The organism is Microcoleus sp. T3_A4, assembly GCF_036700465.1.
Classification (GTDB): Bacteria; Cyanobacteriota; Cyanobacteriia; order Cyanobacteriales; family Microcoleaceae; genus Microcoleus.
In genome coordinates, this window is sequence record NZ_JAUBOY010000011.1 from 1 (window position 1) to 55,604 (window position 55,604).

At 45.5% G+C, this 55,604-nt stretch carries 59 protein-coding genes, 2 tRNA genes and 1 pseudogene; 33 read left to right on the forward strand and 29 right to left on the reverse strand.

The features are described 5' to 3' along the window. Positions 1–79: 79 nt before the first annotated feature. From QUA07_RS08210 to QUA07_RS08230, 5 genes and pseudogenes are all read right to left on the reverse strand, one after another. On the reverse strand, positions 80–517 hold the full coding sequence (locus QUA07_RS08210) for an ISAzo13-like element transposase-related protein (RefSeq protein WP_333324205.1): 438 nt from the start codon (positions 515–517) through the stop codon (positions 80–82). Positions 518–615: 98 nt separating this feature from the next. Continuing rightward, the gene (locus QUA07_RS08215) at positions 616–909 is read right to left on the reverse strand and encodes a hypothetical protein (protein WP_333324010.1); all 294 of its coding nucleotides are present in this window, start codon (positions 907–909) and stop codon (positions 616–618) included. A gap of 132 nt (positions 910–1,041) precedes the next feature. After that, positions 1,042–1,443: pseudogene (locus QUA07_RS08220) on the reverse strand (IS4 family transposase); the annotation flags it as partial. Between the two features lie 180 nt (positions 1,444–1,623). After that, positions 1,624–3,012, reverse strand: coding sequence for a UDP-glucose/GDP-mannose dehydrogenase family protein (locus QUA07_RS08225; RefSeq protein ID WP_333324207.1), 1,389 nt, complete (start codon positions 3,010–3,012; stop codon positions 1,624–1,626). Positions 3,013–3,123: 111 nt separating this feature from the next. Beyond that, positions 3,124–4,062, reverse strand: a complete 939-nt coding sequence (locus tag QUA07_RS08230) for a UDP-glucuronic acid decarboxylase family protein (protein ID WP_333324012.1) — start codon at positions 4,060–4,062, stop codon at positions 3,124–3,126. 404 nt (positions 4,063–4,466) lie between these two features. On the opposite strand from QUA07_RS08230, the gene QUA07_RS08235 reads away from it, so the two are divergent. Further along, positions 4,467–4,604, forward strand: coding sequence for a hypothetical protein (locus QUA07_RS08235; RefSeq protein WP_333324014.1), 138 nt, complete (start codon positions 4,467–4,469; stop codon positions 4,602–4,604). 100 nt (positions 4,605–4,704) lie between these two features. On the opposite strand, the gene QUA07_RS08240 is transcribed toward QUA07_RS08235, so the two are convergent. The 4 genes from QUA07_RS08240 to QUA07_RS08255 form a co-directional block, all read right to left on the reverse strand. Next, complete coding sequence (locus QUA07_RS08240) at positions 4,705–4,836, reverse strand: hypothetical protein (RefSeq protein ID WP_333324016.1); 132 nt, start codon at positions 4,834–4,836, stop codon at positions 4,705–4,707. Positions 4,837–4,915: 79 nt separating this feature from the next. Next, positions 4,916–5,344, reverse strand: a complete 429-nt coding sequence (locus QUA07_RS08245) for an HNH endonuclease signature motif containing protein (protein WP_333324019.1) — start codon at positions 5,342–5,344, stop codon at positions 4,916–4,918. Then, a complete protein-coding gene (locus tag QUA07_RS08250) occupies positions 5,341–5,700 on the reverse strand; it encodes a hypothetical protein (RefSeq protein WP_333324021.1) in 360 nt (119 codons plus the stop codon). Before QUA07_RS08250 ends, QUA07_RS08245 begins: the two co-directional genes overlap by 4 nt. A 167-nt stretch (positions 5,701–5,867) precedes the next feature. Beyond that, on the reverse strand, positions 5,868–6,395 hold the full coding sequence (locus QUA07_RS08255; protein ID WP_333324023.1) for a helix-turn-helix domain-containing protein: 528 nt from the start codon (positions 6,393–6,395) through the stop codon (positions 5,868–5,870). 164 nt (positions 6,396–6,559) lie between these two features. On the opposite strand from QUA07_RS08255, the gene QUA07_RS08260 reads away from it, so the two are divergent. The 5 genes from QUA07_RS08260 to QUA07_RS08280 all read left to right on the forward strand — a co-directional run bounded on the left by QUA07_RS08260 (position 6,560) and on the right by QUA07_RS08280 (position 9,283). Continuing rightward, positions 6,560–7,534, forward strand: a complete 975-nt coding sequence (locus tag QUA07_RS08260) for a hypothetical protein (protein ID WP_333324025.1) — start codon at positions 6,560–6,562, stop codon at positions 7,532–7,534. Between the two features lie 11 nt (positions 7,535–7,545). Further along, a complete protein-coding gene (locus QUA07_RS08265) occupies positions 7,546–7,950 on the forward strand; it encodes a hypothetical protein (protein WP_190740856.1) in 405 nt (134 codons plus the stop codon). Positions 7,951–8,260: 310 nt separating this feature from the next. After that, entirely contained in the window at positions 8,261–8,431 is a 171-nt protein-coding gene (locus tag QUA07_RS08270; protein WP_333324027.1) for a ribbon-helix-helix domain-containing protein, read from the forward strand. Positions 8,432–8,514: 83 nt separating this feature from the next. Next, entirely contained in the window at positions 8,515–8,853 is a 339-nt protein-coding gene (locus QUA07_RS08275; RefSeq protein WP_333251062.1) for a hypothetical protein, read from the forward strand. Then, positions 8,837–9,283 (forward strand): DUF5958 family protein, encoded by a 447-nt coding sequence (locus QUA07_RS08280; protein WP_333324030.1) that lies wholly within the window; start codon positions 8,837–8,839, stop codon positions 9,281–9,283. Before QUA07_RS08275 ends, QUA07_RS08280 begins: the two co-directional genes overlap by 17 nt. 216 nt (positions 9,284–9,499) lie before the next feature. On the opposite strand, the gene lepA is transcribed toward QUA07_RS08280, so the two are convergent. Continuing rightward, a complete protein-coding gene (lepA, locus tag QUA07_RS08285) occupies positions 9,500–11,314 on the reverse strand; it encodes a translation elongation factor 4 (protein WP_006632512.1) in 1,815 nt (604 codons plus the stop codon). A gap of 327 nt (positions 11,315–11,641) precedes the next feature. Between lepA and QUA07_RS08290 the strand changes: the two genes are divergently transcribed. Together QUA07_RS08290 and QUA07_RS08295 are read left to right on the forward strand one after the other, a co-directional pair. Then, positions 11,642–11,869, forward strand: coding sequence for a type II toxin-antitoxin system CcdA family antitoxin (locus tag QUA07_RS08290; protein ID WP_015176471.1), 228 nt, complete (start codon positions 11,642–11,644; stop codon positions 11,867–11,869). Between the two features lie 564 nt (positions 11,870–12,433). Further along, on the forward strand, positions 12,434–14,332 hold the full coding sequence (locus QUA07_RS08295; RefSeq protein WP_333324032.1) for an ATP-binding protein: 1,899 nt from the start codon (positions 12,434–12,436) through the stop codon (positions 14,330–14,332). Positions 14,333–14,701: 369 nt separating this feature from the next. Here QUA07_RS08295 and QUA07_RS08300 read toward each other — a convergent pair whose 3' ends face one another. After that, on the reverse strand, positions 14,702–15,418 hold the full coding sequence (locus tag QUA07_RS08300) for a GUN4 N-terminal ARM-like repeat domain-containing protein (RefSeq protein WP_333324034.1): 717 nt from the start codon (positions 15,416–15,418) through the stop codon (positions 14,702–14,704). On the opposite strand from QUA07_RS08300, the gene QUA07_RS08305 reads away from it, so the two are divergent. Then, entirely contained in the window at positions 15,417–15,614 is a 198-nt protein-coding gene (locus tag QUA07_RS08305; protein ID WP_333083152.1) for a hypothetical protein, read from the forward strand. The two genes, QUA07_RS08300 and QUA07_RS08305, sit on opposite strands and share 2 nt — an antisense overlap. Before the next feature lie 40 nt (positions 15,615–15,654). Here the strand turns inward: QUA07_RS08305 and QUA07_RS08310 are convergent, their stop codons facing one another. Continuing rightward, a complete protein-coding gene (locus tag QUA07_RS08310) occupies positions 15,655–16,227 on the reverse strand; it encodes a hypothetical protein (protein ID WP_333175374.1) in 573 nt (190 codons plus the stop codon). 272 nt (positions 16,228–16,499) lie between these two features. Next, a complete protein-coding gene (locus QUA07_RS08315; protein ID WP_333324037.1) occupies positions 16,500–16,709 on the reverse strand; it encodes a hypothetical protein in 210 nt (69 codons plus the stop codon). Between the two features lie 1,056 nt (positions 16,710–17,765). Between QUA07_RS08315 and QUA07_RS08320 the strand changes: the two genes are divergently transcribed. The 8 genes from QUA07_RS08320 (at position 17,766) to QUA07_RS08355 (ending at position 24,736) form a co-directional block, all read left to right on the forward strand. Continuing rightward, positions 17,766–20,414: an AAA-like domain-containing protein gene (locus QUA07_RS08320; protein WP_333324208.1), complete on the forward strand. Its 2,649-nt coding sequence runs from the start codon at positions 17,766–17,768 to the stop codon at positions 20,412–20,414. 66 nt (positions 20,415–20,480) lie between these two features. Next, the gene (locus QUA07_RS08325) at positions 20,481–20,735 is read left to right on the forward strand and encodes a type II toxin-antitoxin system RelN family antitoxin (RefSeq protein WP_333324039.1); all 255 of its coding nucleotides are present in this window, start codon (positions 20,481–20,483) and stop codon (positions 20,733–20,735) included. Next, a complete protein-coding gene (locus tag QUA07_RS08330; RefSeq protein WP_333324041.1) occupies positions 20,725–21,087 on the forward strand; it encodes a type II toxin-antitoxin system RelE/ParE family toxin in 363 nt (120 codons plus the stop codon). Before QUA07_RS08325 ends, QUA07_RS08330 begins: the two co-directional genes overlap by 11 nt. A 21-nt stretch (positions 21,088–21,108) precedes the next feature. Then, positions 21,109–21,732: a Holliday junction branch migration protein RuvA gene (ruvA, locus tag QUA07_RS08335; RefSeq protein ID WP_333263885.1), complete on the forward strand. Its 624-nt coding sequence runs from the start codon at positions 21,109–21,111 to the stop codon at positions 21,730–21,732. Positions 21,733–21,882: 150 nt separating this feature from the next. Further along, positions 21,883–22,152, forward strand: coding sequence for a 30S ribosomal protein S15 (gene rpsO / locus QUA07_RS08340; RefSeq protein ID WP_333324044.1), 270 nt, complete (start codon positions 21,883–21,885; stop codon positions 22,150–22,152). A 95-nt stretch (positions 22,153–22,247) separates the two neighbouring features. Then, positions 22,248–22,721: a PAM68 family protein gene (locus tag QUA07_RS08345; RefSeq protein ID WP_333324046.1), complete on the forward strand. Its 474-nt coding sequence runs from the start codon at positions 22,248–22,250 to the stop codon at positions 22,719–22,721. 212 nt (positions 22,722–22,933) lie between these two features. Continuing rightward, entirely contained in the window at positions 22,934–23,995 is a 1,062-nt protein-coding gene (gene aroF, locus QUA07_RS08350) for a 3-deoxy-7-phosphoheptulonate synthase (RefSeq protein WP_333324048.1), read from the forward strand. A 180-nt stretch (positions 23,996–24,175) separates the two neighbouring features. Beyond that, positions 24,176–24,736: a Uma2 family endonuclease gene (locus tag QUA07_RS08355; protein ID WP_333324050.1), complete on the forward strand. Its 561-nt coding sequence runs from the start codon at positions 24,176–24,178 to the stop codon at positions 24,734–24,736. A gap of 139 nt (positions 24,737–24,875) precedes the next feature. Here the strand turns inward: QUA07_RS08355 and QUA07_RS08360 are convergent, their stop codons facing one another. Continuing rightward, a complete protein-coding gene (locus QUA07_RS08360) occupies positions 24,876–25,031 on the reverse strand; it encodes a hypothetical protein (RefSeq protein ID WP_333324052.1) in 156 nt (51 codons plus the stop codon). A 211-nt stretch (positions 25,032–25,242) separates the two neighbouring features. Between QUA07_RS08360 and QUA07_RS08365 the strand changes: the two genes are divergently transcribed. Together QUA07_RS08365 and QUA07_RS08370 are read left to right on the forward strand one after the other, a co-directional pair. Next, positions 25,243–26,637 carry an ATP-binding protein gene (locus tag QUA07_RS08365; RefSeq protein ID WP_333324054.1) on the forward strand — a complete coding sequence of 465 codons (1,395 nt, stop codon included), beginning with the start codon at positions 25,243–25,245 and terminating at the stop codon, positions 26,635–26,637. A gap of 8 nt (positions 26,638–26,645) precedes the next feature. Beyond that, positions 26,646–28,529: a tetratricopeptide repeat protein gene (locus QUA07_RS08370; protein ID WP_333324056.1), complete on the forward strand. Its 1,884-nt coding sequence runs from the start codon at positions 26,646–26,648 to the stop codon at positions 28,527–28,529. A 74-nt stretch (positions 28,530–28,603) separates the two neighbouring features. Here the strand turns inward: QUA07_RS08370 and QUA07_RS08375 are convergent, their stop codons facing one another. From QUA07_RS08375 to QUA07_RS08385, 3 genes are all read right to left on the reverse strand, one after another. Then, a complete protein-coding gene (locus tag QUA07_RS08375; protein ID WP_333324058.1) occupies positions 28,604–29,323 on the reverse strand; it encodes a DUF2786 domain-containing protein in 720 nt (239 codons plus the stop codon). Positions 29,324–29,513: 190 nt separating this feature from the next. Beyond that, a complete protein-coding gene (locus QUA07_RS08380; protein WP_333324059.1) occupies positions 29,514–30,728 on the reverse strand; it encodes a DUF790 family protein in 1,215 nt (404 codons plus the stop codon). A 99-nt stretch (positions 30,729–30,827) separates the two neighbouring features. Continuing rightward, positions 30,828–32,366 carry a DEAD/DEAH box helicase family protein gene (locus QUA07_RS08385; RefSeq protein ID WP_333324061.1) on the reverse strand — a complete coding sequence of 513 codons (1,539 nt, stop codon included), beginning with the start codon at positions 32,364–32,366 and terminating at the stop codon, positions 30,828–30,830. 312 nt (positions 32,367–32,678) lie between these two features. Here QUA07_RS08385 and ald point away from each other — a divergent pair, with 312 nt between their 5' ends. From ald to mutT, 6 genes are all read left to right on the forward strand, one after another. After that, positions 32,679–33,767 carry an alanine dehydrogenase gene (gene ald, locus QUA07_RS08390; RefSeq protein WP_333324063.1) on the forward strand — a complete coding sequence of 363 codons (1,089 nt, stop codon included), beginning with the start codon at positions 32,679–32,681 and terminating at the stop codon, positions 33,765–33,767. Between the two features lie 264 nt (positions 33,768–34,031). Continuing rightward, a tRNA-Leu gene (locus QUA07_RS08395) sits at positions 34,032–34,113 on the forward strand. A gap of 73 nt (positions 34,114–34,186) precedes the next feature. Next, positions 34,187–34,984 (forward strand): RNA methyltransferase, encoded by a 798-nt coding sequence (locus tag QUA07_RS08400; protein WP_333324065.1) that lies wholly within the window; start codon positions 34,187–34,189, stop codon positions 34,982–34,984. 600 nt (positions 34,985–35,584) lie between these two features. Further along, positions 35,585–36,544: an RNA polymerase sigma factor, RpoD/SigA family gene (locus tag QUA07_RS08405; protein WP_333324067.1), complete on the forward strand. Its 960-nt coding sequence runs from the start codon at positions 35,585–35,587 to the stop codon at positions 36,542–36,544. A gap of 221 nt (positions 36,545–36,765) precedes the next feature. Continuing rightward, positions 36,766–37,107 (forward strand): DUF760 domain-containing protein, encoded by a 342-nt coding sequence (locus QUA07_RS08410; RefSeq protein WP_172187001.1) that lies wholly within the window; start codon positions 36,766–36,768, stop codon positions 37,105–37,107. Between the two features lie 231 nt (positions 37,108–37,338). Further along, on the forward strand, positions 37,339–37,743 hold the full coding sequence (gene mutT / locus QUA07_RS08415; protein ID WP_333324069.1) for an 8-oxo-dGTP diphosphatase MutT: 405 nt from the start codon (positions 37,339–37,341) through the stop codon (positions 37,741–37,743). 53 nt (positions 37,744–37,796) lie between these two features. Here mutT and QUA07_RS08420 read toward each other — a convergent pair whose 3' ends face one another. Further along, positions 37,797–39,035 carry a histidine kinase gene (locus QUA07_RS08420; protein WP_333083127.1) on the reverse strand — a complete coding sequence of 413 codons (1,239 nt, stop codon included), beginning with the start codon at positions 39,033–39,035 and terminating at the stop codon, positions 37,797–37,799. A gap of 89 nt (positions 39,036–39,124) precedes the next feature. Between QUA07_RS08420 and QUA07_RS08425 the strand changes: the two genes are divergently transcribed. The 3 genes from QUA07_RS08425 (at position 39,125) to QUA07_RS08435 (ending at position 43,678) form a co-directional block, all read left to right on the forward strand. Then, entirely contained in the window at positions 39,125–40,813 is a 1,689-nt protein-coding gene (locus tag QUA07_RS08425) for a DUF2079 domain-containing protein (RefSeq protein ID WP_333324071.1), read from the forward strand. Positions 40,814–41,063: 250 nt separating this feature from the next. Then, positions 41,064–42,251: a glycosyltransferase family 4 protein gene (locus QUA07_RS08430; protein ID WP_333324073.1), complete on the forward strand. Its 1,188-nt coding sequence runs from the start codon at positions 41,064–41,066 to the stop codon at positions 42,249–42,251. Between the two features lie 182 nt (positions 42,252–42,433). Next, a complete protein-coding gene (locus tag QUA07_RS08435; RefSeq protein ID WP_333324075.1) occupies positions 42,434–43,678 on the forward strand; it encodes an MFS transporter in 1,245 nt (414 codons plus the stop codon). A 95-nt stretch (positions 43,679–43,773) separates the two neighbouring features. Here QUA07_RS08435 and QUA07_RS08440 read toward each other — a convergent pair. Continuing rightward, a tRNA-Arg gene (locus QUA07_RS08440) sits at positions 43,774–43,847 on the reverse strand. A gap of 78 nt (positions 43,848–43,925) precedes the next feature. On the opposite strand from QUA07_RS08440, the gene moaC reads away from it, so the two are divergent. The 3 genes from moaC (at position 43,926) to QUA07_RS08455 (ending at position 45,160) form a co-directional block, all read left to right on the forward strand. Next, positions 43,926–44,447 (forward strand): cyclic pyranopterin monophosphate synthase MoaC, encoded by a 522-nt coding sequence (gene moaC, locus QUA07_RS08445; protein ID WP_333077685.1) that lies wholly within the window; start codon positions 43,926–43,928, stop codon positions 44,445–44,447. 88 nt (positions 44,448–44,535) lie between these two features. After that, positions 44,536–44,793, forward strand: a complete 258-nt coding sequence (locus tag QUA07_RS08450) for a 2TM domain-containing protein (RefSeq protein WP_006633890.1) — start codon at positions 44,536–44,538, stop codon at positions 44,791–44,793. Between the two features lie 64 nt (positions 44,794–44,857). After that, positions 44,858–45,160, forward strand: a complete 303-nt coding sequence (locus QUA07_RS08455) for a DUF3181 family protein (protein WP_006633891.1) — start codon at positions 44,858–44,860, stop codon at positions 45,158–45,160. A gap of 74 nt (positions 45,161–45,234) precedes the next feature. On the opposite strand, the gene murJ is transcribed toward QUA07_RS08455, so the two are convergent. Continuing rightward, positions 45,235–46,848 (reverse strand): murein biosynthesis integral membrane protein MurJ, encoded by a 1,614-nt coding sequence (murJ, locus tag QUA07_RS08460; RefSeq protein WP_333324077.1) that lies wholly within the window; start codon positions 46,846–46,848, stop codon positions 45,235–45,237. A gap of 407 nt (positions 46,849–47,255) precedes the next feature. Here murJ and sfsA point away from each other — a divergent pair, with 407 nt between their 5' ends. Next, complete coding sequence (gene sfsA, locus QUA07_RS08465; protein WP_333324079.1) at positions 47,256–47,990, forward strand: DNA/RNA nuclease SfsA; 735 nt, start codon at positions 47,256–47,258, stop codon at positions 47,988–47,990. A 9-nt stretch (positions 47,991–47,999) separates the two neighbouring features. On the opposite strand, the gene QUA07_RS08470 is transcribed toward sfsA, so the two are convergent. The 7 genes from QUA07_RS08470 to QUA07_RS08500 form a co-directional block, all read right to left on the reverse strand. Next, positions 48,000–48,227 carry a hypothetical protein gene (locus QUA07_RS08470; RefSeq protein ID WP_333214879.1) on the reverse strand — a complete coding sequence of 76 codons (228 nt, stop codon included), beginning with the start codon at positions 48,225–48,227 and terminating at the stop codon, positions 48,000–48,002. Positions 48,228–48,326: 99 nt separating this feature from the next. Next, positions 48,327–49,607 carry a S8 family serine peptidase gene (locus QUA07_RS08475; RefSeq protein ID WP_333324081.1) on the reverse strand — a complete coding sequence of 427 codons (1,281 nt, stop codon included), beginning with the start codon at positions 49,605–49,607 and terminating at the stop codon, positions 48,327–48,329. A 107-nt stretch (positions 49,608–49,714) separates the two neighbouring features. Continuing rightward, positions 49,715–50,080 carry a hypothetical protein gene (locus tag QUA07_RS08480; protein ID WP_333324083.1) on the reverse strand — a complete coding sequence of 122 codons (366 nt, stop codon included), beginning with the start codon at positions 50,078–50,080 and terminating at the stop codon, positions 49,715–49,717. Positions 50,081–50,355: 275 nt separating this feature from the next. Further along, positions 50,356–50,703, reverse strand: a complete 348-nt coding sequence (locus QUA07_RS08485) for a DUF1036 domain-containing protein (RefSeq protein WP_333097360.1) — start codon at positions 50,701–50,703, stop codon at positions 50,356–50,358. Positions 50,704–50,744: 41 nt separating this feature from the next. After that, positions 50,745–51,125 (reverse strand): hypothetical protein, encoded by a 381-nt coding sequence (locus QUA07_RS08490; RefSeq protein ID WP_333324085.1) that lies wholly within the window; start codon positions 51,123–51,125, stop codon positions 50,745–50,747. Between the two features lie 250 nt (positions 51,126–51,375). After that, positions 51,376–51,810, reverse strand: coding sequence for a hypothetical protein (locus tag QUA07_RS08495; RefSeq protein WP_333324087.1), 435 nt, complete (start codon positions 51,808–51,810; stop codon positions 51,376–51,378). Between the two features lie 146 nt (positions 51,811–51,956). After that, complete coding sequence (locus QUA07_RS08500; RefSeq protein ID WP_333324089.1) at positions 51,957–52,688, reverse strand: helix-turn-helix transcriptional regulator; 732 nt, start codon at positions 52,686–52,688, stop codon at positions 51,957–51,959. A 420-nt stretch (positions 52,689–53,108) separates the two neighbouring features. Here QUA07_RS08500 and QUA07_RS08505 point away from each other — a divergent pair, with 420 nt between their 5' ends. Continuing rightward, positions 53,109–54,431 carry a 3-isopropylmalate dehydratase large subunit gene (locus QUA07_RS08505; RefSeq protein WP_333324092.1) on the forward strand — a complete coding sequence of 441 codons (1,323 nt, stop codon included), beginning with the start codon at positions 53,109–53,111 and terminating at the stop codon, positions 54,429–54,431. Between the two features lie 213 nt (positions 54,432–54,644). On the opposite strand, the gene QUA07_RS08510 is transcribed toward QUA07_RS08505, so the two are convergent. After that, positions 54,645–55,043, reverse strand: a complete 399-nt coding sequence (locus QUA07_RS08510) for a transcriptional regulator (protein ID WP_333324094.1) — start codon at positions 55,041–55,043, stop codon at positions 54,645–54,647. Further along, positions 55,027–55,326, reverse strand: coding sequence for a type II toxin-antitoxin system HigB family toxin (locus tag QUA07_RS08515; protein WP_333324097.1), 300 nt, complete (start codon positions 55,324–55,326; stop codon positions 55,027–55,029). The genes QUA07_RS08510 and QUA07_RS08515 overlap by 17 nt, the downstream gene beginning before the upstream one ends. Between the last annotated feature and the right edge of the window lie 278 nt (positions 55,327–55,604).

A 55,604-nucleotide genomic window follows, 5' to 3' on the forward strand; every position in this document is an offset into this window, starting at 1 on the left:
TTCTGCCACATCTCTTGATGAGATTATTCGCGCTTATTGTGCAACTTAGTGTCTCATTTTTATTTGAAATAACTATAGCTCAAATCGAATTGGGATTAGGATAGGTAGCTTTTCCATAATTGTTCCACCAGTGTTTGATGGATTCACAACCAAATTTACTGGTCTCCTTACTGTTACCTAATGTTACATAACCTCGATTTTTTTTGCAATCGTAAATTCCATGTGGAATCACTTTCCAGCAACCTAAACTCCAAAAATCATGGTCTAAAGTAATGACAGGTTCGGTTGTATAAAAAGTAGCGGGACGATACAAATTACCTAAAACTTCTTTCTTTTTGGTATCAAAACTAATAATGGAATTGCCTGCTTCTCCATACTGTGTGTCGAGCATGGCAATATTGTAAAATTGAGCATTACGATTTTTATTAGTTCCTATTGTTTGCTTTTTTTGTGTTTTTTGGTTGACATATCCATGCTTTTTTAAGAGTTTATTTACTAGGGAAGACTGATAATAAATCCGATCGACTTCAGTCCCTAAGCTATTTCTTTATGTGTTAAATTAGTCCCTTAAATTAACTCATTCATTGGGTCTCCGGCTGTCGCAAATTTTAAAACTTATAAAAATGCGGCATCAATTCCGATTTGGCTAGAAAAAATACTTTTTCTCCCATCGCCACAATTTATAATTCTTGAATTATTGACTGTCTCTATCTGTTGCTCCATTTTTTTTAAATCTTCAATTCCATAAACCACGGTATTGCGACTACATCCCCAAAGTCGTATTATATAGCTAATTCCACCCCAGCCCAATTTTTGAGCCTCTATCCCTACATAGCTTCTTTTATCCTTCTCTGATAAAGAGTTATAAAGCTTCTTCATTTTAGACTCAATTGAACTCGAATAAAACATGGGTTTAAAGGTAAAATAGTGTACGGTAATAAAAAAACTGTTGCCAGTTGCTCTGGTGTTTTGGTAAACTCAGCGATCTAGCCTTGTTCTTGATTATATCTAATAATTTATCAAGTTATTAATTTTTTATTCCAAAGCATGATTGCCCCAAATTATCGTGACTATGATTAGATTCCGGTCTCGCCATTGAGTTCTTTCGAGAGCAACGGCTACCTATTTTTTAGTTGAGAATGTTAATTCTGAACGGTTTCTCCGTTGCGCTTTATTAAATCTTTGCTCTCTAAATTCAGACTTTAAAGCCACTTTGATTATAGGAAACCCCAGCAACTTGGCCGAAAGCTGGGGGAGCTTAAGAAATCGCTGGAGACTTCGGACGCGACTATTGTATTTAATCGGTTGTGGAAAGATGTTAGCCAATCTTGATAATCTGACTTGTCGATGGCTTTGAAGCGTCAGAACTAAGAGTTCTAAGGTGAGTGCTTGACTCTCGCTCAAGTGGATTGGTAATAACTTTTGGTATAATGTCTTTAGTATTTTTTGTGGGGTGGCTCCCAAGGCCACTCGCTTTTTTACGACTTCTGCATTATCTCAAACAATTGCCCCGTCTGGGTTTTCCCTCGGTTGTCACCCTCTCAGCCTGAATTCTTACCTAACGGATAAGTTGCGATCGCTATCCTCAAGATATAATTGCGATCGCAACTTCACGCTCATTCTTTACCTTCCAATCCCCACATATTGGAAACCAGCCGCTTCTAAAGCCTTCTTGTCTAAGAAATTGCGGCCATCAATCATCACCGGATGATTCATCAACTTTGCCATTTTCTCGTAATCTAAATTACGAAACTGTTCCCAGTCAGTCACCAACACCAAAGCATCGCAACCGTCTGCCAACCTTTCCGGGTCAGTTTCTACCAAAACTCCCGACAAACCGTGACGCATCCCCGTTTGAGAAACAATCGGATCGTAAGCTTTAACTTTCGCTCCCAATCGGTTCAAATTCTCGATTAAATTCAGCGCGGGAGCATCTCGCAAATCGTCAGTATCCGGCTTGAAAGTCAAACCCAAAAGTCCGACGGTTTTACCTTTGAGAATCTTCAAAACGTGCTGCAACTTTTCAATAGCAATCAACCGCTGGCGTTCGTTAACTTCCACGGCCGCTTTTAGCAAATGCGCCTCGTAACCGTAATCCTCAGCCGTGTGAACTAAAGCCGAGACATCTTTGGGGAAACAAGAACCGCCCCAACCAATTCCAGCTTGGAGAAACTTGTTGCCAATCCGTGAATCTAAGCCGATACCTCGGGCAACTTGACTAACATCTGCACCGACGCGATCGCAAATATTAGCAACTTCATTAATAAAGCTAATCTTCGTAGCTAAAAAAGCATTAGCTGCGTACTTAATCATCTCCGCTGAACTGATATCAGTCATCACCACAGGAACCTCCGGCAAAGACGGATTTTCTGCAAACTTGCGATCGACAATCGGCCGATATAACTGTAGCATCATATCCATAGCCCGCTGAGAGTTGCTGCCAAGAACAATGCGATCGGGATTAAAAGTATCGAAAACAGCACAGCCCTCCCGCAAAAACTCCGGGTTGCTAACCACATCAAATTGAACACCTGTTTTTGCTGCGACTTCCTCACCAGTAGCGCCCTCACCGCTTTGAGGTTTTTGACGTTCTGCTAAACCGTCTAGTACAATTCTTCGCACCCAATCCCCCGAACCGATGGGCACTGTCGATTTGTTTACGATTACTTTGTAATCGCCGTCGAGGTGAGCTCCAATGCCACGAGCAACCGCTTCCACGTAGCGAGTATCGCTTTCCCCAGTAGGCAATGGAGGCGTCCCCACGGCAATAAACAAAATATCCCCGTGAGCCACTCCTGCTGCTAAATCCGAAGTAAATTCTAGATTGCCAGACGCAGATGCAGAAGACATTAATTCAGACAGTCCAGGTTCAAAAATAGGCGACTGTCCCGACTTCATTAATTTAACTTTTTCTTCGTTGTTGTCTACGCAAATCACGTGGTGGCCGATGTGGGCCAAACAAGTGCCGGTGACTAAGCCAACATATCCTGTACCGATGACGCAAACGTGCATAGAAATCTCCTCAAAGCTAGTAAATAAATCAGGTAGGAATTGGGAATTGGGAATTGGGAATTGGGAATTGGGAATAAGGAAGATTTTTTCCATCCCTCACTCTCCCAGTCTCTACTTTTGGTTTCCCTCGATGCGATCGCGAAAATCCTTTATAGTCAACTCTAAACCTTGATCCAGCGGCACAGTTGGCTCCCACCCCAACCAATTTTTAGCACGACTAATATCCGGTTGTCGCTGTTTGGGATCATCTTCCGGCAGCGGTTTAAAGATAATTTCTGCCCCTGGATTAATCGTGTTTTGAATTTTTTGTGCCAGTTCCAATATAGTGTATTCGCCGGGATTCCCCAAATTCATCGGCCCGATTTGGTCGCTATTCATCAAACGAATAAATCCTTCTACCAAATCAGAAACGTAGCAGAAACTCCGTGTTTGGGAACCGTCGCCGTATACTGTCAGCGGTTGATTCCGCAAAGCTTGAGCAATAAAATTGCTGACTACTCTGCCGTCATTTTCCAACATCCGGGGGCCGTAGGTATTGAAGATTCGCACAACTCGAATGTCTACTCCATTTTGACGGTGGTAATCAAAAGATAAGGTTTCAGCTACTCGCTTCCCTTCGTCATAACAACTGCGAATTCCTATACAATTAACGTTGCCGCGATAATCTTCTGTTTGCGGGTGGACATCAGGATCTCCGTACACTTCGGAAGTGGAAGCGAGAAAAAATCTTGCTTTTACCCGTTTTGCCAATCCCAACATATTCATCGTGCCGATGACGTTTGTTTTAATTGTCTTGACAGGGTTGTACTGATAGTGTATGGGGGAAGCGGGACAAGCCAGATGGTAAATCTGATCTACCTCTAACCGAATCGGTTCCGTGATGTCGTGGCGGATCAGCTCAAAATACGGGTTGTCCAGCCATTTGAGGATATTGCGTTTAGTCCCGGTGTAAAAATTATCCAGGCAGACTACCTCGTGTCCTTGGGCCATTAAGCGATCGATTAGGTGGGAACCGAGGAAACCCGCACCGCCTGTGACTAAAATTCTCATTGTGGAAACTGCCGTTCTGTTTAGGGGTAGGACTGGAGTACAAAAATTCAGTCGCTCGAATGAAACTTACTAATAGAATAACAAAATTGCGATCGACAATGTAAATACTTATGCGTCACTTTTATAAAATCTTTAATTAACTTAGCATTTTCAAATACTTGGAACAAAGTGCTATAATTCGCAAATGTCGGTAGCAATTTTTATTTAAGCTTTAATATTTCCGAAAAAACACTCTTGACATTAGTTATGTTATTTGTTACGGCTTATTGGTTATTTGATGACTTCGGTCTGAGGTTGGGCGATGCTCTACGGGATAGGTGCGCTTCACGGGCTTTTTGGAAAAAACAAGAGTCGATTTATCTCAAAACCAATATGACAGAAGTTATATCGATTTCGCCAAAAGAATGTCCGCCACTTCCAACCCTGCGTTGCACCCGTTCAATTGGGATTTCTGGATATTGCAGCCAGAACTAAATCAGGTTGATTGTGTAGCCTTGAGTTTTACAGTTTCTCAAGAATCGAGCAAAGTTACGATCGGCTAAAGTTGTCTCGAACGCGGAATCAGTACCAGAGTCTGATAAAGTTCGCAGTCTTTGTATCCTTAAGCGTCCTGCGAGAATATGCAACTGACTGTGAAGTGAATTAGGACATTCCGGCGGCGATCGCATCTGCATTTACATATTCAAAACATTCTAAAAAATCAGGTAATAATCTCAGGGAAACTGTAGTTTTACCTGAACCGTTAGGGCTACAAATAATGTAAATATTTGGCATAATTGCGCTTCAACTTTTACTCATAGTCTTCTATATCAAATTCAATATAGAGGTTATGGTGTGGCTTGAACACAATCGATTAATCGGGTTTTGTTAACGATCGAATTTTGAGCGATAGCTTACGTTCGGTCAGAGATTCTGCACGATTAACCTGCAATAAACGCACAGTGACTCGACCGATCGCAGTTAGAGGTTCGATTGTACCACTTTCAGTTTGAAGTTGAAAATGGTCTTCCCAGCTATCTTTTCGAGGGTTGTAAAGTCGAACCACTTCATCTGTTTCTGGATCGATCGAGGCAATGTCGCTGCCTTTATTTTTGTTACAAATTGAGCAAGACAAAGCCAGATTATTTTCTACTGTTTCGCCACTGTGTTTTTCTGCAATAATATGGTCTATTTGATGAGACGAGAGGGCGAGTGTTTCTGGGATTAAACAATATTCGCAGTATCCGTTGGCGCGATCGCATACCATTCGTCGCAGACTAGCTGAAACGTAGGTTTTACTCATGCTGCCTCGCTCAGTTTCAGCAGGGCTTGCGCTTTGGCAATGCGTACTAAATGTTCGACAAATTCGTATTGTTGCCACAGGCGCTGCTCGATCGGCGTGAGTCCTTCCGTGCGGTTTTTCTCTAATAAAGTATCGATTTCAGCTTGAAGATCGTCGGATAAACGCAGGGCTAATATTTCTTGTGGCGAGGGTAAACTTGCTATAAATTCTAATATCTTCGTTAGCCCCGAAAATCCGCTTGAAGGATTGGCTTCGACTTCCCTCAATCCCAGCATCAAAATCTGTGGTAACTCATCTTTGAGAGTATCTAGCCGCAGTGCTAGTTCGTCGGGAATTTGAAGGGTAATTGTTGCCATTTTTTTACTCACTGACGCTCTCATTGAATGGTAGCACAATAAAAGTGCGATCGCCATTTTTTGAGAAACGCAATGTGCGATCGCCCCGCGCGATCGGGTAAAGGTGCGATCGCGCTTCCAGATTTTAGTCGCTTCACCTTACCAATCTGTTGATTTGTGGCAAAATTTTAGTTAACGTTGTTATCGTTGATGTCTAGATTTTGTATTGAGAGTTCTGAAGGTAGCGGTACAGTTATTTGTAGGAAAACATCAATTGTTATTTGATTGTTCTCAAAAGTTATATTGCTTACGTTAACTTTACTATTTTCAGATAAACCGTTTTGAATAGGGAATTTAGCAGGTGGCTTAGTTTTATATCCAGCATCTTCAAGCCATTCAGCAATGTTTCTCCAGTTTTCTATCTTTTCAACGCCTTTACCCACCAGACTTTTGACGTACTTATATAAGGTAGCGCATAGGTCAGTTTCAACTCCCTTGGGGTTCTTTTGGCGTTTTTCCGCTATTTCTCCGGGACTATGACCGCACAGAAGCCCCCGCAGGTGAAGCTTTTCCATTGGGGTGAGGCGTTTTCCCTTGGCTGAGGCCAGGTCTGCGTAGAGGTTTTCTAAGTCCCAGTGGTTTGCGGCTTCGGTAAATTGCTCGTCGGCTGGCGGCATAGCGGAGTGGGGTGAAAATTCCTGATATAAGTCTAACATAATTACTGATGAGTGTAAGATAAAAGCTATGGTTAGTTAGATTATTATAAGTAGAATATCCCGATCTACGTGCAATGAGTCAAAATGACGAGAGAGCTAGCTTGAAGTAGCTAATAACTAGACTCATTGAGCATTGCTGAATCATTAGTTTTGAGGAAAATTTTATGATTTTTATAATCCCGATTATTTTGGGTGCTGCTGCTATAGCTGCTTCCGCTCTTGGCATTGGAGCTGGTATTGCAGGTGTTTCCGACATGAACGATGCAAAGGAAATGGGCAAGAGCGCTCAAGAACAGCATGAACGTGCTTGCAATCGTTTGAAAAACGAATGGGAATGCACTCAAAATCTTGCAGAAGAGTACGGTCAACTGCAACTAAATATCAAAATTCGTACAATTGGGCGATTTGTCAAATTTATTGAGCATATTGGTCAGCGTGGTTCTCTAAGCGACAAGCAGTTTTTGGAGGGATTAGAAGGCATTTCTATTCAGCAGATTAATGAGTACAAAGCTGCGGCTTTAGAAGCAGAACAATTTGTCAAAGGTGGTTTTAAAGCTGCTGGGGCAGCAGTAGCGGCAGGTCAAGGTGCAGTTGGCTTGATCGGACTGTTTGGGACAGCAAGTACCGGCACTGCGATCGCTGGGCTCAGCGGTGCAGCAGCTTGGAATGCGACTCTTGCATGGCTGGGAGGTGGTTCTCTGGCTGCTGGTGGCGGTGGCATGGCAGTTGGTACAGTTGTACTTGGAGGTATTATGGTTGGTCCAGCCTTGGCAATTGGTGGCTTCATGCTTGCTGGTGAAGGTGAAAAAGCTTTGACAAAAGCACGAGAATATGAAGCCAAGGTCTATACAGAAATCGCTAAAATTGATGCTGCTAAAGACTTTTTGGAAAGAGTCCAGCGACGGATTGATGAACTTAACTATGTGGTGAATAACTTGAACTCTCGTGCTGTTCTCGGACTTAACGAACTTGAATCCCAGGCATTTGAGCGAAATCAAAATGCAGATGTGCGTAAGTTGCAACAGGTAGCGCTTCTGGTAAAATCGCTTGCAGAAATTATGAAGACCCCTGTCTTAGATAGCGAAGGAAACCTCAACCCTGCGACTGCTAAAATCCAAGCTAAATACGGTACTATTTGAGGCAAGTTGACATGATAGCAAAAGAAGTTTCGCGAGGCATCTCAAAAATCACCAGTCCTGCTGAATGCTTACAGGAACTTGTCTCAGCTTACACTGAGTACAAGATGGTGGCAGAGCAGGAGCAGACTAAACGGCGTGAAATTGATGCATGGGAAAAAACAACCATCGCTCAGATTAAAGCCCAGAGCGATTGGATGATGGAGTACCTCGATCGCTCATTTGATGAGCGTGCAGAAAATTTTCGCGATCTTTTTAGCGTAGTGGATTCGGCAATAGCTAGTGGCAATAATGAACAGTTAGCATTAGCTTTACATTCAATTACAGAAATAGCTAAGTCGAGTCCTTTCCAAGACCTTGCAAACTTAGCATCAGTAAAAGCTGCACTTAATGATCCAGACCATGAATGGGTGTTTTGATTCACCTTTATTAGTGTGGGTTGCCCCTTCACCTATCCCCTTAAATTGAAAAGCGATCGCCCTTAATCTCCAAAAGTGCGATCGCTCTCAATAATTTGACTGTTAACTTATCAAAAACCCTCCCTCAAAAAAGTTATCCTCGGCGAGAGGGTAAATCAAACACCACTTCAAATCGGATGTTGGGTACTCCTTGCCGAAACAACTGAAGATGTCCCTCCGCATCCGGCTGCGATAGCGACGGACGATCGCCCATTGCAAGCTGGACGGACGAGGTGGCACAATAAGGGAAACTTCCAACAGATTGCAAGGCATGAGCCACAGCGAGCGGATTTCAGTGGTTTTGCCAACACAGGCTAAAAAGGATCTCGAAAAGTTGTGCGATCTCGAAAAGCGATCGATCTCCAACTTTGTCTACCTTCTGATTCAAGAGGCGATCGACCAAGCAAAAGCATCCGGCAAGCTCAAATCAACAGATGACTGAAACTAAAGCTTGATTTATCGTGCTTAATTTTTAAATCGAGAAGTGCGAAAAAACTCCCCTACTGCAATGCTAATATTCATTAAATGAGAGGTGTAAAAACCTGGCAAGAAGCAGGCATATCTCCAGAAGATGCCAGGAGAATTCAGAATGCAGCCGATCGGACAAAACAAACCATCATAGTTGTTGGCAGTCGAGCAAACGGGACAAGTACGCCAACTTCTGACTGGGACTATATAATGTTAGGTAAGTCTCGCCAGCGGCATTCCGCTAGCAGTTCCGTCCCTCGCGGTACAAGTGGCGGCGAAATTAATAGTTCAGGTCGAGAAACGGGAATCGATATTTTTACTGGCCCCCTCATCTCAGGAGAACCTCACGTTATATTTGAGCCAGACTTAGGAGAGGCAAATGAATCTAGCCGATGAAATTACAATCAATCAAATTCAACAAGAATTAATTAGCCAAGAAGATGCAAAAAACTGGTTTTTAAGCTTCCCAACCGAATACCAGCAGGAAATATTGCAGCGGCTATCCTACATGACCCTCCAAGCAGGGGCGCGAGAAGAAGATGTTTCCCTAGCAATTGCCAAATCAAAACTTCGCCCAACTTACACCCCTTGTGTGTTGCTGAGTAGAGGGCGATTAAAAGAACAAATGGCAAAGCTTTTGAAACTCCCGCCCTCAGAATTTATCAAAACCTTTTTCCTGTTAATGAGTTTATTGGCAATTGCCGATGCGCGCAGGTACTGCAAATATTGTCAAGATGGCTGTAGCCACTGGTGGCATCGCGATTTGAGCGATCACAAAGTTGTAGATGAAATTCGGCGCGAGTTGCAACAAAGCATTCTTGTTTAAGTTGTAGTAATCTGTGATGCGATCGGGCGATCGCCACTCACGCTGCAGCCATATTCTGGGCTTCCACAGGGACGGGCTCTCCGGCCAATCCCACAATAAAACTGACTCTTTGTGGAACAGGCATCTTGCCTGTTCTAGATGACTGCAAACAACTACAAAAAACAGACTCTTTGTGGAACAGGCATCTTGCCTGTTCCTGACAAAAGGCCACACAGATTACGAATCTCGATCGAGCTTCAGCACAGCCATAAAAGCCTCCTGCGGCACATCCACAGTACCCACAGACTTCATCCGCTTCTTACCCTTCGCCTGCTTTTGCAGCAACTTCTTCTTCCGCGAAATATCACCGCCGTAACACTTTGCCAACACATCCTTCCGCAAAGCCGGAATGTGTTCCGAAGCAATCACCTTAGCGCCAATTGTCGCTTGAATCGGCACCTTAAATTGATGGCGGGGAATCAACTCCTTGAGTTTTTCCGTCAACCCGCGGCCCACATTATAAGCCTTATCCCGGTGTACGATCATCGCCAAAGCATCAACCGGATCGCCATTAATTAAAATGTCCATTTTCACCAACGGATTTTCGCGATAACCGATGAGGTGATACTCCATGCTCGCATAACCGCGCGATCGCGATTTCATCTGGTCGAAAAAGTCAGTCACCACCTCGGCCAAAGGCAACTCGTAAACCAGCGTAGTTCGGCCTTGACTCAGATACTTCATATCCATAAAAATGCCCCGCCGACTTTGAGACAGTTCCATCAGCGCGCCCACATAAGTTTCCGGCGACAGCATTTCTACCCGCACATAAGGTTCCTCAATTTTCTCGCGATACTGAGGATCTGGCAAGTGGCTGGGATTGTCAATTGTTAACACTTCCCCTTTAATTGTTGTGATTTGATAAACCACAGAAGGAGCCGTAACAATCAAATCCAAATTGTATTCTCTCTCCAGCCTTTCTTGCACAATTTCCATGTGCAGCAAACCCAAGAAACCGCAGCGAAAACCAAATCCCATCGCACTCGAAGTTTCTGGTTCGTAAGAAAGCGCCGCATCATTGAGTTCGAGTTTTTCTAAAGCTTCCCGCAAATCTGGAAATTGGTCAGCATCGATCGGGAACAAGCCGCAAAAAACCATCGGTTTTGCTTCTGTATAACCCGGCCAAGGCTCCGGTGCCGGCTTTTTGACCAAAGTAATCGTATCGCCAACGCGAGCATCAGCTACTGCTTTAATTGCCGCGCCCAGATAACCCACTTCCCCCGCGTGCAGTTCGTCTACTTGAACTTGAGTCGGTGAAAGGATGCCCAATTCATCGATGACATATTCCTTACCCGAAACCATCAACAAAACTCGATCGCCCTTTTTGACACTTCCGTCCATCACCCGGAAATACACAATTACCCCGCGATAAGGATCGTAATAACTATCAAAAATTAGCGCCCGCAGCGGTTTGTCAACAGTATCCTGCGGCGGCGGCACCAATTCGACGATCGACTCCAAAATCTCATCTATACCAATTCCTTCCTTAGCCGAAGCCTCAATCGCCCCGCTACAGTCCAGACCGATAATTTCTTCAATTTCCCCTTTTACCCGTTCCGGTTCTGCTCCCGGCAGGTCAATTTTATTTAAAACTGGAATAATTTCCAAATTATTTCCCAAGGCAAGGTAGACATTTGCCAAGGTTTGTGCTTCCACGCCTTGAGATGCGTCAACCACCAGCAGCGCCCCTTCGCAAGCAGCGAGCGATCGCGACACCTCGTAAGAAAAGTCCACGTGTCCGGGAGTGTCGATCAGATTCAGCACGTACTCCTGACCGTCCTTGGCAGTATAATTCATCCGAGCCGCTTGCAGCTTGATCGTAATGCCGCGTTCGCGTTCGAGATCCATATTGTCTAAAAACTGCTCCTTCATCTCCCGTGCCTGCACAGTCCCAGTCGCCTGCAACAGGCGATCTGCCAAGGTCGATTTTCCGTGGTCGATGTGAGCAATAATCGAAAAATTACGAATGCGAGATACAGGGACGTTAGTCATGTTTTTTATCGAAGAGCTAATCGGCAAAGGATACTTTTTGTTGTATGATTACACAAGCAAGAGTAGAGTGCTTACTTCAACCTCTTACTGGGGATTGAGATGAAACCACAACTGAGGCAAACCTCAAGAGTATCAGTTATTACCCATCAAGTGTCCGACCGAGCCCGGATACCCAAAAGGAAAAAACTTTTCTCTGTCTCATTGTACAGAAAGCTGTTAAGCGGTTGAGGAAAGGTGGGGTGCAAATCAGGGACTGCAAATATCTAGTCCAGTCGCTTGTCATCAAAAGAATTGAAACCTAAGAATTAAAACTAGGATTTTTTAACTATGAGCCAGTCAAGTATACCCTCCCACAGTTCGTCAGAAAAAGTGGAACTATCTATCCATATAGATTCTGAACTGCTAGACCAAATTAAGCACTTGACGAATGACCCCAGCAAAGTCATTGAAACAGCAATCAAGCAGTGGCTCAGAGGCGAGCGCCGCGAAGACGAGCTGGCTCTGAGTTTACGCCGCAACCCCCCAGTCCCGCCGCGTGGTGAATGGAACGACTGAGGTACTCTCGCCCCAGACGGCGCGCGCAAATCTGCAGGCTGTGAAATTTAGAGCGCGCGGGCGATCTCCTGCAGATTTCGTGGCTAAAGCTACAGGTGGTGGGCGAGTGAACTCGGCTAAATCACAACCTCGGAACTATTCCAGGTGAGTGAAAAAATGCGTGAGCCATTCCCGGACTAGAGTTGTTCGCAGCCTCATATTTTGGCGTAATTTTCACACTTGATAGTTAATCGGTGCAGATTCCTAATTTCTCAATCTTAATTTTTATCTTTAAATTACCCAAAAAGGCTGAGAACGAATAGTTTTGAGTTTTGAGTTGAGTTCAGAATTAACGAATTAACATTTTATGAACTCATTAATCACTCAAGAGTCAATAGTATAAGCCTAAAATAATTGCCAATTGTGAGTTTTGATCAATTAATGTCTTAATTAAGAAGCCAACAACTTTTTAAGTGATTAATAACTCACAAATTAACAGTAGAAGCCAAAAACAATGGGGACTCTTGAGTTCTTTATTAAAAACTCAAGAATCCAAAAGCCGAACTACTTTCATCCCCTACTCTGATGGACTCTAACACAGATTTCCGGCGATCGAGCCTCGCCTCTACAGTTTTTTTTCAAGAGTTAGGAGCAGAATTAGTATTTACCCAAGACGCCTCTGGTCGATATCTATCTTTTTACTGGCAAAAAGCCGAGCAGTACAACCTCACAGCAGAACAACTTGTCGATCGCCCCCTCAGCGAAACCCTGCAACCCATCGCCCCAGCGCCTTATCTCGATATCCTGCGGCGGGCGCTCGAAACCCTCGTACCGCAACGGTTCAGCTATCCATTTTGCCACGCCGGACAATATTTTCTCTTCGATTTGACACTCACTCCGGCGATCGACTCAAACGGCAAAGCTACAAAAGTCTTAGTTATGGGAAGGCTGCTGTCTGACAAACCCACAGACAGACGGCCCGACTCCCCAGAATTCATGCTCTATCGAGCTTTGCCATCCCCCTTGGACGCCCGCCAACAAATGTCGCTTCCAGCGAGCCGTATCCCCGGTCGATCGCTCCCTCCGTACTCGGAAATCGATCGTAAAGTCATCTCCCAAATCGCTCAAAACCTGCACAAGACCCTCGATTTAGCCACCATTTGGCAGCAAACTGTTAACAGCTTGGGTCAAGTTTTAAACGCGAGTCGCTGCATCATCTGTTCCTACAAAAAAGACAGCGAAAATCTCGAAACCTCCCCCTTCCTTGCCTCCGAAAATCAGCAAAAATCGACCGCAGCAGCAGCCGAATTACAACAGTCAATAGCTAGCTACCCTTCGCCCCCGCTTTCCCCAACTCAAATCGAAAATCTCCAATCGAAAACTTTTAAAGTAGTAGCTGAATACCGCCAAGAAGCTTACTCTTCTATGCTGGGATTAGAATTGCGCGCAGCCGAACAGCCAGGGTGGATTCAAACTTTAGCCACCTTAAAACCAGTAGCAGTCGATTACGCCTCCCCCGCCACCGATCCCTTCCACCGCCATTCCGTACTCGTAGCAGCTACCTCCTATGAAGACCAACCCAATGCACTGATATGTTTGCACCGCTGTGGCAGTTCCCCGAAATGGAGTCCAGTCGAACTCGAATTCGCCCGCGAGTTAGTCGCTCAAGTCGGCAGTGCGATCGCCCACGCTACACTTTACCAAGAATTAGAACAGGCCCGCGCCGAAGCCGTGGCTCTTTCCCAACTTAAAAGTCAATTTCTTGCTAATACTTCTCACGAACTCCGCACCCCCCTCAACGGCATCCTCGGCTTTCTAAAACTGCTTATGGACGGCATGGCAGATGACCCCGAAGAAGCGCACCAATTTATCGAAGAAGCTTACCGCTCAGCAGTACATTTGTTCAATGTGATTAACGATATTTTGGATGTCGCTAAAATCGAAGCTGGCAAAATGGAGTTAGACCTCGCTCCCGTCAAACTCGGTGAACTGTTGCAACAAGTTGAGAATTTTACACGGGTTCAAGTCGAGCAAAAGCGATTGCAATTTCAAATCCAAAAACCCCCTGTGGAGGACGAGATTATTGTGTACGGCAACTACCAACGCCTGCTTCAGGTAATCTTGAACCTCACGGGCAATGCGATTAAATTTACCGGGGAAGGAGGAATTCGCATCAGTGCCGAGGTTATTAAGAAAAAGGTGACTGTTCACAACCAGCAGTTCCCCGGAATGGTGAAAATCCGAGTTGCTGATACTGGCATTGGGGTTTCTCTCGACAAGCAGGATAAATTATTTGAGTCGTTTTTTCAGGTAGACGGGGCTCGTACCAGGCAATACGGCGGCACCGGTTTGGGATTGGCTATTTCTCAAAAACTGGTAGAAGCAATGGGGGGTACAGTAAATTTTTACAGTATGGGGGAAGGACTCGGAGCTACTGTTACTTTTACTGTGCCGCTTTATCAAGAACCACTATTTAAAAATTAATCATTCCTTATTCAGCAAGCCCTACATAGAGGATTGCATTTATCACGGCATATATCGATACTGTGCGAGGACACCGGGCGCAAGCTTCTGGAAACAGGTCTGCTATTAGTTCCCACTGTTCCCACGTCAAGTTGTTAGGATATGCTGCACGTCATTTGCTCACAAAGTGCTGTTATCTACAAATCTCAGCTTAAGCTTTGTGAGCTTTCTTACAATAGCCCCCCACTTTTAAAATATCCTCTAACTTATTCAGCAAGCCCTATCTATGTTCTGACCCGGTTGTTACCGTCAGATCCCACACCCCCTCACCAACAAATGTCGGGCCGAACATCCAGCCCGGCCCGCATTCTCCAAAAGCCCCAAAACGATTCACTTCAACCAGGCAGGATGAGCCATCAAAGCTGCAAAAGGCTGCACTCCCCGCAACTGATTCGACAGCGGCAAATGACCCCTCGGCGCGCTCAAATCCCAAATAAACTCTTGCGGATACCGCGTCCAATTATTCCCTTTCTTCCAGCCAATTAGCGGCCACAACTTATCCCAATTCTTCCCCGAACCGAGCCAAATTTCCCGCTGCACCGAAAAGCCAAATTTGCCTTCGGAATGAACTTTCCACAGCGTATTAATTGTTTGCAAATCCGCCACGGGCAAACTCTCAACTTGCGTAAAATACAGCCACTTTCTCACGGAAGCTGTATCACCCGCCAATTCACAAAGCTTGTCTAAAGTCAAGCGATCGGCTTCTTGAAATTCCTGTAACGCCAATAATTGTTGCAGCGGAGTGTAATCAATGTTAGAGTCCGATCGCAGCGGCACAACCCCAGTCGGAAAATTCGCTTGCAAAAACTCCGTCGCTCTCGGAGAATTAGCACTGTAAAGAATTTGGTAAGCCTTACCCATTACCGCAGTCGGTGCCTCTGACTTGCGCTCTAATAAAAATTCCATCAATACATCCCAACCGGAATCTGCTATTTGTTGTTGCAGCAGTTGCAGTTGAGCTTTTTCCGAACCAGACCTCAACTGAGAGCGGAGTTCGGCTGTATCGGCCGCCGAGTCTAGAGGAGAAGTAGAAATCGAGTCAGTCATGAGAAACTATCAGCTATCAGCTATCAGCTATCAGCTATTAGCTGAAGCCCTGGTTTTCCCCCATTGTACAATGGTACTGACTCGGATTCACTTCTCTGTACTCGGATGCCTGCGCGCCACGCTGCCTAGTTTAGCCGATCGATCGCCCGTACACTTTTCGCCAATGGCAGCAATTGCAAATAAGTCTACCATCTGAACTTTACAATCGATGCCATGTCAAAGAGTTTTTCTTGAACCTAGTCGTCCACGATCGAAACCCATGCAGAGAACGAAGGCGGAAAAAAGTTTATATCATATTCCGAGTCTTCCCACTCTTTGACCCACAGCGGGACGGCGCCGGGGCGAGGAGTTTCAGAAAAGGTGCGTTCTTTGACTTCGATCGAGTGAAATAGCTGTTTTAAAGTATCTCCCCGATCCAAAGCTTCGCTAAGGATGTCGTCCAACTCAGGATCGACCCGTTTGACACGGTTTTTGTCCTCCTCCAGCCACAGAAGTTTCAAAGACTTCAGATCTCTCGGACTGAGGATGCTCTTGTAGTAAACGCGCTTAAGGGTCGCTACAGGCTCCAATGAGCGTTCGATCCGGCGAATTTGCTGAACTCGCAGGTAGTGCCATTCCGCTAAACGCTTGCTTTCCGAAGGCGGGAGGGTGCCCTTGCCCGCTGCGTGTTTGTAGTCGTATTTAATCAAACTGCAAGCCATATTGGCTAGCAGATGAATTAACTGTTTTTCTTTGGGTGTTGCCTGACGCCGTTCCTGGGTTCTTGTCAATACGCGCTGTCTGCGGGTAGTTTCGAGAGTATTTTCCATTGGGTTTTTACGAGATGAAATACGATTGTGCCAGATCCAAATCCCGAACATCAGAAGGTAAGGAAGTTGATAGGCGGGGAAACTCCACCGACAGACTCGCCTTACCTATTTATTTTCCCATCCACCGTTCTCTGAAACTGATCCCCACCCCTGGGATTAGGTAGACTGATCTTGGGATCGAGTTTTAACCGCCTCGATCAGAGGCGGTTGGGACAACAAGCACCACAACTACAACCACAACCGCATCAGAGCGAACCACACAATAGCGCCAATTATTTCCTGCCTTTACGCGTTTTTACCTCTTCTTGCTCCCCATCCTCATTCGTTCCAGTGTAGTTAAAGTCGGGACGACTCTCCCAAGCCGTCAAACGGCTGGCTGATGAATGTTGTGGGGCGATCGCTAAAGCGCTGGTGCTGCCTGCCTGGAAAAAGCCGAAGCCAGCCGAGGCAATTACCCCTAATACTAAGATGCTGTTTTTCATGTTCGATGACCCTGATTTCCGTAGATTGACACTTTTTGGCTAACCCGATCTGTCAGAAATGGGTTGATGCAATAGCCCACTTGTCTTCTGATAAATCTGCCTGCCATAATCAATTCAGACAGGCACACCCGCTTGTGATCGGAACCGCCGGAAGTGACGTGTTACTAATGTCCACGATCATCCATCAACCCGAATTTTTTGGGTAGTGGAGCGAAAGCCATCAGGGCGTCGATCCATCAGGGAGTTATGCCATCAGGGTGCTAATCCATCGGGTAGTTAAGCCATCAGGGCGCATCTTCTACAATTAGCCACCGACTTAACTTTTATAGTTGAGCGAGTGGTTAGCCTGGTACTGACAAAGCCTTTAAGAATTAAACTTTTTGTGGATGCATCCTGAAAAGTTTGTTCTGAGGAATCCCCAAACGCGAAAGCCCGGGGAAAGTCAGCAGCATGGAATTCCATGCAATCTAAGTCAACTAAAAAAACGCAGATTAACGATATCTCCCACTCAAGCAGTCCTCAGCCAAACGCTGGGGTTTTTTATTGGCAGCCATTGCTCAGTCTTTTCCTCCGGCATCCGGCAGGCGGAGCTAAAGGCAGAAGGTTGACGGCGCTGTGGTTAGGAGTTTCCCTGCCCACATCATACCACCGGGTGAATTTTAAAGTATTATTGTAAAAAAAAGTGAAAAAAACGGCGTTTGAGCGTTCTCAATCCGATCGACTGAAAATTTATCTAATTATGTGAACGAGTGTAAAAAATCAAGTGGCGCGCTACGATTGGGCAGATCGTAAGATTTGCGGTGAACGCTTGCAAAGATACGGTAAAGATTGACGAGAAGAAAGCTGAGCTAGTAGACAATAGAGAAAGAGGAAGAAAAATTTTCCACCATAGTAAGGCAAATTCAAAAAAAACCATGCAAATGCAACAGGCAAACTCCAAACCCTGATTGAATAAGTCATTCCCCAATCTAAAATCTAAAATCTAAAATGCTATAAGCGGGCCATAATTGCAATTTGTAACCTTTCGATCGCACAGCATAGGGGTGTAAAATCTTGATGAATTCCCAGATTACAGCAGAAGTCAACTCAACGTACCAATATCAAGTCGGAGGATATTTGCCTGCCGCTGCGCCCACCTATGTCAGGCGATCGGCAGACAGCGAGCTCTACGAAGGACTCAAAGCCGGAGACTTCTGCTACGTGTTGAGTTCGCCACAAATGGGAAAGTCCAGCCTGCTAGTGCAAACGGCCAAAAGGTTGCAAGCCGAAGGTACAGTTTTTGCCGCCATCAACTTGAGAAGCATCAGCAGCCCAGATATCTCCCCCCAAAAGTGGTATGGCGGCATCATGTACCGCATGGCCAGCAGTTTACACATCACAAACAGGTTTGATGCCATCAAGTGGTGGAACGATCGCGAACTGCTATCGCCGGTGCAGCGATTGGAGATATTTATCGAAAAAGTTTTGCTCAAGTCACTTCAGCAAAATCTGGTAATTTTCATCGATGACATTGACAGCATCAGCAGCCTAAATTTCAGTACCAGCGATTTTTTTGCTTTGATCCGGGCTTGTTACTCCAAGCGGGCAGAGCAACCGGAATACGATCGCCTGACTTTTGCTGTTATGGGAGTAGCAGCCCCCTCAGAATTGATCCGAGATCCCAGATGTAACCCTTTTAATATTGGACGGCAGATTCATTTAAGTCGATTCCAACTGCACGAAAGTTTGCCGCTAGCAAAAGGATTAGCCCTGAAAGCTTTTCGCCCCCAAAAAGTGCTCCAAGAAATATTAGCTTGGACGGGCGGTCAACCGTTTCTAACTCAAAAACTTTGCCACTTGGTACTTGAATACGGGCCTTTTATTGGCAGAAATTCCGAAGCTAAGCAAGTTGAAAAACTGGTCAAACACAGAATTATTAAAAATTGGGAAGAAGAAGACGAACCCCAACATTTGACAGCAATACGCGATCGCATTTTCCATAGCCACTGCGACCTCACGCGGCTGTTAACGCTGTACCAGCAAGCTTTGCAACCGCCCCAGGCAACAAAATCCGGGGAATCGCAGGGAGTACCAGCAGATTACTCTCCCGAAAAAATCGAATTGCAACTGTCAGGACTGGTTGTTAAATCTCACGGTAAATTAATAGTTTCCAACCTAATTTATCAGTCAGTTTTTAATCGATTCTGGGTAGAAAAAGAGCTGGGAAAATTGGCCCCTTACCGCTCCGCGCTAGCAGCATGGCTAGCTTCAGACCGCGAAGATGAATCGCTGTTATTGACAGGGGAAAGTTTGCAGTCAGCTTTGGATTGGGCGGCTAACAAACAATTAAGCCAAGAACACTATTGGTTCTTGAATCCCGATCGAACTTTTGAGGAAAAACCGAAAGTGGTTGTCGCACAAGTTGCAGACAGCAGCGTAGACACAGATGCAGACAGCCGCATCCTCACCCCGCCCTCAGATAGTGTTCCAACAGGCAGCAACGAACAGAGATTGTACGATCACATCGTCTCCTGCGTGGAAACAGAATCCCCCGCACAGGTGATCGAGCGGTTCCGAAAGCTATTTATCGACGGCATGGGCTATCCCGATCGAGAGATTGAAGCAACTTTGTACAGTATAGTCTCCGTCAAGCGATTGGATCAGCACTTTAAATATATCCTCCACCGCTGCTGCTACATCCCGATCAACCGCTGGCAATTGCAATCACACAACCAGTTCGCGATCGCCAAGTTGGTAGCTTTATTTAAGCAGAGTTCTCCCAGATTCGGGACGGAATTTTACATAGTCAAGCGCTTGCAAGAACAAATAGCTTTCTTTACTAAAAGTGAAGAATTCCAGACCCTAGAGCGCTTAGTAAAAGCCTTAGATAGAGAGGCGGAACCGCAGACACAAGATACAGATTATCCTTTGGGCGAATTGATATGTCGGTATCCTTATTTGTACGGGTATTCTCTGCTGAGCAAGGGCAGCATTGAGGAAGACCAACAAACCATTCAAAAACTGGCATTTCAAAGACAGCGACAATTTGAAACACATTTGTCTCAATATTTAAATTATATGGTTGAGCCGAGAAATACAGAAATAGGAATTGTGCAGCGAGCGGCTAATCCCACACTTTTGAATGATGCAGAACTGCACTTAGCGGTCAGGGAATTTGCGGGAAAAGTAGCAGGCGATCGCAGCTACAAAGAAGCGGCTCAATTTTTCCTGAGAGATTCCCGAAAAACTCCATCTTACGCCTCATTTAAAGTGGATTTATATGAATATTTAATATCGTCCGTAGAACCAGAGTACGGCGGGCGTCAATTTAATGACCGTTTGTACAAGCAAATCAAAAATACATTGCGAGAAAATGACTCGGTGAAATTCAATAATTCATTGTTAGTTCGGACTTGCCACCAGTTGTTCAACTTCTTAGTAGTTGAAAATTCCCAACATCTCAGCCACTACGTTTTTTACGACTTGGTGTACAACCTCGGCGCCAGCCGGACAATGGGTTTACTGCTCAAACTCGTTCTACTTTCGGGCAAAGTTAAACCAGAGTTGGAAAACCGATTTTCTATTTTGTTTAATCACTATGAAGGTAAAGCTTCTAATGAAATTATGTGGTTTGTCAAATCCTTGGAAAATTTTAATGTGGCTTTGGTTGTTAATTTTGGTAAGACGGATTTGTCTTTGGTTAAACAGCAGCTTATTTTGGCTTGAGAATAACAAAATCGCTCGGACAGGGTTATATAATAGTATTAATTAAAAAAAATCCAGGACAAAGAAATGAAAGCCTTTGAAGTCACAGGAACGATCGACGAAAAAGGTCAATTAATTCTCGATCGACCTTTAACACTAGACACTCCGGGCCCCGTGCGAATTATCGTCCTTCTTCCCGAACCTAAAGATGAAGCTGAAGAAGACCCCGACGATACTCCAGTTGAAGAAGTAAAAGCTAGTCTCAGAAGAGCATTGCAGGAAGCTAAAACCGGACAGCGAATACCTCTTTCTCAAATGTGGGAGGGCATCGATGTCGAATGAATCCGAGCTCGTTCAAATCGATTTAACGCCTGAGTATAAGCGAAATTTGCGTGAATTATCCAAAAAATATCGCCAAATCCGGCTAGATACTCAGCCAGTAATTGAACAAATACAGGCTGGCAATTTTATTGGCGATCGCATTCCCGGAATGGGCGAAGATTATATCATCTTAAAAGTCCGGGTGAAAAACAGCAACATCCAAAAAGGAAAAAGTGCAGGGTATCCCATGATTTATCAAGTCGAATCGCCCGTCAGCGTACTGTTGTTAACCATTTACTCAAAATCAGATCGAACAGATATTAGTCTCAACGAAATCCGCAACATCATCGCCGAGTTTGATGAAAACGAATAGCGGTGTATTATTATTAATTTTATGATTAGCTATCTCAAAGGCACAGTCGCCGATATCGCCAAAGGCAGCAACCGCGTCATATTGACTCTCGAAGTCAATCAAATTGGCTATGAAATCCAAATTTTGCCCCGCGTGACCGGTCAATTGCCAGCATCCGGCGAAGTCGCCCAAATTTTTACCCACCAGCAAGTTAAGGAAGACCAAATCGTATTGTACGGTTTTGGCAGCGCTGCAGAACGCGATTTGTTTCGGCAGTTGACGAGTGTCAGCGGTGTGGGTGCTCAACTGGCGATCGCACTTCTCGATACTTTAGGATTGCAAGATTTAGTCCAGGCGATCGTCGGCGGTAACACCCGCATCCTCGCCAAAACACCGGGCGTCGGTACAAAAACTGCAGAACGTCTCGCCCTGGAACTCAAAAGCAAACTCTCGGAATGGAGACAGCAAGCAGGTTTGACAACTTCAGTCGCCGCCGGAGTCCCCCCAGCTATTCAAGAAGAAGTCGAGATGATCCTGCTGGCGATGGGATACACTGCGGCTGAAGTCTTGCAAGCGCTGCAAACCCTCAGTCAAGACAGCACTTTGTCCACCAAAGGTGATGCGGATGATTGGATACGTGAGGCGATCGCCTATTTGAGCCGATAATCCCCTACCCGATCGAGAAACCGGGAATAAAAACCAAAATTCAGCCCGGGCAACAAACCCATCTTTGGCAAAAATTTTATCGTTGTTATGCTTCCCCTGTGATAACATAGGAGATTGTGACAATCGTACAAAAAAAACTAAAATCAATTCATGGCTCTTACACAACAGCGCAAACAAGAAATCATGGGCGACTTCCAAACCCATGAAACCGATACCGGTTCAGCAGATGTGCAAGTCGCAATGCTGACCGATCGCATCACCAAACTCAGCGCCCACCTGAAAATCAACCAAAAAGACTTCGCCTCCCGGCGCGGTTTGATGATGATGATCAGCCGCCGCAAGCGCCTGCTGGCATACATCCAAAAGCAAAATGTCGAGCGCTACAAAGCATTGATTGCCCGTCTAGGCATTCGCGGCTAAACACCAAAGCCAAAATTTGCGACAATATTCTTTAATCTTGGACAAACACCAAGACTTATTGAAAAATGTTCGAGATTTCAGGTTAGAGATAAAATATGTCCTCCGAACCACCCCGCAAGCGCTTGCCCTTTGAACCGGCAACAAATCGTAAAAAAACGCCTAAAAAGCCCCCAGAACCCCAAGCAAGCGTAGCCTTAGAGTCGGATTCTGCCGACAAGCAGCCGAAAGCTAACAAAACCGGAAAACAGGCGCAATCCATCCCAGAAGTAGTCAGCCAACGCATGATATCTCGCATAGCGGTATTCTGCGGCATACCGACCATCCTGGGAATTTGCACATTTTTTGTCAGCTATTTGGTAGTCAGCAAGGGCTTGTTTGATCTGCCCAACACAGCAGTATTGCTGGTAAGCATGGGCTGTTTTGGTCTAGGCGTTCTGGGATTAAGCTACGGAGTCCTCTCGGCTTCCTGGGATGAAGAAGTTTCAGGAAGCACTCTGGGGTGGGAAGAATTTAATACCAATTTTGGACGGATGCGAGAAGCGTGGCGCGCCGCCAAGCCAAAAAGTTAGTCATTAGTCATTAGTTATTAGTTATTAGTCATTAGCTAAAAACTAAGCTGTTAACCATCTAGAATTTGTTTTTGGGGAGGGAACAAGAACCCGCCCCACAACAATGCTAATAATACTGATATAAATAGATTCTCGATCGCCATTGCATCTATTTTTCTCAGTGCATCAGAGTCATCATCCGTTTCTAGCCCAACTAAAAAGGCAAAAAAAATATGATTATTGTAATGAAAGCCGGCACTCCAGAAGCCGAGATCGATCGACTAGACGAAGAGCTCCGCACTAACTGGGGTTTGATACCAGAAAAAATCGTCGGCCGTTACAAAGTTGTCATGGGTTTGGTAGGCGACACCGCCGAGCTCGAACCTCTGCAACTGCGCGAAATGAGCACCTGGATTGAAGAAGTGCTGCGGGTTGAAAAACCCTACAAACGCGCTTCTATCGAGTACCGCCAAGGAGAAGCCAGCACAGTAGAAGTTGCTACTCCTTTAGGAACTGTGATGATTGGTCTGCACCACCCGATCGCGATCGTAGCAGGCCCTTGCTCGGTCGAAAACGAAGAAATGATTGTCGAAACGGCAATGCGCGTCAAAGCTGCTGGAGCTCATTTTCTCCGTGGTGGCGCGTACAAACCGAGAACTTCCCCCTACGCTTTCCAAGGCCACGGCGAGAGTGCTTTGGGATTGCTAGCTGCGGCGCGGGAAGCTAGCGGTTTGGGAATTATCACTGAAGTTATGGATGCGGCGGACTTAAGTGCGATCGTGGAAGTAGCCGACGTGATCCAAGTGGGGGCGAGAAATATGCAGAATTTCTCACTGTTGAAGAAAGTCGGAGCTCAAGACAAACCAATTTTGCTGAAGCGCGGCATCTCCGCCACCATTGAAGAATGGTTGATGGCTGCTGAGTATATCATGGCTTCTGGCAATCCGAACGTGATTTTGTGCGAGCGCGGAATTCGCGGGTATGACAGGCAATATACACGCAATACCCTAGATTTGTCGGCAGTACCAGTATTGCGGACTCTGACTCACTTACCGATTATGGTTGACCCGAGTCACGGCACCGGTTGGGCGCAGTTTGTACCGTCAATGGCGTTTGCTTCGATCGCCTCTGGTACAGATTCGCTGATGATTGAAGTGCACCCGAATCCGAAAAAAGCTTTGTCTGACGGGCCGCAATCTTTAACACCGGATCAGTTCGACAAGTTGATGGAAGAATTGGCGGTGATTGGTAAAGTCATGGGACGTTGGCCGCAGCCCGTGCCTGTTTTGGCATAAAAACAGGCGAAACGCCTAAGCTAAAATGCGATCGCACTTAAATCCCCGATTTCTTAAAGAAGTCGGGGATTTTGTTATTCTGTTTTTGGAATAGAGTCCGAGGGGCGATCGTATTTCTAGGAATGTGGGGAAATTTTGTATAATTGATATTTGAATTAATTAGCGAGAGGGCTGGGAGCCATGGTAGGCATCGGAACCAAACTCACTTTAGCAGAATTTCTAGCTTTGCCCGACGGAGATATATATTGTGAGTTTGTAGATGGTGAAGCAGTTCCTAAAGTGTCTCCAAAATTTTTTCATTCCAGTTTACAGGGAGCTTTGTGTGACCTGATTCGTGTATGGTGTAAAGGACGCGGGCGAGTGCTTCCAGAATGGGCAATTTTGTTAAAACGTCAGGATAAAGATTGGGCACCTGTTCCCGATTTAACGTACATTTCTTATGAACGTCTGCCGAAAAGTTGGCGGCGAAATGAAGCTTGTCCCGCAATTCCTGAACTGGTGATTGAGATTATATCGCCGGATCAAACAATGAAGGAATTTGAAGAGAAGGCGAAAGATTATTTGGCGGCGGGCGTTCCGCGAGTTTGGGTGATTGATCCAGAGGCTATTTTAATTAGAAGTTTTTTGACCGATGGTTCTAGTCAAGTTTATACGGATAATACACCGATTGTGGATGAGTTGCTGCCTGGTTTGGAGTTAACGACTAGACAGATTTTTGAAGAAGCGGAATTGATTGATTGAGGGCGATCGCTCTTTTGTTTGCAACAAAAAAGTCGCCTTCCCTAAGCAGGAAACGCGACTAATTTTATCGATGGCGACTTTTGCTGATAGCGGTTTCCTGAAACCACTAATATTTTTATATGAGTAAAACAGAGTTTTTTCACACCAGCTTAAAGAATTCGTGCAACTCCAGAAGTGCGCGAATTTTTAGGCGTGATTTTTCAGCTTGTTCGATGCTGCGGAATGGTTCAGAGAGTAATTTTTGAAGTTGTGCTATTACTGCATCAGCCAATGTCAATTGTTTGTAGTCCTGCATTTTTTTAATCCATAGTGGAGGTGAGAATTGGGAAGAAGTCGATATCGCCTAACTTGCTTCCCATCTCTATATTCCTTGAACAGCAAAGGCTTGACGGCTCAATTTCAACGCACCTCTGGCGCAGTATCCAAAAGTGAGCCAAAATTGAGCCGCGCCACAAATTGGCAGATGTTATAAGTGAAATATGGTTACTGAAGGGTAAAAAATCAGCATGGCAGCTAGTCTAAGAGCATCTGTATCTGGGTTGGAAATAGTCGATCGGGCAAGGCGAAAGAAAGGCTTGAACAAACAAGCTTCTCGCTTGTGCGGAGATGCCCAAACTTCACTATCAACTTTAAAGCGGTTTTGGGAGGGGAAGGCTATTGGGCAGGAGGTTTTTGTGAATATTTGCAAGGCTGTAGAATTGGAGAACTGGGAAGATATTGTTGATAATAGTCCCTTGTCTCAGACAGATTCGAGAGCCGAGTTTTTTGCTTGTGACGATGCTTGGGTTGGTCGAAAAGACTTGATTAGTCAACTCGCCCAGAAGGTTCAGGGATCGTGTCGCCTGTTAATTCTTCTTGGCATCGCGGGAATTGGTAAAACGGCTTTAGCTGAAAGATTGGCGGTGGAGTTGCAAGACGACGGTCGTAAGTTTCATCAGGAGAATTTTGAAAACCAGCAGCAAGCTTCTGATTTTGCTAGTGTGGCGATTCGATGGTTGGAAAAGTGGGGAGAACGCATTACGCCAGATGACCGCAAAGATACACAGCGGTTGCTGAATCGATTAGTCAAGCGATTGCGAGAAAATCGGTATTTGGTGGTGATAGATTCTCTGGAACTGATTTTAAAAGGAAATGAAGAAACAGGCTGGAATGGTTTTCAGGATGAGTTGTGGGCAAAATTTTTTGAAAGTTTTTTGGCACTAGAATCTTGCCAAAGTCGTATCATCGTAACATCGCAGGATTTGCCAGAGCAAATTCCGGCTCGTTATAAAAATTTTTGGTATCGCCAAGACTTGAGGGGACTAACACCATCAGAACAGTTAGCCTTGTTCGATAAAACTGGACTAGAGGTTGATATAGATTCACCAAACAAACCTTATTTAGAACGAATCGGCGCTGCTTATGAAGGGCATCCATTGGCTTTGCGGGTGATTGCTGGGGAAATTGGCAGTCAGCCTTTTTATGGCAACGTGGCGGGTTATTGGAATAAATACGGGCAGGAAATTGAAGAAGTGGAGAAGGCAATTGAGGAAGCTAAGACCAAAGGAATAACGGCATCAGCAGATGACGACTGGCGACTGGATCGATATACTCGCGAACTGCGAAAAAATGTGCGATTTCGGCTGGAAAAGACGTTTGAGAGATTGAAAAAAGATATTTTGAATGCCTATCGATTGCTTTGCGAAGCTTCTGTGTATCGCTGTAGAGTACCGGAGGAGTTTTGGCTAAGTCATTTGGAAGATTGGGATTGCGATGAGGAGAAGCAAGAGTTAGCGTTGGATGCGTTGCGCGATCGCTTTTTGGTAGAAGAAGAATTAATTGACGATGAGATACACTTGCGGCAGCACAATTTAATTCGCAGCGTAGCATTAGAGCATTTGAAAAATTTGACAGTGAGGTAGTGGACAATATGAAGAGTGCTTTTGCTGAATTTGATTTTAAAAGTCCAAATGGTTTTGATGTTGACATCACGCCACCGGGAGAGTGGATGCTGGCTAATCTAGGAATCGATCTAGCAGCACCCGAGTTTAGGGAACTGCCCCCTTGTAAACGCGCTCAGTACAGAGCGGTTAAAAATTGGCTGACAAGGTATAAACTGAAGCCGGATGCTTCCAATCTTGAGAAAGTTCGGGGATACTTGGAAGCATTTCACCATCTCTGCGAAGTGGAAGACTGGGAAAGAGCTTGGGAAACCCTTTTGATTCGCCTCAATACTCCTATTAAAGAACAATTACACAATCAATTTGGTATTTGGGGGTACTATCGCGAACAAATTGAAATTTATGGCCGAATGTTAGGTAAATTAAAGCCGACAGAAAACACTATTTTATTCAATTTTTTGGCTAATGCTTATCAAGCATTAGGAGACTATGAAACAGCGACTAAATACTACCAACAAAGTTTGAATAGTGTAATGGAATTCCCAAACCGTAAGCTAGAAGCGACGGTTTTGGGAAATATTGCAAATACTTATTTATCTCAGAGAAAGTTTTCCAAAGCCATAAAGTGCTATCAACAAAGTTTAGCAATTAGCCAAGAAATAGCAGACAGATATGTGGAAGGCTCGACGCTAGCAAATTTAGGTGATTTTTACCGTATTCAGGGCAATTATATTAAAGCAACAGAGTATTTAAAGCAAAGTTTACTTATTGCACAAGAAATTTCAAACCGCCAGCTTGAGGGAGCAGTATTGGGAAAGTTAGGCGTAGTTTACCGCTGTTGCGAAGAGTATACTAAAGCTATGGAATACCAGCAGTATAGCTTAAATATTATGCAAGAGATTCAATACTCTAAAGGTGTAGAAGCATCTCTAATGAATGTGGGCGCAATTTACCGTCGCCTCAAAGATTATACTAACGCAGTTGAGTGTCACAGGCAGCACTTAGCAATAGCGCAGGAGATTCAAGATCCATTGGGTAAGAGACAGGCGCTAGCAGATTTGGGAAGAATTTATTATCTCCAAGAATACTACTCTCAAGCTATTGACTATTACCAGCAAAGTTTAACCATTGCACGAGAACTAAAAAGTGACATTGTAGGAGAGTTTTTTGGCATTTTTGGTTTAGGATTAGGTTACGCAGGCTCAAAAGATTATGTCAAAGCAATTGATTGCTATCAGCAAGCTTTACTCCTTGCCCCACAGATGGGAAACCAGCAAGAAATAGCTGTTTTATTGGGTATTGCAGAAGCTTATAATTTCCTAAAAAGCTATTCTCAATCTATCGAATATTATCAGCTAATATTAATATTCTTAAGTAGGCTTAGTAACCGTGAAGCAGAAATGTTTACTCTGGTTAATTTGGGCAGTGTTTATTCGCAGCAAAAAGATTACTCAAAAGCAAAAGATTGTTACGAGCAGATTGTATTACTGGCACAACAAACTGGCACTCGTCACATGGAAATGGTAGCATTGGCTCGTTTAGGATCTACCAATGCTAAACTAGGATGCAAACCACAAGCTGTTGAATTATACGAGCAGACATTACCAATTGCTAAAGAACTTGGGGAATATGGACGAGAGATAGCAATACTGATTAGTTTGGTTCTTTTGTATTTAGAACAGCAAAGATATTCCAAGTTATTTAAATCTTTAATTCGACTTGCATTTAAACATTGGTTGGTTATACCAATATTTATTGGATTATTATTGGTTTTAGCCTTAATAGGAATATTTTCTGTTATTCTATCAGTGATAATTTGGGGATTGGCTGCACTTTTCCTCAGCGTAATTGTTACATTTATCTTGTGGGAAGTTTTCAAAACTCTTAAGAAGAGTCAGGATAAAGGTGCATGATACTCAACTTTTCAGTACACCAACTGACCTAATTGGTAATTTGCTTTGATTATCCATCAATTACTATCGAGAACTCAAAGACATTCATTAAGTTGCTTCATATCCCCTTGCGGCTGCACTTGCTTGTGCAAACTAATTTTATCGCCCACTTCATACCCCGAATTAAAACCCGCCGCGCTGCTGACTTGAGAATCTGTTCTCGTTCTAATTTTAACCCCTCGGCCCTCTAGATAATCCGCGATCGCCTGTTGATTTTTCTCAAACATCGATCGCACTACAATCCCTGGAGTCGCCGCTACATCCCCCGAACCCGGAATCCCCGACTCTTCCATCTCCTGTTTTTGTTCCAACAATCTTTGTCTCAACCTCGTCGCGCATCCAACCCGAAAAGCATTCAGATACGCCAATCCCCTCCCGTTTCCTTTGCGGTATTTAGCCCTTTTTTCAATCGCAGAACTCAAATACTCGTACAGGTGTTTGCAAACAATCAGGTTAGTAGAACTTCCCACCAAAAACATACTGCCATTATAAGTATTTCGCATGGCAGTGCAACCGTTAGCATCGGCAATTCCCGAAAGCAGCATCATTTTCCAAGTTACAAATTTCGATGTTGTTTCAACAGAGTTTTCGTCAATCTCTTCTTGGTGATTTGGCCCTAAATCCGCGAGGCTGAGATTGTACTGTGCCAGTAAAAGGGAAGCTTTTTCGGCTGCAGCAGTCGATTCGTTTTCATTGGATGAGGTGGCGAGGGCTAACAGCTTTTTGATTCTTTCGACAATACTTGTGTCTGCCATTTTTCAATCGATTTTATGGTGAGAGTATGCGGTGGCAAGGAGTTGGGTAAATTCCTATTTTAGTATAGCTGGGAATGTGCGATATTTTTGAGGAGGATTTTTTTGAACCGCAGAGGGCGCAGAGGGCGCAGAGAGAGAAAGAAAGAAAGAAAGAAAGAAAGAGGTTCGCAACTTGGGCGCGGATTGGTTACTATTCGAGGACTTCTAGGACTGATTTGGGCAGCAATTTATCTTTAAACCAGACTACTTTGGCCGGCACATCATTTACATTCACCCCCGCTTTTTCTAAATTCAGGCGTTCGGAAATAGCTAAAATCAAGTTATCGCATTCAGACTTCTGTACTTGTGCAAATTTCTTTTGCAAATACTCCGGCCGCCAATAACCAACTATTTCTAATAAAAATACTCGCCCGTCGGGATGCACTAACCGAAAGTCGGGAATCATCACACTACCTGGAATCGGAATTAAATCAACTTCTCGCTCTAGTTGCCACTCGGTTTTTGTGGAATTCCATCTTTCAGCAAATGCTGCTTCTAACATACTATCATAAGGCTTGCCAGGGGGATAGTGGCTGACTAAACCGCAGTCGGAATTTAGGGTGAATTTACCTGTTTTCAAAACGCCACTAAAAGGATCTTTTGTGTGCAGTGTCGAGTGCATACTCCATTTGGTGACGTGCAGCAGTGCGGGCAGCATTTTCGCCAGGGCTAAGCCGTAGCGGGTGCTGGGTTTGAATAAGCTTGTAGGGCCGTCTATTGTCAGTGTAAAACCGTGGTCTGCATCGCCTTCAATGTAAGTCATTAATTGAAATAGTTTCAGATAGCGAAATAAGAGTTTGTATTCTCCTGGATCGTTGCGGTGGGCGGTTAATTGAACTTGACTTGCTCGGTAAAATATGCCTTGAACTTGAGAAAGATTGTATTTGTGAAGCAAATTTTCGGGTGTTGGTGCATTAAACTCAGTGAGGATTTTATTTTCGTTTAAATCGGCGTATAAACCTGTAGTGATTTCGTGAGGCAAAACTTCTCTGTTTAACTCTTGGCTGAGTTCACTTGCTACTTTTTCCAGGGTTAATTGGGTGGATTGAGGGCTGGGAGTCGATCGCGCGGACAAGGCAAAAACCCGCTGTCTCAACTCTGAGGGTTCTAGGGGACTGATGACTTCCAACGTGCAGAAACCGCCTTTCAGCAGGTGCGCTAATCCCCGTTTCAGCCGATAATCGGGGCTGTCACCTTCTAATTCTAGCAAGCGTCCGTCGAGTTCGCCTTGGGTTTTGCCGATCGACTCTTGAAAGCAGCCGATCATTTCCTTAGCTGCTTCTAAGTTTTTAGCATCTATCTTGAGGCGGAGAGGGATGATTGATTCCCCGTTTTGGCGGTGACTTAATAAATCAGTGGGTAGCATTTGTTAATAGTTTTTTATTTTTAACGAACCGCGAAGGCGCGAAGAACGCGAAGGGAAGAGAGAGAAAGAAAGAGAGTATTTAGATATAGTTTGGGCTTGCTACCAGGGAATTTCATCATTGTCTTCTTCCCATTTTGCTGGTGATTCTGCTGCTTTTTTTGTTGTCTCCCGGTTGACTCCGTAAATGGGTGTCGGTTTGATAGTTTCTAATTTCTGATATTCTGGCTGCGGCGGTTCTATTTGTGTTTGTGGTTGGGGTTTGTGAGGCTGCATTCCTCCTCGGCGGCGTTGAGAAGTTCTTTCTTCGCTGGTGTCTTCGGTGACGACTTCGTAGAGAATTGCTAACTTATTTACATCGCTGCTTTTGCGGAGAACTCTACCCAATCGCTGGATGTATTCGCGTTCGCTGCCGGTGCCTGATAATATGATAGCAATTCTGGCGTCGGGAACGTCCACTCCTTCGTTGAGGACGTGGGAGGCGACGAGGGTTTTGTATTCGCCGCTGCGAAAGCGATCGAGGATTTCGTGGCGTTCTTTGACTGGGGTTTGGTGGGTAATTGTGGGGATGAGAAATTCTTGGGAAATTCGGTAAACTGTGGCGTTGTCTCCGGTGAAAATTAGGGTGCGCTGGGGAGAGTGTTCTGCTAGTATTTTGGCTAAAATTCGCAGTTTTCCTTCGGTACAAAGGGCGATTTCTTTGGCTTGGCGGTGGGCTAGCATGGCGCGCCGTCCCAGGGGCGATCGCGCGCTTGCCATGATAAACTGTTTCCAACCTTCGAGGCTGGATATTCTGATGTTAGACTGTTTTAAGAAGTCGTTGCGAATGTTGATTAATTCGGCGTAGCGATCGCCCTCTTCTTTTGACAGTTTTACCATGATTTGAACTATTTTATGGTCGGCTAAAGCATCGCCTGCCAAATCTTCTGGTCTTTTGCTAAATACTGTCGGGCCGATCAGGAAATGCAAATCGCTGTGGCGGCCGTCGGTGCGATCGGGTGTGGCTGTCAGTCCGAGTCGAAAAGGCGCGATCGCATATTCGGAAATTACTCGATAAAAGTCCGTTGGCAAATGGTGGCATTCGTCAAAAACCAGCAAACCATATTTATTGCCCAAAGTTTCTGCATGAATACTTGCACTGTCGTAGGTTGCCACTAAAATTGGCGTTTTGTCCCGCGAACCTCCGCCCAACAATCCGATTTCGATATCGGGAAAAGCTGCCTTTAAATTAGCATACCACTGGTGCATTAAATCGAGAGTTGGTACTACAATTAATGTACTGCGACCAGTGACTTGCATGGCTAATTGTGCCAGATAAGTTTTGCCGGAAGCAGTGGGGAGGACAACTACTCCTTGGCTTCCTGCTTCCTGCCAAGCTACGAGGGCCTGTTCTTGATGTGGGTAAGGCTGCATTTCCACGCTGGGTACGAGTTCGAGTAGTTCGTAGGCCCTAGCTTCGTCGGTAAAGTAAATGCACTCGGCTTGGAGGCATTCTACCAGCGGGCGGTAGTGAATTGCTCGAATGCGGTATTTTTCCACGCGATCGTCCCATGTCGCAAAGTCCACCCAGTCTCTGCCTTTGGGCGGCGGGTGCAGCAATAGAGTTCCGCGATCGAATGTTAAGGTAGGTGTGCGTGGCATTTGTTTAGATAGGGGGGCGAGTTATGCCTGTTAAATTATAAGTGACAGATCAAATATATTGACTCTTCTTGAAATTATCTGCGTTACTCTGTGTTAATCAGCCCTACATCTGCGGTCGATCTATCAATCAAGAAATTATGTAATTCAAGTCTAAATTGAGGAAATTGCGATCGCACTGGATAAAAATTCAACAAATATTCTCCTAGCCGGATTGCCGGATTGCCAAATCTAAAATCTACAAGAGTATTGTCCCGCTGGGGATGGTTTTTAGGTTAGATTCGATCTACGTATGCCTGAGATTAGAGGTTATAGATGGAAATAGGCGTCCCCAAGGAAATCAAGGATTTAGAGTTTCGAGTCGGGCTTAGCCCCACAAGTGTCCGGGCTTGTTCGGACAAAGGCCACACAGTTTTCGTCGAAACGAATGCTGGTGCTGGGGCCGGTTTCGCGGACGAGGACTACGTTCAAGCAGGGGCTAAGATTGTCTTAAAGGCTTCCGATGTCTGGAAGCGCGAACTAATTGTTAAAGTTAAAGAACCGCTGCCTGCTGAGTATCCGCTGATGCAAAAAGAGCAGTTGCTGTTTACATATTTGCACTTGGCGGCCGATCGCACATTAACCGAGCATTTAATCAGCAGCGGAGTCCAGGCCATCGCCTACGAAACCGTCGAACTCCCGGACAGAAAATTGCCACTGCTGACGCCGATGAGCATTATTGCAGGGCGTTTGGCCGTGCAGTTCGGAGCTCGGTTTCTGGAACGGCAGCAAGGTGGCCGGGGCATACTTTTGGGTGGCGTACCAGGGGTAAGACCGGGTAAAGTAGTGATTTTGGGCGGCGGCATCGTTGGCACAGAAGCAGCGCGAATTGCTGTAGGAATGGGCGCCAGAGTGCAGATTTTAGACGTAAATGTCGATCGCCTAGCCTACTTGGAAACTCTGTTCGGTTCCCGAGTAGAATACCTCTACAGCAGTCCTTTGCAAATTGAAGCAGTTGTTCCCGATGCTGATTTGTTAATCGGTGCGGTTTTGGTCTTAGGTAAAAAAGCTCCGGTGCTGGTTTCTCGCGAATTTGTTGCGAAGATGCACCCCGGTTCTGTGATAGTTGACGTAGCCGTTGACCAAGGTGGCTGCGTGGAAACTTTGCGGGTAACTTCTCACACAAATCCTACTTATGTTGAGGAAGGAGTTGTGCATTATGGCGTGCCCAATATGCCCGGTGCCGTTCCTTGGACTGCGACTCAAGCTTTGAATAACAGCACTTTGCCTTATGTTTTGCAGTTGGCAAATAACGGGGTTAAAGCTTTGGAAATGAATCCGAGTTTGGCGAAGGGATTGAACGTGCAGAATCACCGCTTGGTGCATCCGGCCGTGCGCGATGTTTTCCCCGATTTGGCTGATTAGATTCCCATTTTTTCAGCAAATCCCGTAGGGTGCGTCAGATCAAAGCTTGTGGATTATTAATAACCGGACACGATCTGATGCACCGTACTCAACTACACAGCGTTTTGCGATGTTTGGCTAACAGTAAATCCTCGAAACTAAGGCATTTCTCAACCCGAACAGTAATTTGTGCCAAATATTACTAGCAGCCCCGAAAAAAAATAAATTCCCCAAAACACTTGACAGATTCGCGGAGGTATGGCAGAGTAGTAATTCGTGACCGATGCGGAACTGGCGGAATTGGTAGACGCGCATGATTCAGGTTCATGTGGTGCAAGCCTTCCGGGTTCAAGTCCCGGGTTCCGCATTCCAAAGGCAGAAGGAAGTTTGGGGTTAACCCGGTAAAGGCAATAACCCCATTCGCTCTGCTGAATTAAACAATGCTGACAAGTATTCAAAACCCCCTAGTTAAAGAAATCCGCAAGCTGCACAGCTCGAAGGGACGCAGGGAACAACAATTATTTTTACTCGAAGGGACGCACTTGCTCGAAGAAGCTTGCGCGGCAAAATACCCGCTAGCAACGGTTTGCTGCACTCCCGAATGGCTGGAGGATCACGGGAAACTTTGGGAGCAAGTTGGTAATTTAGCCGATCGCACAGAATTAGTAAGTGCAAAAGTGTTAGAGTCGATCGCCACTACAGTCCAACCCGACGGCATTGTCGCCACCGCACCCCGCACCGCAACAGAACCCGCAAAATTGTCAACTTTAGGAATAGCCTTAGAAACCATCCAAGATCCCGGCAACTTGGGGGCGATCGTCCGCACGGCTGCGGCTGCTAATGCCGACGGTTTGCTGCTGAGCGCAGACAGCGCCGATTTAGACCATCCCAAAGTGCTGCGCGCCTCGGCAGGAGCTTGGTTTAAGCTGCCAATGGCAGTCAGTCCAGATTTAACCGCCGAAGTCTCCGCGTATAAAAATCGAGGAATGCAAATTTTAGCAACTGTCGCCGGGGCCAGTTTAAGTTATTGGGAAGTAGATTTGCGAGTGCCGACTCTGATAGTTTTGGGCAACGAAGGCTCTGGTTTGTCGGAAGAATTGAGGAGTTTGGCCGATCGACAAATCCAAATTCCCCTGAGTCGTGGCGTAGAATCTTTAAATGTGTCGATCGCCGCAGCCCTCATCTTGTACGAAGCTCAACGGCAAAGAAGTCAATCGATTTTAGATTTTAGATTTTAGATTTTAGATTGAAGCATTGATCCCACGGATAAATTCGGGGGCAAGTTTATCGGATACAGGTTTTTTATTTCTGGACGGATGAATCCGGGGGCTTGTATCCTGGATGCTTTCGGTCATTAGTTATTAGTCATTAGTTATGAGTCATTATCTGTTGGGGCGGGTTCATCAATATCTGTAACTTCATATTCAGGGCAGCCACGGGGGGCTGCCCCTACAAGATAATGAAACAGCCCTGCCCCTCTACCAATCTCCCCCTCTGAGGTGTGGCGGCTTTTGTTTATATTGATGCAAACTGTAAAGCCAGGAAAGCGGGTACTCTCGTATCAACTGTTCAGGCTGGCATGAAATAAATATGAAGAAGTGTAGCCAATTGCTCTCACAAATGTTAAGATTCTTAACATAACGTAGTATTGTGCACGCCCCAACCAAAACCTAACCTGAGACGGTGCTGACTGGGAGTAGTAGCTAGCTACCATAAAATTAAGCCTCTTTAAATGGAAGGAAAGCGCAAGTCCCCGCCCGCTTTCCTTCCCAGCTAAAGCTAGGGGTTTGCGACTACCGCAAACCTTTAGAGGCACAGATCCTCAGCGGGAAAAGCTCATGAAAACTCTTAAGTCCTCAGATACAGATTCTGTTCGCGCTTACTTGCGGGAAATCGGCCGCGTTCCCTTGTTGACCCATGAGCAAGAAATACTCTATGGGAAACAGGTACAGCGCTCAACCGCACTGCATCAGGAGAAAAATATTTTAGCCGAAGAGTTAGGCCGCGACCCGACGGCGGCTGAATGGGCACAGGCAGTTGGGCTGTCTGAGGCACAGTTGCAGCGGACGATCGAAAACGGGGAAAGGGCAAAGCGCCAAATGGTGGAAGCCAATCTCCGCCTGGTAGTGTCTGTTGCCAAGAAATATATCAAGCGCAACGTAGATTTACTGGATCTAATTCAGGAAGGCACGATCGGGATGCAGCGGGGAGTAGAAAAATTTGACCCCACTAAGGGCTACAGATTTTCTACTTATGCTTATTGGTGGATTCGTCAGGCAATTACTCGGGCCATCGCCGAAAAAGGCCGCACCATCCGCTTGCCGATCCACATTACCGAAAAGCTCAACAAAATTAAAAAAGCTCAGCGCCAACTTGCTCAGCAGCTTGGTCGCGCGGCCACGGCTGCGGAATTGGCATCCGAGTTAGAATTGACTCCCAAACAGATTCGCGAATATCTCGATCGCGCGCGCCTGCCACTTTCCCTGGACTTGCGCGTGGGAGACAATCAAGATACAGAGTTGGGCGATTTGTTGGAAGATACGGGTACTACCCCGGAAGATTTTGCCCTGCAATCTTCCCTGCGGACTGACTTAGATAACCTGATGGCGGAACTGACTCAGCAACAGCGAGAAGTGCTCGCCTTGCGGTTCGGTTTAGAAGACGGGCAAACCTTAACTTTGGCAAAAATAGGCGATCGTCTCAACATCAGTCGGGAACGAGTGCGGCAAATAGAACGGGAAGCTTTGACCAAACTCCGCAAGCGCAAGCAAGATATCAACGATTATCTAGCCAGCTAGCTAGATTGGGGATTGGCGCTCGGGTTCCCCCCACTGGCAATCCCCAATCTAAAATCGTAAAAACCGCCGCTTTTAATTCGGTTGTGCCCACTTGGTTGCTATGACTGTCCTGCTACATTAGTAATTACTTAGTAATAAAGATCAGCAGCCATCAGATAAGGGTTATTTAATTTAACCACCCGCGTCTAACATAACAAGCTGTCTCTGAAACGGAGGTACTCGTGAGCAACTCATCTAATAAATCCCCAGAATTCTTTGAAGAAGACGGAGAAAATGCCAACTTATTATGGCAATACGTGCAGTCAATGGCTCCCGACACAGTTTCTCAGTTGTCTAAGCCGACTTCTCACGAAGTGTTTCAAGTAATGGAGCGAAATATTGTTGGACTATTGGGGAATTTGCCTTCGGAACACTTCGGGGTGACAGTGACTACCAGTCGCGAACATTTGGGTAGATTGCTCGCCTCAGCTATGATTAGCGGTTATTTTCTCAAAAATGCCGAACAGCGAATGACTTTTGAAAAGTCCATACAAGCCAGTGAGAGACATGGCTCGGACGATTAGTAGATTCTTAACATTTAAGTGATCCAAGTGTCAAGCCCCCCCTCGCAAGATGGGGGCTTAATATTTTAGATTTTAGATTTTAGATTTGAGATTTTAGGTTGTGATTGTTGATTATTAATTTGAGATAGTTGATTTGAGATTGTTGATTCAATAATAACTGAATAATTATTGATATTATTCTTAAATTCCCCATTTCCATTCCCCATTCCCCATTCCCCATTCATAATTAATATGTCTGTTTCTCCTGTTGCCCACAAAGTTATCGGCGTTGCTGCAATCTGGAACGATCGCCAACAAATTTTGATTGACAAGCGCCGACAACATGGACTGCACGGGGGTTTCTGGGAGTTTCCGGGCGGTAAAATGGAGCCTGGGGAAACAATCGAAGCTTGCATAGAACGGGAAATTATGGAGGAGTTGGGGATTGTCGTAGAAGTTGGCGATCGCCTGATTACAATTGACCACGACTACACTAAATTTACAGTTAGACTATACGTGCACCATTGCCGCCACGTCAGCGGGGAACCGCAAACGATCGAATGCGATGAAATTCGCTGGGTGACACTCGACGAAATAGACCAATTTACTTTTCCCAAGGCAAACGCACAGATTATTGCTGCACTGCGGAAAAGTTGAGCTGTAATATCAAATTCGGTTGCTACTGACAACTGACAACTGTCAACTGTCAACTATTTTTGGACGGGCAGAGTAAAGTGAAAACAACTGCCTCTATCGGGTACAGAGTCTACCCAAATTTGACCGTAGTGGGCGCGGATGATGCCTTGACACAGAGACAGTCCAATGCCGTAACCGTCTGTTGATTTATCTCGCTGCAAGCGAAAGCTGTCTTCAAAAATGCTCGCGCAATCTTCTTCAGGAATTCCCGGCCCGCTGTTGCAAATGCTGACTTGAACTTTGTAAGCGGTGCGGTGGAGAATGGAAAGATTAACAGTTCCTCGGTCTGGCGTGTACTTGCTGGCGTTGTCAAGCAGGTTGACTATGACTTGTTTGATGCGATCGGGATCGGCATAAACCAAGGGCAAATCTGCGGGAATGTCTGTTTCTAAGTTCAGACTTTTCGCCTGAAATTTGTCTTGAAACTGCAAGATTACATCTTGACAAATCGCCCCCAGTTCGATTCTTTTTGGTTCAATGTGGAGTTGAGCGTTTGTACCCCGGGCTGCTTGCAGGATATCTGTAATCATACGATCGACAATTTGGATTTGGCGGCGGGCTTGTTTCATCAAATGAGCCGCCAGACTCGGTGTCAAACGCGACTTTTCCCCCTCTTTCACCTTCTGACTTGACTCCAAAGTCTCCAAAGCCAAAGATGCTGCCGTTAAGGGATTACGCAAGTCGTGAGCTAGCATCGCAATAATCCGGTCTTTCAACTGCAACTGCTCTTGCAGGTGTTCTTTTTCCTGTTTGAGGCGAAAAACTTCATCAGAAAGCTGCACAAGTTCGGCGGCGCAAGCAACGGAATAGAGTGGTTTTGGGTTAGTCAGGCTTTCAGCAAGTGCTGGGGCAGACTGTTGCTGAGCTGCGTATTCCTCTACAGAACGCTTCCAGCGGGGCCACCAGTGTTCGAGTTGGGCGATTAAATTGCTGCCGGCGAGAGTTTGTCGCGGATCGGGATGAATTTTGAGCAGCGAGGGAGTGGCTACAAGTTTAAAGTGTTCGGCTAAATCGGGCTGTTCTCCTACGTCGATGATTTGAAGCTCAAAGTCGCAGTCTGCTTTCAAATCCTTTAGGGACTTGCGGATGTGTCTGGTCTGTTCCCGGGAAGAGGAACGCTTGTCTACAAACAGCAAAAGCTGTAAAAGCGGTGCGGAATTGACCTGCTGTTCGGGAGAACAGTCAGTGCCACTTGTGCCGGGTGTGGGATGGACGCTGTTGAGCTTTTCGATCGGGTGAAAATAATTGAGCATTGCCGAGCCGAGTTATTTCACTTCTACTTTAATTTAATACTTACTTTAGATTTATGCTATTGTCCGATAATTTCATTACAGGCGGGCAGATGATATTTTTGAGATGGAAGAAAAATGAGTCGCTGCGGGTGGTGGTTCAAGTGGCGGCCGCCTTTTTTGTGCTGTGCCTGTTGCTGACGCTGCACCGCTACTACAGCTTTTACGCTACTTACGACCAAGGCATTTTCAATCAACTTTTTTGGAACGGCACTCGGGGTCACTTGTTTGAGAGTTCCCTCTCTTCAGCTTTGTCCACTAATGTAGTTCACCAAAATCAGCTCCCGGAAGTATCTTACTATCGGTTGGGGCAGCATTTCACCCCGGCGCTGATGTTGTGGCTGCCAATTTACTCGCTGTTTCCCTCGCCCGTCACTTTGACTGTGTTGCAGGTGACTTTAATTACGGCGGCTGGAGGAGTGCTCTATGCTCTCGCCAGACACTATCTGGAACCAAAGCTGTCGGCGACAATTGTTGTGAGCTATTACTGCGCTAACGCGGTCATCGGCCCGACTTTGGGCAATTTTCACGATATTTGTCAAATGCCGCTGTATGTCTTTGGTTTGCTGCTGGCGATGGAGAAGCGCTGGTGGCCGCTGTTTGGGATTCTGGCAACTTTAATTTTGGCCGTGCGAGAAGATGGGGGAGTTGTTTTATTTGGCGTCGGAGTTTACCTGATTTTGAGCCGGCGCTACCCTCGGACTGGTTTGGCTGTCTGCATACTCAGTTTTGGTTATATGATCGTCCTGACCAATCTGATTATGCCTTTGTTTTCTGCTGATATATCCCAGCGGTTTATGATGGAGCGCTTCGGTCAATATGCTGATGGAGATGAAGCTTCTACTCTAGAAATTATTTGGGGAATGGTGAGCAATCCCTGGCGGTTGGTGGCTCAGTTATTTACGCCGTTTTTTGGTAAGATTAGATACCTGCTTGGCCAGTGGTTGCCATTAGCTTTGGTTCCTGCTTTCGCGCCTGCGTCTTGGATGATAGCTGGATTTCCGCTGCTGAAGCTATTTTTAGCGAAAGGAGAGTCGGTGCTGGCGATTAATATTCGTTATGCGATGACTGTGGTTCCAGGGCTTTTTTATGGGGCAATTCTGTGGTGGGCCCAGCGTCAAAAGGAAGAAGATAGAATGGTGAGAGAGGAAAGAATGTTTTTGCGTTTTCCTTCTGCTTTATTTCCTCTGCCTTCTTCTTCAAATTTTCGCCGCTTTTGGGGGTTTTGCATCTGTTTGTCGCTATTTTTTACCTTCACTTCTAACCCAAATCGGACTTTTTCTTTGATTTTGCCCGATGCGATCGATCCTTGGGTGCAGGTTCCTCTCGTCAGACAATGGCAGCACGTTTTGCAAGTGCGGCCGCTATTGGCTCAAATTCCTGCTGATGCTAGCGTGGCAGCGACGAATACTATTGTGCCGATTTTGTCAAGCAGGCGGGAAATTCTCAGGTTTCCGATGTTTGAACTCCGCAATGATGCGGGGAAGGCAGTGAAGATGCAATATGTAATTGCCGATTTGTGGCAGTTGCAGCAGTATCAGGCTGCGTTTCGCGGGGAACGGGGACAGTTGCGGGAGATCGTACCAGCGATCGATCGAATGTCAAAATCTGGAGAGTACGGAATTGTTGGCTTTGAAGACGGCGCGATTTTGATGCGTCAGGGTGCTGTTTCTAATTCTGCATCTGCTGCTGCTTGGACCCGTTTTCGGCGCGAATTGGAGCCGATTTTGAAGAAACGGTAAGCGGGTAGTTACGATCGCCATTGCTTCCCTCAGTGGCTCAAATCTTGAGGAAACCTGTTTTTTTCAGGTAATGGCGATCGAGCAATTTCATGCAAAAACCAGGTTTAGGCATGATTTTCTGTCTTTGTTGCTGCCAAAAGTCAGGCATTGGGCATCAACTTACGCTCAACTTAAATTTAAGGGTGATAATTATACAATAAATCTGTTAATCCTAAACATTAAGTTATATAAATTATTTGGAGGGAGAAAGATGAAAATTTTGGTTTTGGCATGGGAGTTTCCTCCCAGAATTGTAGGCGGTATAGCGCGCCACGTATCGGAACTATATCCAGAATTGGTGAAGCTGGGACACGAAATCCACTTAATTACTGTAGAGTTCGGCCACGCGCCGATGTACGAAGTGGTGGAAGGAATACGTGTGCATCGGGTGGTGGTGGGGCACGCTAGGGACTTTTTTCACTGGGTGGCGAACCTCAACCAAAGCATGGGCCACCAAGGCGGGAAACTGATGCTTGAGGAAGGCCCCTTTGATATCATCCACGCTCACGATTGGTTAGTGGGAGATGCGGCGATCGCCCTCAAGCATACCTTTAAAGTACCGCTAATTGCCACCATCCATGCCACCGAATATGGGCGCTTCAACGGTATCCACAATGACGGGCAGCGCTACATTAACGCCAAGGAAAACGACCTCGCTTACAATGCTTGGCGAGTAATTGTTTGTAGTGATTATATGCGGCGGGAAGCCGAACGGGTACTATCGACTCCGTGGAACAAAATAGAGGTAATTCACAACGGAATCAGATCGGATAAAAAGCCCCGGTGGCACGAATTTGACGCGATGGATTTCCGCCGAAGGTTTGCTGCTGATGATGAGAAAATTGTCTATTATGTAGGAAGAATTAGCTATGAAAAAGGCATTGGTGTATTTCTAAATGCGGCACCTAAAGTAATTTGGGAAATGGGGGGTAAAGCGAAAATTGTAATTGTTGGTGGCGGCAATACAGACCATCTCAAACATTTAGCTTGGCATTTAGGAATTTGGAATAAGTGTTATTTTACTGGGTTCATGTTTGAGGAACATCTTGACAAATTTCAGACGGTGGCTGACTGTGCGGTTTTTCCCAGTCTTTACGAACCTTTTGGGATTGTAGCGTTAGAAAGCTTTGCTGCAAGAGTGCCTGTGGTGGTTTCGGATGCGGGCGGACTTCCAGAGGTGGTGCTGCACACTAAAACTGGCGTTGTTACTGAGGCAAACAATCGGGATTCTTTGGCCTGGGGAATTTTGGAGGTGTTGAAAAATCCGGGTTACGCGCAGTGGTTGGTTGACAATGCTTATGAGGATTTGGAACGCCGATTTAGTTGGCCGAAGTTGGCGATGGAAACCCAGTGGGTTTATGACCGGGTGGTCGAGGAAAGGGCTGAGGTTGATTGGTAAGAACGCTGACTGTTGACTGTTGACTGTTGACTGTTGACTGTTGACTGTTGACTGTTGACTGTTGACTGTGAGTAGAATATCAAGTTTTTTTGTGGCAAATATTAAGAAATTGTAACACAATGATATAGATACACTCTACCTCAGCTTGAGCGCACTCAGAAGATTTAAAGGGAATTAGCATCTTGAATATTTTTAGGGACATCGATCCCCAACCCAGACGCAGCTTACTGACTTTATTCACCGCAGGCCTGCTATTCTGGTCGAGTTTGGCTTCGCTACTGCCAACTTTGCCGCTGTATGTTCAATTTGTGGGTGGCACAAAACAGCAAATTGGCTTTGTGATGGGTGCATTTGCGATCGGACTTTTGCTATCGAGACCGCAATTGGGCAAAATAGCCGACAGCAGGGGGCGAAAACAAGTTTTGCTTCTAGGCGCCTCAGTTGCTGCGATCGCCCCTTTGGGCTACCTGTTAGCTCAATCTATCCCCTTACTGTTACTTCTTCGCGCTTTTCACGGCATTAGCATCGCTGCTTTTACTACAGCTTACAGCGCTTTGGTAACAGATTTGTCGCCGCCAGGAAAGCGGGGCGAATTAATCGGTAACATGAGCTTGGTGAATCCTATTGGTCTAGCAGTTGGGCCGGCTATTGGCGGATTTGTGCAAGCTTGGGTTGGTTATACTCCTTTGTTTGCGATGTCGGCGGCTTTCGCTGCAACGGCTGTATTTTTCACCTGCAAAATTGCGGAACCTAATTTTGCAGATTTAACAAAATCGGACTCGCTATCTGAAAACAAAAATAGCCAAAAATACTGGGAAATGCTGTGGAATCCGAGAGTGCGGATTCCGGCTTTAGTGTTATTGGTGGTTGGTTTAGTATTTGGAACTTTGAGCACTTTTATGCCTTTGTTTATCCAAGAAACTAAGGCTAATTTGAATCCTGGATTATTTTATTCTACGGCGGCTATCGCCAGTTTTGGTATACGGTTGGTCACGGGACGGGCTTCGGACAAATACGGTCGCGGCTTGTTTATTTCTGGCGGCTTAATCTGTTATGCCGTATCTATGTTATTGTTGTATTTTGCTAACAACAGCAGTGCTTTTTTAATAGCAGCTTTGGTTGAAGGTTGCGCGGGCGGTACGGTTTTGCCGATGATGGTAACGCTGATGTCGGACAGGTGCGAACCTCATGAAAGGGGCCGCTTGTTTTCGCTTTGTATTGGCGGATTTGATTTGGGCATTGCGATTGCGGGGCCGACTTTAGGCTTTGTTGCGGAACAAGTTGGCTACAGAAATATGTTTGGTTTTGCTGCTGGCCTTGCTGGCTTGGCTTTGCTGGTTTTTATTACTCAGTCTAGCAAGGGCTTGTCTAATTCGATGAAATTTGCGATCGGTCGAGGCAAAGATATTTATGCTTTGAATCAGTAAACGTACCAAATTAAAAAAGTTATGAGTTTTAAGTGGTGAGTCGAATTAATTTCTTAATTCACAACTCAAAACTCAAAATTCATAACTTTTAGTAGTGGGCTTGGAGGGATTCGAACCCCCGACCTCATGGTTCGTAGCCATGCACTCTATCCAACTAAGCTACAAGCCCCTGTAGAGTTCAGATTTAATCTAAAATTGATTAAGTTCTTTTCTCACAGAATCTAACAGTAACACCATTACCAAAATAATGCAAGACCTTTCGCAAACTTTTTCTAAATTGCCCGATGTGGCACAGCTAACTCACCTCGACAACAGCGGGGAAGCCCAAATGGTGGACGTTTCGGCGAAGGTGCCGACTGTGCGGCAAGCTGTGGCTGCAGGCCGGGTGCGGATGTTGCCGGAGACTTTTGCCGCGATTGAGGCGGGGAATGCGCCGAAGGGTGATGTGTTGGGCACTGCAAGGCTGGCTGGAATTATGGCGGCGAAACAGACTGCACATTTGATTCCTCTGTGTCACCCTCTGCCGCTGAGTAGCGTGGAGGTGCAGGTGATGCCGGATGCTGGGTTGCCGGGGTATCAAATTCGGGCGACGGTGAAAATTAAGGCGGAAACAGGGGTGGAAATGGAGGCGCTGACGGCGGTTTCGGTGGCGGCGCTGACTTTGTATGATATGGCGAAAGGATTGGAAAAGTCGATCGCCATTGAATCGATTCGCCTGGTGAGTAAAAGTGGCGGCAAGTCTGGAGACTATGAAAATGTAGAGGCATAAGTTTCCTGCCGAAAGAGGGATGCAGCATTCAAAAAGCTGCACTTATGATTAAAATAGGCACAGAACTACTAATATCAAGTGAAAAACTATGCCTCCTCGTTGGCCTCGCAAACCCGATCGCAATGATCCAGAGTACCGCCGCTTAGATGACCGGATGAATTTTGCTATCCACGTCGGTCTTTTTTCTGCTACCAATTCTGGTTTGTGGTTTGTTCACAATTTGCAAAAGGCTGATTGGCCTTGGGCAATTTCGGTAACGGGTGGATGGGCTCTAGTAGTTTTGGCCCACGCGATTTACCATTTTGCGATCGCCGATTATTCGCCCCTCACCAAAGATTCTGGCTGAAGGCAGTTGGCGACGATTTGTTAAGTCTTTTGATTGATAACAAATAACTTTCGGCTTTTTTGATATGGCTAATACTACACAGGCGATCGAATCCTTAGCAGCCGAAATCGGCGAAAATGTCTACATTGACATTGCCAAGTGGCATTTGTATCTCAATGATGCTCACCTGCATACCGTTGTTGCCCAACAGCTTTATTCCATGCTGGAAGATGGCAATTTAGATGCTGACAAAGTTGGACAAGTTTTGCAAGGAATTCCAGTCAAGTTGGGTGGCGGCAAGCGGGAAGTGCCACTGGCTGATTTAATTCCGATGCAGTGTCAAGTTCAATTGATGGATGTTCTTGAGGAATTTCAACGGAAAATGTAAAGTAAAGGGCGGGTTTTGTACGCAGATTGTGGGCGTTGTGTCTGGTATTTCGCCCTTAACCCGCCCCGACAATTTTATTTGCGAAAACGCCCCCGAATACGATCGACAAACATATCAACTTCCGGCAACTTCATCTGACTGACAAACACGGCAAAAACCCCTAACCCTACAAAACTTGCCACACTCAACTGCACTAATTGAATTACCAAACCTTCAGTACCCAAAACTCTTTGACAGCCTTGCAGAGTAGCCAAGGTAACGAAAGCAGTTAGACAACTGCCAGAAGTTAACCCCAGAAAAGGTAAACCCCACTGCCCCCAAGGCAGACCACCCAGCTTTTTATCTAAAAAGTACAAAAGCATAATCATCGAAAGAAGATTCACTCCCACCGTCGCCAAAACTAATCCGGGCGCGCCAAAGGCTCCTACCAACAAATAATCCAAAAGAGCGTTTAAAAAGATATTGATAATACTGATGCGAAAAGGCGTTTCTCCGTCTCCCAAAGCGTAAAATACCCGTACCACAACGTCGCGTCCTAAGTACACAAACATTCCAATACTGTAAGCCATCAATATCGGCGTGACAAACAGCGAGGCCTCTCGATCAAAAGCATAGCGTTCGTAAACAACGCGGACGATCGGCCCCGCAAGTGTTACCATTAAAGCGCTCAGCGGCAGCATCGTCAGGGCTGTCAAAATTAAAGATTGACGAATTCGATCTTTTAATTCCGGCCAATCTCTCGGATCGGTGAGGCGAGAAAATATGGGTAGAAATGGCACTAAAATTACATTAGAAATGATCCCTAAAGGCGTCATAACTAACAAGCCACTGTAACCCAACGCAGAGGCAGCTTGAGGGATGTAGGATGCGAAAAATAGGTCAGTATAGACATTAATTTGCAGCATTCCTGATGATAAGGTCGCAGGAACCATCACCTTAATTACTTCTTGCACTCCCGGCCGTTTAAAATTAAACCGCAAGCGCAATGTTCCCAAGCCGGCGCGCCACTGCGCCACCAGTTGCACCAGCCACTGCAAAACTGCGCCCGCTAAAGTTCCCCAAGCTAACACTAAGCCGCCAATTAGTGCGTATTCTGGTTGAATAATTTTGTCTCCGAGTTGCAGTACGAGAATCCCTAAACCGCCGACAAGTGCAACGCTAGAAAATAAAGGACTAATCGAAGGCAACCAGTACATATCGGCAGCGTTGAGAGTGCCGAAACCAATGCCGATTAAGCCTGAAAGTAACGCCATCGGCGCCATAATCCGAAATTGCTGGACGGCAATTGCTTTGATTTGTAAACCTTCTGCTGTCCTATTTAATCCCGGTGCCACCAAATCGATCGCTGGATCTGCAAAAATAATTAAAGCGACTGTTACCAACAGCAATATGCCCCCGACTAAGGTGGTGATAGTCTCGACTAAGGGTGCTGCTTCTTTTTTATCCCGGCGAGCTAAAACACTGACTATGGCGCTGTGAAATGGCCCATTAATCCCTCCCAGCAAAATAAATAAGAAACCAGGGATGACGTAGGCGTAGTTGTAGGCATCGACGGCGACACCGACTCCAAAGGCTGCGGCGATCGCAATTTGGCGCACCAATCCAAAGACTTTGCTAATTAGAGTGGCGACTGCGACAATGCCGGCAATCCCTGCGAGGGAACGAGAGGGCTTCTGTAATTGGGACACAAATGGTTACAAACGCTAATGCTAAAAGGATTCACTTATTTTAATCGCGAATCGGGAGAATCATATCATGAACTGATAAAACTTCTAGGGGGAATTGCGCTGATACCAATTTTATCGATATTACTGACTTGCGGCAATTTAATAATTGATCGGGACTATGCGTCCTAACTACAAACCGCCCTTTCGTGCTATGATGCGTCAATCTAAAATCTACAATATACAATCTACCCTCTAAAAATGATGAAACAAATGAGTTGAGAAAAGCAGATAAATAACATATAGTTGATAACTTATGATCGATTGTGTTAGCTCCCAGACTTATTTAAGAAGTGCGAACCCAGGTATTCGGTTATAGGTAAAATCTACAATCTACAATCGAGAATCTAAAATCTAAAATCTAAAATCGAATGACTGGCTTAATTTACCAATATCCTCCTCTTTTACCCGGAATTCTCATCAAACGTTACAAGCGATTTTTTGCAGAAATTGAACTAGATTCGGGAGAAATAATCACCGCGCACTGTCCGAATACTGGCCCGATGACTGGTGTTTACATTCCGGGCAATCCAGTGCTAGTATCTCCCAGCGACAATCCCAAACGCAAATTAGCTTATACTTGGGAATTAATTAAAGTTTGCGACACTGTGCCAACTTGGGTGGGAGTTAATACTGGGCTGCCAAATCGAGTAGTTAAATTAGCTTTGGAATTGAAATTGTTTCCAGAGTTGGGCAATTACAGTTTAATTCAACCAGAAGTAGTTTACGGGCTAGACAAAAAAAGTCGAGTGGATTTTTGGCTAACTGGTGAGGAAAAACCGATTTTTCTGGAAGTGAAAAATACAACTTGGGTAAAAGAGGAGTTAGCTTTATTTCCCGATACAGTGACGGAGAGGGGACAGAAGCATTTGAGAGAATTGATAGAAGTGGTGCGGCAGGGTTCGAGGGCTGTAATGCTGTATTTTATTAATCGCGGGGATTGTACGGATTTTGCTCCGGGGGATAGTGCCGATCGCCTTTACGGAGAATTGTTCAGACAGGCGATTAGTGAAGGTGTAGAGATTTTGCCCTGTCGCTTTGATGTGACACCGGAAGGCATTCGCTATTTGGGGTTAGCAAAACTCGATCTACTAACCCCTAAATGATTGATTAGTTTAAATTGCCTGCATTTCTCGATCGATCTCGACACTAGCCACGCCCGGTACGCTCTTTAGTCCTTCTAGCTTAGATTGAGAAACTTCTCCAGTAATGATGCCAGTAACAGTTAGCACCTGCTCCACTTTCATTCCCGCCGATTCTAAGGCAGTGACAACCGATTGAATTACCGATATGTTTTGGTCGTCAACAGTCACTATGATGCGCTGTACTTGTTCGTCAGACATATTTAGCATCCTTTGGAGCAAATCCATTGCGCTATTGTCAATTGTCTTCAGTTAGAGCCCCGCAGGCTTAAAGTGCTGCGGGGATTTGGATATTCTTCATTACGGAGCTTCTACTAAGCCACTTCCGACACGAGTACATGGTAATGGTAGTGCCATAGCATAGGCAGTCAGCAATTGCCAAAGTTCAGCACCTCGTTTACCAGTCGATTCGGCATACAGGGCCGCGATGCCAGCTACGTGAGGTGTAGCCATGCTAGTGCCATTGTAAGCAGCATAACGCCCTTTATTCATAGGCACTGATGAGTATACTTTCACTCCTGGAGCGGCGATATCGACTTTAGTTCCTTGAATTAGCTCAGAGGTAGCCGAGAAGTCAGCCACTTGGACGCAGTTATCGATCGCTGCAACAGCCATAATCGACGGGCTATTGGCTGGTTGTCCGACGGTTCCTCCGGTTCGTCCGTTATTGCCTGCGGCTGCCACGATCAGACACCCATTTTGCAGTGCTCGGCGGCCGACAGTTTCGTAAGCAGTAGACGGTGTTCGAGTGGTGTTTCCTAAAGACATCGAGATCACTTGACACCCATTAACGATCGCCCATTCCATCCCAGCCAGAATCCAGGCACCAGCGCCACTACCGGCATTGCTCAACACTTTACCGACATAAATGGTCGATTTGTGAGCGATCCCGTACCTGCGGCCGTTAAGATCCTTGAACCCGCAGGCTGTCCCGATGCAGTGGGTACCATGACTGTTGCCATCTTGTACGTCCTCCCCTGGTACGAAAGATTGCGATACGATCGATCGGCCTGCGAAGTCGGGATGTTGGAGATCCATCCCCGTATCCAGCACAGCAACTTTCATTCCACTACCAGTCAACAGAGACTTCATCACCTTCGTCGCCTTCAGGCCCCAAGTAAACTCGGTATCATCAGCAAAACATTCTTGTTTCTGGATGTCTGCTACCTCTGTATTAGTGGCTTTGTCGTACAGGTTATCCACCGCATCGCGATAGCCCCGCAGGTAGTCTGCCGACAACCCATCGCCAATCGCGTAGAAGGTGCTCTCCGGCTCGATCGCCAGAATAGCCGAATCCTCTCCCGCTGAGGTCATAATGCTGCTGAAAGCCCCTTCGTCTAAGGAAACAACGGCCACGCCGAGAGTAGGAAACACCGCTCCCCCTGCTGCTGCAATTTGGCTCAAGTCTAGAGCAGAGTCGGGGAAATCGGCAGCATTTGCCAGCCCTCTGATACCAGTTTGGTCGCTCAGGAGGTCTAATCCTTCTGTCACTGCATCTTCGCGGAAAGTAATAATGTAACGCCCTGTCGTTTCATCGGCTTGGGCAGTTTCTGGGATGGGAAAACTAGGTTGTTCAGACATAAATACCTCTTATTTAGAGTTGGATAATACGGTGAGTGCGATAATAGACTTATTGAATTACAAGGCTGTGACTTGTGAGGAAACAGCCCTGTATTTCATCCATGCTCCTAAAGGTTGAATACGAAATAGTCAACAGAGAGCTGAATCGGGGTTCCCCATTTTATGTTGACCCAAATACTAACAACACCGTTGTTTGGGGCAACGTTATGGAGAGTATACCGAGCATTACCGATAAACTTTCCACCTCCAGAAGCGCCTTCACCAATCGCAACGAAGACGAGAGAGTTGGGTGTGATTATGCCCCAATTAAGATTCAAGATGTGCTGTCCGTTGCGATCGCCCCAGTCATGGCGATAACGGTAGCCATTACCGAAAAATGCTTCTGGCGAAGCTCCTTCTTGAGACATACCAAATTGATCCACCTCTTCAACTTTGGCGTCTTGGTTTTCCTGGACTGCTGGAAACTGCGACATGGAAGTTGAGGCATGAAGTTTAGTCGTAGAAGACCTTGTTTATTTCCTTGTTATTTAACAACCTTAAGGGCAAGTAGTTTCTAGCTATATGCTGAAGCTAGATAACTGCTTTTGATCTAATAATCACCCAAATTTACTTGGAGAACAATACGACGATCCGCGTATAGGATGATGAAGATATTGCAACAACTTACGTAACGGTTACGATTCATGTTTAAATTGAGTTGTCAAGTTAAATTTAGAATAAAAATTTAACTTGACAACGCCACTCAGATTTATGCTGTCAAATTCAGCGTGAAATTGTCGTAACTGTTAATATCAAGCAACCGGAAGCCTACATTAGTTGCTTGGGTGCTGCTTGTCCACTCACACCAGTCAAATGCTTGTGGAGGGACAGGCCTCACGTAAGGCCCTGACCAATTTGCTCCGTTATCAGCCTCGGCATAGTAACAGTAGTAGCGATTCAGACTACGCAAACTCCCTCCATATACCACTTTGCATTCGCCAGGATTGAGCCGCCACCAACCTTTTTTTGCCCAATTCCCACCATCTGGGCAGTTGGGACGATAGTACATAATAGCTACCCAAACACCAGATGTATATTTGTTGCAAATTGTGAGCATATTCCACCTCTTACAATGAGTAATTGCCAATGAATACGGTTCTATTTCCCTGTGTTGGAACGGGTAAATTCCGGTAAAACTTCTTTGTTTTCCACAGAGAACATCGATGATGCACGTAGGGTGTGAAGCAATGTTTGATTTTCGATGCCCGGTTTAGCATCTGATTGCCCTTCGCGAGCTGTCGAATCTTGTTTCAGGGCACCGACATCAACAAAATCGACTGTTGCATCTTCTTGGCTTTTTTGAGGTAAAACTTCTTTGTTTTCCACAGAGAAGATTGATGATGCGCGTAGCGTGTGAAGCACTGTTTCATTTTCGATGCCCGGTTTAGCATCTGATTGACCTTCGCGAGCTGCCCCATCCTGTTTCTGAACACCGACATCGACAAAATCGACCGTTGCATCTACATTATTGGTTTCCATTTTTACTTCCGTAGTTAATTTTTGTTGGGAACAGGTTACAGACTCCCTATAGGGTTCGATCTAATAATCATCCAAATTTATTTCGAGAGCAATACGACGATCCGCGTATATAATTATGAAGACATTGCAACAAATTTTGCCTGTTTTTGGCATAGCTTTTTCTCACAAGACTGTGGCGTGCAAAATCCGGCCGGAAACCCCAGCGCCAAGCCTTGCGTTTATGGCGTGGGGTTTCCGGTGAAGCAGCTAGTTACAAACAGATAATCGTGCCACTCTTAGAAACACACTTCCACTTCGCGAAAGGATTCGTCCGATAACAAGCCTGTGCTTTATAAGTCAGACAGTTACCTTGCAAACACACTTCAATTGATGCCTTCGCTAACAGGATATTGCCTTGAAGCGTCTGGCACTTATTGAGACCTACATTGGCGCAGGCTACCTCAAGTCCTGCCAGTTTCAGGCAGACTTTAAAACCATCGTCAACTTTGGAATAACAAATGGCGATCGGTCCTATGATGCTAAAGCAGCCGGAGAGGGCTTCATGAAGCTCTAAAGTTGCTGCCATCTGCTCATCTGCTCTCGTAACTTCCGTCACACCTTCTGGACTAACCAAAGTGGCTAGTCCTTCCCCATCTAGGAATTCCAAAGGATCGTGATCGAGTTCTATCAATTCATGGTTTGCCATAATCTTGCCGCCTTTATTTAGGTTTGAGTTGTTGTCAATTAAACACCTCAGCCAAACAGCCACTACGGTTAGGCTGTGTGCTTGGTGTATGCTCTAATCCTCCTCAAAATAAACTCGGGCAACAATACGACGATCCGCGTATAGAATTAGGAAGATATTGCAACAAGTTCTGCTTTGAATAACCCCAACTTTTCCAGAGCAACCATCACAGCAGCCGTCCGGGTTTGTACGCTTAGTTTCCCGTAAAGATGCTCCAGATGTTTTCGCACGGTTCCTTCACGGCAACCAAGAATTTTAGCAATTTGGGCATTACTTTTATCTTTGGCAATCCAGAAGAGAACCTCTGCCTCGCGTTGGGTAAGTCCTAACAATGTCAGACCACAAATAGATAATCCTTGCAGTTCTTGTTCCTCTAACAACAAGAGATATTGCTCTCCAATGGGATCGGGAACCAGACGGACGCTCAACTGTTTTCCGGCTTGCTGAATGTACAATGGTAAACAGCTAGATGGAATATCGCCGTTGAATGTGAGTCGCGATATCTGTTGGTTGAACCAATGTTGTAATAGTTCTGGCAATGAGTGCGGGGCGCGGGATAAAAAATACTGGTTCAACAGTTGTTCGGCGCGTTGAGTCATGAATTGCACCTGCCCTGCAATCTCCACAACTATCGCCCCTACCCGATCCAAGATTTGCTTGACTAATACCTTAATGAAATTATCTGACTCTTTGTTAGTGCGATCGCCTAAAACTTCGATAGTATAATGTTGGTAGCAATTTTCGTAACTTTTTGCCTCAGCTTTTGCTGCTAGGAATTTATCAATACCTTCAGATGTTAAAATAACTGCGCGCTGACGCTTTGGTGTCTGGGAATTCATGGGAAGTATCTCCATTGGCATACAGGGTGAGAATGACGAAACCAGATACTCATGCGGTGCGGGTATCTAGCTCATTTCACTCTTGTTGAGGTATATAAGTGTAGAAATGCACTCTGAGATTTTTTTACAGTGCCTGATTTAAGTTGCTTTTCTTAATTAATTACTAACAATAACACTCGCTAGCTGTTAGTTACCAGTCGCATAATCAAGTGACTTGCATAATTTTTAGTTTTGTGTTAATGGCAGTATAGGCTATTGTAGAGATTGGCGATCGGCGAAAAAGAAAGTGACAGTCAATCGATTTGAGATTTGAGATTTAAGATTGAAGAAAATGTTTAGTTGATAAATTACCTGTCAACATCAGGCGATGTTTCGCTTACAATACACTTGTAGCATCTAATAAAAAAGAGCGATCGCACTATGGGAATGACTCTGACCGAAAAAATATTAGCCAAAGCATCAGGCCGCACTAAAGTCGAGCCCGGAGAAAATATCTGGGTAGAAACAGACGTATTGATGACCCACGATGTCTGCGGGCCCGGCACCATCGGCGTTTTCAAACGCGAATTCGGTGAGAATGCTAAAGTCTGGAACCCAGACAAAATCGTCCTCATTCCCGACCACTACATTTTCACTAACGACGAACGCGCTAACCGCAACGTCGATATTCTCCGCGATTTTGCCGCCGAACAAGGGATAAAATACTTTTACGACATCACGGATCGATCGGACTTCAAAGCAAATCCCGACTACAAAGGAGTTTGCCACATCGCCTTAGCACAAGAAGGCCACACGCGACCGGGCGAAGTGCTCTTCGGCACAGATTCCCACACCTGCAATGCCGGCGCTTTCGGACAATTTGCCACCGGTATCGGCAATACAGACGCGGCTTTTATCATGGGAACCGGCAAACTGTTAATCAAAGTTCCGGCAACCATGCGCTTTGTGTTCAACGGTGAACTGCCGGATTATTTGTTAGCAAAAGACCTGATTTTGCAGATTATTGGTGATATTAGCGTGGCCGGTGCTAACTACCGGACAATGGAATTTGCGGGCGATACAGTTGAGCGTTTGACGATGGAAGAACGGATGACGCTGTGCAATATGGTGATTGAAGCTGGTGGTAAAAACGGCACGGTTGCGCCCGACAAAACTACGTTTGATTACGTTACTTCGCGGACTGACAAACCTTTCGATTCATTTTACAGCGATGGGGATGCTAAATTTTATAGCGATCGCACCTACGATGTCAGCAAATTAGAACCAGTCGTCGCCAAACCGCACTCTCCCGACAACCGCGACTTAGCCCGCAACTGCCGCGATGTCAAGATCGATCGAGTTTACATCGGTTCCTGCACCGGCGGCAAAACCTCCGACTTCCTGAATGCCGCCCGCATTCTGAAAGGAAATCAAGTCAAAGTTCCGACTTATTTAGTACCAGCAACTCAGAAAGTTTACGAAGATTTGTTTGTCACAAAATACGATGGTCAAACGCTTTCGGAAATCTTCTTAGCTGCCGGTTGCATCGAACCCGCAGCGCCTTCTTGCGCCGCTTGTTTGGGTGGCCCGAAAGATACTTTCGGGCGGATGAATGAACCTGAAATTTGCGTGTCTACAACTAACCGCAATTTCCCCGGCCGCATGGGGAATAAAGAAGCGCAAGTTTATCTAGCTTCGCCTTATACGGCGGCGGCGTCTGCCCTGACTGGGTATGTCACCGATCCGCGCGAATTCCTGTGTTAGATAGTTGCTTGTACCAGTTGTAGGGTGCGTCAGACTTTCACTCTAGAATTAATCGAGGGTTTCGGATATGACGCACCTTATATTATGTTCGATCGATTAGTCTCGATCGGGGCGGGGCGGGTTTATTGTATTGTCGATTCTAGGCGATTATTGTCGCCCAAGCCGCCCCTACCAGACATGGAATTAGATTGTAACCAATCGATTCATCTTAAATTAAATGAACAAGCTAGGTGAGATTTGAAAATAATCGCCGAGTGCCTTAGCTTGTGCTTTGCTAATGGATCGCTTGCCGTTCACAACTTCAGATACTACGCCGCTAGATCCAATGATACCTACCAAGTCTGCTTGGCGGGTGTCGCTGGATTCCATGATATGTTGCAAAATCTCATGAGGTTCGGATTTGTCTATGGGATAGTTTTCTGTCTCGTAAACTTTTATCAAAGTGACTAACAACTTGTATAAAACTTTCTCCTCTGGAGTGAGGTTTTTAGCAAATGTTAGCCTTTCTGCAACTGCCAGGAGGCGATCGTATTCTTCTTCAGTTTCGATCGCCTTGGGAGCAATTTCTGCGAGCAAGTTGCTGTAAGTCGTTCGGTCAAAAGTAAGGGTCATTTTTCCATTTTTCTTTGTCGTATTCAGAGTGGCTTAGGAAATATTTGTAGAAAACAGTTTGGTTCTCATAGTTAATCCCAACAATCAGGCGATAGTCGTTGCCTTTGATATTAAAGACGGTAAAGTTTCCTACTGCTTCGGCATCCCGATAAATTTTGCGAACATCCTCCAAATTCTGCCATTCCGCTTTGTTGACAGTTTCTTTCCAAATCTCAATTTGGTTTTTGACATCCAGGTATTTAGCAGCATCATTACGGAGGTTGCGGAGCGAAATTAGGTGCATTTGTTTTGACTTTTTTGGTGGTTTTGTATTGCATCTCTTTCCCTTCCCTAACGTGGCTTATTCCATCACTTTATACAGGACTTACTCACAGATTTTATCTATACCAATCCTTGCAGGAGTCGTAAACTTTTTACCCCACCCCAACCCTCCCATTGGTAAGGGGAGGGAGTAAGAAATTCACAAATGATTTAGGATTGCTATATAGAGCGATCGCTGTCCACCAGAACTCTACAGGTGATCTCAAAGTTCGGTTATGCAGGGTAATACCAAATCCGGGT

What these genes read in the sequence shown, in the direction of transcription:
- QUA07_RS08215 (WP_333324010.1), bottom strand. Translation starts at nt 909, where the DNA reads ATGTTTTATTCGAGTTCAATTGAGTCTAAAATGAAGAAGCTTTATAAC.
- QUA07_RS08225 (WP_333324207.1), bottom strand. Translation starts at nt 3,012, where the DNA reads ATGCACGTTTGCGTCATCGGTACAGGATATGTTGGCTTAGTCACCGGC.
- QUA07_RS08230 (WP_333324012.1), bottom strand. Translation starts at nt 4,062, where the DNA reads ATGAGAATTTTAGTCACAGGCGGTGCGGGTTTCCTCGGTTCCCACCTA.
- QUA07_RS08235 (WP_333324014.1), top strand. Translation starts at nt 4,467, where the DNA reads ATGTCCGCCACTTCCAACCCTGCGTTGCACCCGTTCAATTGGGATTTC.
- QUA07_RS08240 (WP_333324016.1), bottom strand. Translation starts at nt 4,836, where the DNA reads ATGCCAAATATTTACATTATTTGTAGCCCTAACGGTTCAGGTAAAACT.
- QUA07_RS08245 (WP_333324019.1), bottom strand. Translation starts at nt 5,344, where the DNA reads ATGAGTAAAACCTACGTTTCAGCTAGTCTGCGACGAATGGTATGCGAT.
- QUA07_RS08250 (WP_333324021.1), bottom strand. Translation starts at nt 5,700, where the DNA reads ATGGCAACAATTACCCTTCAAATTCCCGACGAACTAGCACTGCGGCTA.
- QUA07_RS08255 (WP_333324023.1), bottom strand. Translation starts at nt 6,395, where the DNA reads ATGTTAGACTTATATCAGGAATTTTCACCCCACTCCGCTATGCCGCCA.
- QUA07_RS08260 (WP_333324025.1), top strand. Translation starts at nt 6,560, where the DNA reads ATGATTTTTATAATCCCGATTATTTTGGGTGCTGCTGCTATAGCTGCT.
- QUA07_RS08265 (WP_190740856.1), top strand. Translation starts at nt 7,546, where the DNA reads ATGATAGCAAAAGAAGTTTCGCGAGGCATCTCAAAAATCACCAGTCCT.
- QUA07_RS08270 (WP_333324027.1), top strand. Translation starts at nt 8,261, where the DNA reads ATGAGCCACAGCGAGCGGATTTCAGTGGTTTTGCCAACACAGGCTAAA.
- QUA07_RS08275 (WP_333251062.1), top strand. Translation starts at nt 8,515, where the DNA reads ATGAGAGGTGTAAAAACCTGGCAAGAAGCAGGCATATCTCCAGAAGAT.
- QUA07_RS08280 (WP_333324030.1), top strand. Translation starts at nt 8,837, where the DNA reads ATGAATCTAGCCGATGAAATTACAATCAATCAAATTCAACAAGAATTA.
- lepA (WP_006632512.1), bottom strand. Translation starts at nt 11,314, where the DNA reads ATGACTAACGTCCCTGTATCTCGCATTCGTAATTTTTCGATTATTGCT.
- QUA07_RS08290 (WP_015176471.1), top strand. Translation starts at nt 11,642, where the DNA reads ATGAGCCAGTCAAGTATACCCTCCCACAGTTCGTCAGAAAAAGTGGAA.
- QUA07_RS08295 (WP_333324032.1), top strand. Translation starts at nt 12,434, where the DNA reads ATGGACTCTAACACAGATTTCCGGCGATCGAGCCTCGCCTCTACAGTT.
- QUA07_RS08305 (WP_333083152.1), top strand. Translation starts at nt 15,417, where the DNA reads ATGAGAAACTATCAGCTATCAGCTATCAGCTATCAGCTATTAGCTGAA.
- QUA07_RS08300 (WP_333324034.1), bottom strand. Translation starts at nt 15,418, where the DNA reads ATGACTGACTCGATTTCTACTTCTCCTCTAGACTCGGCGGCCGATACA.
- QUA07_RS08310 (WP_333175374.1), bottom strand. Translation starts at nt 16,227, where the DNA reads ATGGAAAATACTCTCGAAACTACCCGCAGACAGCGCGTATTGACAAGA.
- QUA07_RS08315 (WP_333324037.1), bottom strand. Translation starts at nt 16,709, where the DNA reads ATGAAAAACAGCATCTTAGTATTAGGGGTAATTGCCTCGGCTGGCTTC.
- QUA07_RS08320 (WP_333324208.1), top strand. Translation starts at nt 17,766, where the DNA reads ATGAATTCCCAGATTACAGCAGAAGTCAACTCAACGTACCAATATCAA.
- QUA07_RS08325 (WP_333324039.1), top strand. Translation starts at nt 20,481, where the DNA reads ATGAAAGCCTTTGAAGTCACAGGAACGATCGACGAAAAAGGTCAATTA.
- QUA07_RS08330 (WP_333324041.1), top strand. Translation starts at nt 20,725, where the DNA reads ATGTCGAATGAATCCGAGCTCGTTCAAATCGATTTAACGCCTGAGTAT.
- ruvA (WP_333263885.1), top strand. Translation starts at nt 21,109, where the DNA reads ATGATTAGCTATCTCAAAGGCACAGTCGCCGATATCGCCAAAGGCAGC.
- rpsO (WP_333324044.1), top strand. Translation starts at nt 21,883, where the DNA reads ATGGCTCTTACACAACAGCGCAAACAAGAAATCATGGGCGACTTCCAA.
- QUA07_RS08345 (WP_333324046.1), top strand. Translation starts at nt 22,248, where the DNA reads ATGTCCTCCGAACCACCCCGCAAGCGCTTGCCCTTTGAACCGGCAACA.
- aroF (WP_333324048.1), top strand. Translation starts at nt 22,934, where the DNA reads ATGATTATTGTAATGAAAGCCGGCACTCCAGAAGCCGAGATCGATCGA.
- QUA07_RS08355 (WP_333324050.1), top strand. Translation starts at nt 24,176, where the DNA reads ATGGTAGGCATCGGAACCAAACTCACTTTAGCAGAATTTCTAGCTTTG.
- QUA07_RS08360 (WP_333324052.1), bottom strand. Translation starts at nt 25,031, where the DNA reads ATGCAGGACTACAAACAATTGACATTGGCTGATGCAGTAATAGCACAA.
- QUA07_RS08365 (WP_333324054.1), top strand. Translation starts at nt 25,243, where the DNA reads ATGGCAGCTAGTCTAAGAGCATCTGTATCTGGGTTGGAAATAGTCGAT.
- QUA07_RS08370 (WP_333324056.1), top strand. Translation starts at nt 26,646, where the DNA reads ATGAAGAGTGCTTTTGCTGAATTTGATTTTAAAAGTCCAAATGGTTTT.
- QUA07_RS08375 (WP_333324058.1), bottom strand. Translation starts at nt 29,323, where the DNA reads ATGGCAGACACAAGTATTGTCGAAAGAATCAAAAAGCTGTTAGCCCTC.
- QUA07_RS08380 (WP_333324059.1), bottom strand. Translation starts at nt 30,728, where the DNA reads ATGCTACCCACTGATTTATTAAGTCACCGCCAAAACGGGGAATCAATC.
- QUA07_RS08385 (WP_333324061.1), bottom strand. Translation starts at nt 32,366, where the DNA reads ATGCCACGCACACCTACCTTAACATTCGATCGCGGAACTCTATTGCTG.
- ald (WP_333324063.1), top strand. Translation starts at nt 32,679, where the DNA reads ATGGAAATAGGCGTCCCCAAGGAAATCAAGGATTTAGAGTTTCGAGTC.
- QUA07_RS08400 (WP_333324065.1), top strand. Translation starts at nt 34,187, where the DNA reads ATGCTGACAAGTATTCAAAACCCCCTAGTTAAAGAAATCCGCAAGCTG.
- QUA07_RS08405 (WP_333324067.1), top strand. Translation starts at nt 35,585, where the DNA reads ATGAAAACTCTTAAGTCCTCAGATACAGATTCTGTTCGCGCTTACTTG.
- mutT (WP_333324069.1), top strand. Translation starts at nt 37,339, where the DNA reads ATGTCTGTTTCTCCTGTTGCCCACAAAGTTATCGGCGTTGCTGCAATC.
- QUA07_RS08420 (WP_333083127.1), bottom strand. Translation starts at nt 39,035, where the DNA reads ATGCTCAATTATTTTCACCCGATCGAAAAGCTCAACAGCGTCCATCCC.
- QUA07_RS08425 (WP_333324071.1), top strand. Translation starts at nt 39,125, where the DNA reads ATGATATTTTTGAGATGGAAGAAAAATGAGTCGCTGCGGGTGGTGGTT.
- QUA07_RS08430 (WP_333324073.1), top strand. Translation starts at nt 41,064, where the DNA reads ATGAAAATTTTGGTTTTGGCATGGGAGTTTCCTCCCAGAATTGTAGGC.
- moaC (WP_333077685.1), top strand. Translation starts at nt 43,926, where the DNA reads ATGCAAGACCTTTCGCAAACTTTTTCTAAATTGCCCGATGTGGCACAG.
- QUA07_RS08450 (WP_006633890.1), top strand. Translation starts at nt 44,536, where the DNA reads ATGCCTCCTCGTTGGCCTCGCAAACCCGATCGCAATGATCCAGAGTAC.
- QUA07_RS08455 (WP_006633891.1), top strand. Translation starts at nt 44,858, where the DNA reads ATGGCTAATACTACACAGGCGATCGAATCCTTAGCAGCCGAAATCGGC.
- sfsA (WP_333324079.1), top strand. Translation starts at nt 47,256, where the DNA reads ATGACTGGCTTAATTTACCAATATCCTCCTCTTTTACCCGGAATTCTC.
- QUA07_RS08470 (WP_333214879.1), bottom strand. Translation starts at nt 48,227, where the DNA reads ATGTCTGACGAACAAGTACAGCGCATCATAGTGACTGTTGACGACCAA.
- QUA07_RS08475 (WP_333324081.1), bottom strand. Translation starts at nt 49,607, where the DNA reads ATGTCTGAACAACCTAGTTTTCCCATCCCAGAAACTGCCCAAGCCGAT.
- QUA07_RS08480 (WP_333324083.1), bottom strand. Translation starts at nt 50,080, where the DNA reads ATGTCGCAGTTTCCAGCAGTCCAGGAAAACCAAGACGCCAAAGTTGAA.
- QUA07_RS08485 (WP_333097360.1), bottom strand. Translation starts at nt 50,703, where the DNA reads ATGCTCACAATTTGCAACAAATATACATCTGGTGTTTGGGTAGCTATT.
- QUA07_RS08490 (WP_333324085.1), bottom strand. Translation starts at nt 51,125, where the DNA reads ATGGAAACCAATAATGTAGATGCAACGGTCGATTTTGTCGATGTCGGT.
- QUA07_RS08495 (WP_333324087.1), bottom strand. Translation starts at nt 51,810, where the DNA reads ATGGCAAACCATGAATTGATAGAACTCGATCACGATCCTTTGGAATTC.
- QUA07_RS08500 (WP_333324089.1), bottom strand. Translation starts at nt 52,688, where the DNA reads ATGAATTCCCAGACACCAAAGCGTCAGCGCGCAGTTATTTTAACATCT.
- QUA07_RS08505 (WP_333324092.1), top strand. Translation starts at nt 53,109, where the DNA reads ATGGGAATGACTCTGACCGAAAAAATATTAGCCAAAGCATCAGGCCGC.
- QUA07_RS08510 (WP_333324094.1), bottom strand. Translation starts at nt 55,043, where the DNA reads ATGACCCTTACTTTTGACCGAACGACTTACAGCAACTTGCTCGCAGAA.
- QUA07_RS08515 (WP_333324097.1), bottom strand. Translation starts at nt 55,326, where the DNA reads ATGCACCTAATTTCGCTCCGCAACCTCCGTAATGATGCTGCTAAATAC.